Source organism: Pseudomonas sp. TUM25319, from assembly GCF_056388475.1.
In genome coordinates this window covers 6,620,812-6,678,482 of sequence record NZ_CM150751.1, presented here as the reverse complement: position 1 = coordinate 6,678,482, position 57,671 = coordinate 6,620,812, and the positions used below count along the sequence as shown (strand labels likewise).

Sequence of the window (57,671 nt, the reverse complement as noted above, 5' to 3'; positions counted from 1 at the left end):
ATCTGGCCCGGACGACCGAGCCGTTCGGCGCCCTCGACCTCGTAGGTGAGCACACCGCAGGCGGCCATGAAGCGGATGAAGCGCCAGAACAGCCAGCTGATGGTGTGGCGGGCGCGCTGGCGGTGACGCGCGGCGTCGCCCGGCAGGCAAGCCAGCAGCGGGAACACCAGCAGGCGCAGGCACAGGCCGCCGAGCCCGAACAGCAGGAAACTGAGCGCCGTGGCGACCAGGCGCCAGTGATAGGCGTCCTTCGGTCGGTTCAGCGCGTGTGTTGCCAGTTCCATGTGCGGCCCTTCAGCGTGTGTTGGATGGCAGGTTGTTCGTTGAGCAGGGCGCGCAGCCAGCTCAGGGCGTGGGGTTCGCCAGGGCCGCCGGCGCCACGGGGAGCGTCGAGGGACAGGTGCCAGTCCTGGCCCGGCGTAAGCAGCAGGCCGAGGGCGTAGGCGAAGGGGACATCGTCGATCCACGGGCTGTAGGCCGCCGGAGCCTGCTCTTCGGCAATGATCAGCAGCACGGCTGGCGCCCCGTCGTGCAGCAGCCCGGCCGCTTCGACGATGCCCTGCTCGAAACCGTCGCCCTCGGCCGCGATGGCGCTCATTTCGCTGTGTTCAGCGCGCATGATCGACCACAGGCCGATCACCGCGTTGTGCACCGACAGGCTGAACTGGGTCGGCGACAGCGGCTCGCCATTGGCCAGGTCGCTGAGGATCTCGAAGGTGCGCGGGGTTTCGCCATGGCGGGAGACGAACACCAGGGGCAGCTCGCCCTGACCTTCGGCCAGCGGCCAGCCCACGGCGAACGCCATGCGCGCCAGGCGGCCGAGGCGACGACGCTGCATCGCCGGGAGGAAAGAGACGTCGGGGGCCTGTTCGCCGTCATCGGCAATACTGGCACCCTGGCTCCATTGCTGCCAGTCGCCCACCGTCTGGAGGCCCGGCGCCCAGGCGCGCCACTGGCTGATATTGAAATTGATCACGATGTTTCTCGCCCTGAGGGACTTCCTTGCCGAGGGGGACTCGGAGCAACGGCCTGCAGGGGCGACGGGTCGCCGAGTGCCGGGCATTATCCCGGTGCAGTGGGCTCGTAGCAAACAAATGGTCAAAGAAAATGGCTTGACCGGAAACACAGACACCAGCTTGAGCTTCGTATTTCCTGGTGTATGGGTTTCCCGACCAGCGGTGACTCAGGGGTTGTCGGTCGGCTGCCTCGATTCTTGAGCGTTTCAGTGCTGGTCAACTCGGTAACGCGCTCACATACTCGGTCATTCCCTGATACACGGAGGTCTTTCCATGCGGCGCGTGGTGTTCAATCAGAAAGGTGGCGTGGGCAAGTCCAGCATCGCCTGCAATCTTGCGGCGGTGAGTGCCAGTGAAGGCTATCGGACCCTGCTGATCGACCTGGATGCCCAGGCCAATTCCACCCAGTACCTCACCGGCCTGACCGGCGAGGACATTCCCATGGGCATTGCCGACTTCTTCAAGCAGACCCTGTCCTCCGGGCCGTTTGCCAAGAAAAACAAGGTCGATATCTACGAAACGCCCTTCGACAACCTGCACGTGGTCACCGCCACACCGGAGCTGGCCGACCTGCAGCCCAAGCTCGAGGCCAAGCACAAGATCAACAAGCTGCGCAAATTGCTGGACGATCTGGACGAGGACTACGACCGGATTTACCTGGATACCCCGCCGGCCTTGAACTTCTATGCGGTTTCCGCGCTGATCGCGGCGGATCGGGTGCTGATTCCCTTCGATTGCGACAGTTTCTCGCGTCAGGCGCTGTATGGCCTGCTGGCGGAAATCGAGGAATTGAAGGACGACCACAACGAGGAGCTTCAGGTCGAAGGCATTGTGGTCAACCAGTTCCAGCCGCGGGCCAGCCTGCCGCAGCAGATGCTCGACGAATTGCTGGCGGAGGGCCTGCCGGTGTTGCCGGTGTACCTCAACAGCTCGGTGAAGATGCGCGAGTCACACCAGGCCAGCCTGCCGCTGATCCATCTGGAGCCACGGCACAAGCTGACCCAGCAGTTCGTTGAACTGCACTCGCTGCTCGAAGAGAACGCTTAGATCCCGTGTTGGCGCAGCCACTCCAGTAACTTCTGGAGTGGGAATGCGCCGCTCTGGCGCGCCACTTCCCGGCCGTTCCTGAACAGAATCAGGCTGGGGATGGAGCGGATATTCAATTGGCCAGCCAGTTCGCGGTTGGCTTCACTGTCCAGTTTCGCCAGCCGGCAGCGCCCGGCCAGTTGCTTCGCCGCCTGTTCGAAGACCGGCGCGAACGACTTGCACGGCCCGCACCAGTCGGCCCAGACATCCACCAGCAGCGGCAGGTCGCCCTTGATCTGGCTGGCGTAGTCGGCCTGTTTCAGGTCGAAGGGTTGAGCCAGCAGCACCGGGCTCTTGCAGCGACCGCATTTGGGCGTGTCGCCCAGGCGGTCGGCGGGGATGCGGTTGAGGCCGTTGCAGTGGGGGCAGGGGATCAGCAGGGGGGCGGTCATGGGGATTGGGTCCGGGAGCGGGTGGTGACTGGGTATGTGGCGGTGTGCCTTGATCTTTTCAATGGTATCGAGGGCCTCATCGCTGGCAACGCCAGCTCCCACAGGTACTGAGTGCGCCGGGTTCTCCGTATCCCTGGTCTGTCAACCCGCGTACAACTGCCACTCGTCCTTGGGTCGGTCCCGGCCTCTCCCTCCTGCACACAGATTTTAGGTCGGGAAGGTCAATCGTCTTCTTTCTTGATCACGCGGAACGCCAAGCCGGAAACAGATTTGTCTGCCATGAACTGAATTGCGACCTCGGCATTTTGGTGCAGGGAGCCATCAAGCCGGTAGGCATCCCAGCCTCCGGTATTTCCAGCTGGTAGGGGGAGTTTTATTGGAGCCCGTTTGAGATTAGACATTCATGGTTGTAACCAGGTTTTTTGAAAAGGCTTATTATTTTCTTGGCGTTAAAGTTCAGTGCGATCCTTTATTTTCTTTGTCATGTCGAAATCATCGATTGCTCGCAAACTGATAAAGGAGTCGCTGGATACTCCGTAGCCAGCCTCTCAGTCGTGACCGGTGTCGATCAGGCGGAAAGCTAATCCGACAGCAACCTTATCTGCCCCGAACTGAATTGCGACCTCGGCATTTTGGTGCAGGGAGCCATCAAGCCGGTAGGCATCCCAGCCTCCAGTCATTCCAATTGGGAGTGGAAGTTTTGTTGGGCCCATTGAGCGATCAGGTACTCCTAGCCGCGCATGCACACTGGGTTGATCCATCTTTTGAGTAAAAGGCAAGGGCAGCTCACCGGTATACACAGTCTCTTCCTTGAAGTAGGCGGACAGAGTTATGGTGATTCGCTCTAGCCTTTCTGTATCCTCGCTAAACCATAACTCCATTCCAGGCTCGATTTTTTGAATCAGGTCTTCATTTTCACCTTCATTGAAAAGAGGGCGAAGTGGTTCGCTGCGAACTAGGTCTTCTGCTACAAGCTCTTTGTAGGTACGGCCTAACCCTTTAACCAAGCTGATCAGCTTCTCGGCGTTCATTCATACCATCCTTGTTTTTTATTGATTTCATGAATCATAGATAGTTTTTCCTCTAGCGTTTCTTCCGGAATGCCTTCCTCTAAAAGCGTAGGCTTGATGGCGTTGAAGTTACTATCTACCGCAGCGCGCAGATCTCCGGAATCTAGAAGCTGTTTTGTATGGGTATTTCGCCCGCCATAGGTTTCGCTGACCTTTTGATGTATTGCAGCGGGTATTGCAATGCTAGCTATGTCACCCATTAGTCGATCAATCTGTTCGCTTGTGAGGTGCGCCATACGGGAACGTAAGTAACGGCGCACTGCTGCCTGCGAAGGCATGTGATCCACATGTAAGCCATTACGCGGACGCCCACTGAACGCACCATAGATATCAACCTCCAACACCTCCACCGCCGGCTTGGCAAACACCAAATACAGTGGTGGAACCCCGGAATCCGCCGGGAACGTCAGGATCACGTCCTGCCAGGTAATGTCCTCGGCATCCTGTCCCGGATAGGTGGTGATCTGGCTGTCGCGTCCGTTGGGGATGGGGTGGACAAGAATGTTGTCCAGCACGTCGGGTCGGGCGCCAGGGTAGGTGGTCGGCGCGGTGACCAGTGGACCCTTGTTGGGCGTCCAGGTGATCGTCAGGCCATCGAGGTGCGCTTCCATTGCGCTTTTGTCGGCGTTCCAGTGCGCCCGCCTGACCGGCACGCGATCCTCGCCGCCGTAGTGGCTGAAGGTATGGAAGCCGTAGACCTGAACGATGCCCTGTGCATCCTGGCGAAACTGAAAGCGTACGCGGGTAAGCGCTTCGCTCATCTCGCGCAGTTGTTCTTCGGTGTAGAGGGTCCCGTCAGCCAGATCGGATGGCCACAATGCCAGCAGTAATGGGTTGGCCGAGCGGGCGAAGGACGATGCCGCGGTTCCGATGCCGCGAATCGCCCACGATCCCATACCTTGCAATACTCGGCTGCCGGCGACGCGATCGATCGCCAGGCCTGCCAGCGCTGTTCCCGCTGCCGTTTCGTTTGAGGTCGGCGCGATGACCGCAACCTTGCCGAAGTTATCGACCGGTTCCTGAGTGCAGGTGGATTTGGTCGTGCCGAGGCAGGAGCGAGTGAATACCCGGGCTGGCATCGCGGTTGCGGTGTCGGGAGCGGCGTTGGTTGCCGTGCTGGCAGCGGGCGCCTCGGCAAAATTCGCTGAATTGGCCGCAGTGCTCCGGGTTGCTGCCGGGCTGGTGGTGAACTGGGTGGTCGAGCCATAGACCACATGATCCGGGCATCCGCACGCCACCCGGTCGCCGGTGGCGACATAGGGTTGCTCCTCCGTCCAGTCGACGGCCGTGCCAACGATGGGGAAAGCGCCGTTGCATTTGTCGCAGCGGGCCAGATCGCCCGATTGGACGAAAGGTTTGTCTCCCTCGTACCAGGTGGCCGTCGCCGACAGGATCTGCCCGTATGTCGTTTTGTCCCCAAGACACGCCAATGGTCTCGCCATAAACCCTCCATAGTTGCTTGAGGGGGCGGATCATTGGTGTGAAGTGAGGGTGGGGTCAGCAGGGCAATTCTGAAGTGCGTATAAGGAATTTCTGCAATTCATCCGGCTTTTGTCAGAGAGCAATGTAAGTGCCTAAGACCTTGCCGGAGTGAAAAACCATGCTTCTGCTACCTGGCATGCCCGGCCAGCCTGAAGCATTAGCGCATGCTCAGTGGGGCGATGCTTGATCTGAAGATAAGCTGGGCCTTGCTGACCGTCGCTTTGGCGAAGTCACCGGTGACGGTTCGGCGTCCCGGCAAGCTCGCTCCCACTGGTTTATCCTGCCATCGCATTGTGAGTCAGGAAGAACAACTGATCTCCAGATGCTTGCCCCACTCCGGCGGCCGCTCGGCATAGGCGTCCATCCCGGGTTGTTCCTCGAAGGGCCGGGTCAGCACCTGGTGCAGCCGCCGCACTTCCGAGAAGTCCCCCGCCTGCGCCGCCTCGATGGCCCGTTGCGCCAGGTAGTTGCGCAGCACATACAGCGGGTTCACGGCATGCATCCGCTCGCGACGCCCTTCGGCATTGCCCGGTTCGCGGCCGGCCCGCGCCAGGTAGTCCCGCGCCCAGGCACGGAATCCAGTGAGATCGATGAAGTCGCCTTCCACCACGCCCAGCGCCTGTTCCACGGGTTGCTCGCCAAGCCTGCGGAAGAACAGGCTGTAATCCACCGCGCCCGGCTGCATCAGGCTCAGCAGGCGCTGGATCAGCACCTTGTCGTCGTCTTCGGCCGTGGTCAGGCCGAGGCGGCGGCGCATCAGGTCGAGGTAATGGGCTTCGTACAGCGGCAGGAACAACCCGAGGCTCTGCTGCAGCGCCTCGACGCTGATGAACGGTGTCAGTGCCTGGGCCAGCGCGCTGAGGTTCCAGTGGGCGATCGGTACCTGGTTGCTGTAGCTGTAGCGCCCCTGGTCATCCGAGTGGTTGCAGATGAAGCCGGCGTCGAAGTCGTCGAGGAAGGCGAACGGGCCGAAGTCGAAGGTGATGCCGAGGATCGACATGTTGTCGGTGTTCATCACGCCGTGGCAGAAGCCGTAGGCCTGCCACTTGGCGATCAGCTCGGCGTTGCGTTCGACGATGGTGCGGAACATCGCCAGGTACGGTTCGTCGGCGTCGCGGCAGTCGGGGAAATGCAGGTTCAGTACATGCTCGGCGAGAATGCGCTGTTGTTCGGGCTGGCGCGTGTAATAGAAATATTCGAAGTGGCCGAAACGGATATGGCTGGGGGCCATGCGCAGCAGCATGGCCGCGGTTTCCCTTGTTTCGCGCCACACCGGCGTGCTCGATCCCACCACGCACAGCGCCCGGCTGCTGGGGATGCCAAGGGCATGCAGCGCTTCTGAGGCGAGGAATTCGCGGATCGACGAGCGCAGCACCGCGCGGCCATCACCCATGCGCGAGTAGGGCGTCTGCCCGGCGCCCTTGAGGTGCAGGTCCCAGGATTCGCCAGCGTCGTTGCGTACTTCGCCCAGCAACAGTCCACGACCATCGCCGAGACGCGGGTTGTACGAGCCGAATTGATGCCCGGAGTAGACCATTGCCCGTGGCTCGGCTTCGGACCAGAGCTTGTGGCCGCTGAAAATCTCGGCGAACACCAGCGACTGTGCTTCGGTGGGCTCCAGGTCGAGCAGGGCCATGGCCGCCTCGCTGACCACCACCAGCTGTGGGTTCTCGATCGGCTCGGGCAGTACCGAGGTGGAAAACGCATCGCCTAGGCGGGCGAAGCGGTTGTCGAACGTCAGTTCATCGAGGCCTTTCACACGGCAACTCCTGGGATGGATGCGGGCATTGTCCGCCTCAGGCCTTGGTTTCGCCATCGGGCTTGGGCTGGGCATTCTGATCCATGGGGATCAGTTGCTTCTTGTTGCCCTGGGTGTCCATCAGGAACACCTCCACCTGGCGCACGGAAATCTTGATGTTGTGGGCTTTGAACTCGCGGTTGATGTAGCGGTTCAGTTCGTCCAGCGTCGGGTTGCGGTCGCCCAGGTCGCGTACGTGCATGCGCAGTTCGTGGTCCAGGGAGCTCTCGCCGAAGTTGAGGAAATAGACGATCGGTTCAGGGTCCTTGAGCACCCGCGGGTTTTCCCGGGCACCCTTGAGCAGCAGGTCGCGCACCAGGTCCAGGTCCGAGCCGTAGTCGATGCCAAGTTTCAGCGTGACCCGGGTGACCGTGTCGGTCAGCGACCAGTTGATCAACTGGCCGGTGATGAAGGTCTTGTTGGGGACGATGATGTCCTTGCGGTCGAAGTCGGTGATGGTGGTGGCGCGGATGCGGATCTTGCTCACCGTACCCGACAGGTTGCCGATGGTGATGGTGTCGCCGATCCGCACCGGGCGCTCGAACAGGATCATGATGCCGGAGATGAAGTTGGCGAAGATCTCCTGCATGCCGAAGCCCAGGCCCACCGACAGCGCGGCCACCAGCCACTGCAACTTGTCCCAGCTCACGCCGAGGGTCGACAGGGTGGAGACGAAGCCGACGCCGACGATCACATAGGACATCAGCGTGGTGGTGGCGTAGGCGCTGCCCTGGGCCAGGTTGAGCTTCGACAGCACCAGCACTTCCAGCAGGCCCGGCAGGTTGCGCGCGAAGGCCAGGGTGATGCCGACGATCACCAGGGCGCCGAGCAGGTCGCCGAGGCTGATCGGCACCATGCTGGCGGCGGCGCCGGTGCCGCTGGTGTATTCGTACAGGACGAAGTTGTTGAGGTACGAGAACACGCTGATCAGGTCCGACCAGACCCAGTACAGCGCGCCCAGGAAGCCGCCGAGCAGGGCCAGGCGGATCAGGCGCAGGGACTGCTGGTTGACCTGTTCGATGTCGAGGGTCGGCTCTTCCACCGGCACTTCGCCGTCCAGCCCTTCCTTGGCCTGCTGGCGCTTGCTCAGGGCGCGCTGGTAGGCCAGGCGGCGGGCGGCCACGGCCAGGCCGCGGACGAAGGCGGCCTCGATCACCAGCCAGAACATCAGCAGGTACAGGGTGTCGATCAGCCGGTCGGTGAGTTTCAGGGCGGTGTAGTAGTAGCCGAAGCACACCGCAACGAACAAGGCGATGGGCAGCGCGGTGAAGGCTACGCCCACGGCCTTGCGGAACAGCGAGGTGTTGCGGTGGGTCGGGCTGCTCAGCAGCAGGCGGCTCAGCAGCCAGGCCATCAGCGCGTAACAGGTGAGGACCACACCGATGCCGAGCACGTCGTCGGCCAGCGCCGAGGGCTGGTGCTCGGCCACCGCCACCACGCCGACCAAGGCCAGGACCACGGCGCCGAGGCGACGGATCCAGCGACGGAGGAATTCCACCTGCGGCTTCTGCCAGCGGAAATGCAGCTCGGCGACGCCGCCGGGCGCGAGGATCCGGTAGGCGGTGTAGAACACCAGCCAGGCCTGGGCGATCTGCCACAGGGCGGCGCCGAGGTTGGCGTTCTGGCCGCGGGCGTCGATCTGCAGGGCGTAGCCGCACAGCGCCAGGAACAGGGTCAGCGGCAACGCCAGGAAGATATTGATGAGGATCGCCTGGGGCGTGTGCCACTGGCTGTCGCGCTTGAAGTGGCCGACATCGTTGTGGACCTTGCTCAGGCGCTGGTACAGGTACTTGCGGCGCCACAGCAGCACGCCGATCAGCAGCAACAGCGGCAGGAACAGCAGCGGCCGCTCCAGCAGGCCGTCGGCCAGTTCGCTGATGCCGGCGCCCCACGGCAGGCTCACCACCTGCTTTTGCAGGCGTTCGGGGACGGTGCGCAGCCATTCCAGGTCGAGCGGTTTGTTGCTGGGAATCCAGAACATCTGCTCGTCGAGGGTGGCGCGCAGGTTCTGCGCGGTGCTCAGCAGTTGTTTCTGGTTGAGCTGCAGGGTAATGGACTCGTTGAGCAGCGCGCTCAGCTCGCGGTTCAGCCGCTCCAGCAGGTCGGAGCGGGTGATCGCCACTTCCAGCAGGGCCTTGCGCAGGTTGGGCGTGGCCTGGTCGGCCGGCTGGTTTTCCAGCAGTTTGTCGACGTACTGGCTGGGGCTGCTGATCTGCTCGCGCTGCTGGTTGACCTCGAACTGGTAGAGGCGGATGTCGGCGATCTGGTCGGCCAGGTCGCGGTCCAGCTTCAGGTGCGGCAGCGCCTGCTTCTGCTTGTAGAGGATCTTGGACAGCAACAGGCTGCCCTTGAGCACGCTGATCTGCTCGTCCAGCGCCTGGTCGGCCTGGGTCAGGTTGTCGAGCATCTGCTTGGCTTTGAGGTTCTGCTGGGTGACTTCGTTTAGGCGGTCGGTGCTGCGCAGCAGGTAGTCGGAAAGCTTGAGGTTGGCCGCGCTCTCGGTGGCCAGCACCGTACTGCCACCGGCTTTCTGGGCTTCGAGGGACTGCTGGGTGACGGTTTCCTGGGACTGGGCCAGGCGCTTCTCGTTGATCAGCGTCTGCAGGTCCTGGATTTCCTGCTCCATGCGCGCCACCCGCTCGATCAGCAGGTCATGCTGGGCGTTGCCCAGGTCTTGCAGCAGGCTGTTGCCGGCCAGTTCCTGGCGGCGCAGCAGGGTCAGGGCGTTGAGCGACGCCAGCTCGGCGTTGAGCTGATTGCGCTGGTCGGCGGACAGCGGCTTGCCGGCGTCCTTGCCCAGTTTCAGGGTGGTGTTGATCTGCTGGGTGCGGGTCTGGTTGTTGCTGATCTCGGCCTGGGAGCGCTCGGGGCGGGTCTGGGCATTGATGGTCAGGCTGTTGGCTTCCGATAGCGCCTTCTGCAGCTCGCCCTGCTCGGTGGTGCGCTGGGACAGCAACTGCTCCAGCTGCGGCACGGTCATCGCCGCGTAGCGCTGGGCCACGGGTACCGGCTTGGTGGCCAGCAGGCGGGCCAGTTCACGCTGGCTCTCGGTGGTCTGTTTCGGCGCGTCGGCCAGTTGCTGCTTGAGCGCAACCAGGCGCTTGTCGTAGTCGTCCTTGCTGGCGAGGAACGACAGCGTCTGCTCCAGCACCTGTTGCAGCGCTTTCTGGTCGGCTTCGGGCAGTTTGCGCTCGGCGATCTTGTCGAGGCTTTGCTGAACGCTGGCGGTAGTGGGCGGCTCCGCGGCAAACGCGGAGGTGAACGACAGGCACAGCCCGATCAGGGCCGCGCAGGCAAGAGTGCGCAGTGACATAGGCAGAAAATTCGTACAGCCGGCAGAGAAAGATGGAGTTTAGAGGAACAACCCGGGGCCAGGTCGACTCCCTTCGGGGAATTTGATCCCCACTTTCTGGATCTTGTTCCCGTCCATCAGCGCAACGGTCCAGGTGGTGTTGTTCCATTCGATCTGGTCGCCGACCACCGGCGCGCCGCCAACCTTCTGCTGGATGAAGCGCGCCAGCGGCATGTGCGGATCCTGGCCGTCGAGCTGCAAACCGTACAACGCGGCTACGGCGCCCAGTTCAGCGTCACCTTCGAGGACGAAGTCACCGAAGAAGCGCAGGTCGAGGCCACGTTGTGGCGCCTGGCTGAACAGCTTGCCGAGGGCCGGCAGGTTGTGTTCGTGGCCGATCACGCAGAGCAGGTCACCCACTTCCAGGGTGGTACTTCCCGACGGATGGAGCAGTTGCTGGCCACGGAACAAGGCCGCGATGCGGGTGCCTTCGGGCATTTTCAGCTCGCGCAGGGCCGCGCCGATGCACCATTTTTCCGCGCCGAGGCGATAGACGAACAGCTCCCACTCGCTGGTGATGTGCACTTCCAGGGCGGAACGGGAGATGGGCGCAGGATCAGGCGGTACCGTGACTTTCAACAGCTTGGCGACCCACGGCAGGCTGGTGCCCTGCACCAGCAGCGAGACCAGCACGATGAAGAACGCCAGGTTGAAGTACAGCTGCGCCTGGGGCAGGCCGGCCATCAACGGGAACACGGCGAGAATGATCGGCACCGCGCCGCGCAGGCCGACCCACGAAATGAAGGCCTTTTCGCGGCCATGGAAGGCCTTGAACGGCAGCAGGCCGGCGATCACCGACAGCGGCCGTGCGATCAGGATCATCCACAGCGCCAAAGCCAGTGCCGGGAGGGCGATGGGCAGCAGGTCGTGCGGAGTGACCAGCAGGCCGAGCACGAGGAACATGCCGATCTGCGCCAGCCAGGCCATGCCGTCGAGCATGTGCAGGATGCCGTGGCGGCTGCGGATCGGCCGGTTGCCCAGTACCAGGCCGAACAGGTACACGGCAAGGAAGCCGCTGCCGTGCAGGGCGTTGGTCAGGGCGAAGGTCACAAGGCCGCCGGCGATCACCAGGATCGGGTACAGGCCGCCGGCCAGGTTCATGCGGTTGACCAGTTGCAGCATCAGCCAGCCACCGCCCAGGCCCAGTACGCTGCCGATGCCGAATTCGCGAACCAGGTGCAACAGCAGGCTCCAGTGCAGGCCGGTCTGGCCGCTGGCGATCATGTCGATCAGGGTGACGGTGAGGAACACGGCCATCGGGTCGTTGCTGCCGGATTCGATCTCCAGGCTGGCGGTGACCCGTTCGTTCAGCCCTTTGCCGCCGAGCAGCGAGAACACCGCGGCGGCGTCGGTGGAACCGACGATGGCACCGATCAGCAGGCCCTGCATCAGGTTGAGGTCGAACAGCCAGGCGGCGGCCATGCCGGTGAGACCGGTGGTGATGAGCACGCCCACGGTGGCCAGCGACAGTGCGGGCCAGAGTGCCACGCGGAAACTCGCGACCCGGGTACGCAGGCCGCCGTCCAGCAGGATCACGGCGAGGGCGAGGTTGCCCACCAGATAGGCGACGGGGTAGTTGTTGAAGATGATGCCGCCACCGTCCACGCCGGCGACCATGCCGACCGCGAGGATGATGACGAGAATAGGGATGCCCAGGCGCGACGACAGCGAGCTGACCAGAATACTTGCCCCTACCAGCAGTGCGCCGATGAGGAACAGGCTGTTGATGGTGCTCGCATCCAAAGGCATTACTCCGGTACATCGCGGGAAGGGGACCTGATTGATAAGCAGGTCGCGTGCCAACCGATTCTAACCTGATGAATTGGCAGGCTGTAAAGCGTTTCCGCAGATGTAGAAAAGGCACCTGGGTCAGGTGCCTTTCTCTCTGTTGCCTGTGCTGGCCTCATCGCCGGCAACGCCAGCCCCCACAGGGATCGCATGCACCGCAGGACCCTGTGGGAGCTGGCGTTGCCAGCGATGAGGCCAGTACAGCCACCCTCACACTTCGCGCATGGCCTTGCCTTTGACCGGCGCCCCATTGGCGACGTAGTACTTGGCAGTGCTACGCGGCAGCGGCTTGCGGTTGCGGATCTTGTCGGCGATTTTCTCGGCGATCATGATCGTGGTGGCGTTGAGGTTGCCGGTGATGATGATCGGCATGATCGACGCATCGACCACCCGCAGACCTTCCATGCCGTGCACACGACCCTGGCCATCCACCACCGCCATGTCGTCCTCGCCCATCTTGCACGAGCAGGACGGGTGGAACGCGGTCTCGGCGTGTTCGCGGATGAATTTGTCCAGCTCTTCGTCAGTCTGTACGTGCTCGCCCGGGCTGATCTCGCGGCCGCGGTAGGCGTCCAGTGCCGGCTGGGCCATGATTTCGCGGGTCAGGCGGATGCCGTCGCGGAACTCCTGCCAGTCCTGCTCGGTGGCCATGTAGTTGAACAGGATGCTCGGGTGCTGGCGCGGATCCCTGGACTTCAACTGGATACGACCGCGGCTCGGCGAGCGCATCGAACCCATGTGCGCCTGGAAGCCGTGTTCCTTCACGCCGTTGGAGCCGTTGTAGTTAATCGCCACCGGCAGGAAGTGGTACTGGATGTTCGGCCATTCGAATTCAGGGCGAGTACGGATGAAACCACCGGCCTCGAACTGGTTGCTGGCGCCGATGCCGGTGCCGTTGAACAGCCACTCGGCACCAATGGCCGGCTGGTTCCACCACAGCAGCGACGGGTACAGCGACACCGGCTGGGTGCAGGCGTACTGCAGGTACAGCTCCAGGTGGTCCTGGAGGTTCTCGCCGACGCCCGGCAGGTCGTGGACCACGGGAATGTTGAAGCTTTCCAGCAGTGCGCGGCTACCAACGCCGGAACGTTGCAGCAGTTGTGGCGAGGCGATGGCGCCGGAGCAGACGATCACTTCCTTGCGCGCACGGGCTTCCACGCGCTCTTCACTGGCGCCCACCAGGTAGGTTACGCCGACGGCACGCTTGCCTTCGAATAGCACGCGGTCGGTCAGGGCGTGAGTGACGATGGTCAGGGTCGCACGCTTCTTGGCGGTGTCCAGGTAGCCGCGGGCGGTGCTGGAGCGGCGGCCGTTCTTGGTCACGCTGCGGTCCATTGGGCCGAAGCCTTCCTGCTGGTAGCCGTTGAGGTCTTCGGTGCGCGGGTAACCGGCCTGCACGCCGGCTTCGACCATGGCGTGGAACAGCGGGTTATTGCCGGCTTTCGGCGTGGCCACGCTGACCGGGCCGTCACCGCCGTGGTAGTCGTTCGGGCCGATGTCACGGGTTTCCGCTTTGCGGAAATACGGCAGGCAGTCCAGGTAGGTCCAGTCTTCCAGGCCTGGCAGTTTCGCCCAGCCGTCGAAGTCCATGGCGTTGCCGCGGATGTAGCACATGCCGTTGATCAGCGACGAGCCACCCAGGCCCTTGCCGCGACCGCATTCCATGCGGCGGCCGTCCATGTGCGGCTCCGGATCGGTCTCGTAGGCCCAGTTGTAGCGGCGACCTTGCAGCGGGAAGGCCAGGGCGGCAGGCATCTGGGTGCGGAAGTCGGCGCGGTAGTCCGGGCCGCCGGCTTCCAGCAGCAGGACGGTGACGCCTTCGTCTTCGGTCAGGCGGGTCGCCAGGGTGTTACCGGCCGAGCCGGCACCCACGATGATGTAATCGAATTCCATGGGGGATCTCCCATTGAGCGGCAAGCTTCAAGCTACAAGCTGCAAGAAAAAGCAGTTGAGCGGCGCTTGCGGGATTGGAGGTGACCTGCAAGGGCCGGTGGCGTGCGCCGACCGGCTCTTTCTTGCAGCTTGAAGCTTGCAACTTGCGGCTCAGAACACCGAGTTGTAGGTGCCCAGCTCGACCTGGACCGACTTGATGCGGGTGTACTGGGCCAGCGAGCTGACGCCGTTCTCGCGGCCGACGCCGGACTGCTTGTAGCCACCGACCGGCATTTCTGCCGGCGACTCGCCCCAGGCGTTGATCCAGCAGATACCGGCTTCCAGCTTGTGGATGATGCGGTGGGCGCGGGCGATGTCGTTGGTGCAGACGCCAGCGGCCAGGCCGTATTCGGTGTCGTTGGCGCGACGGACCACTTCTTCTTCGGTTTCGTAGCTGAGGATGCTCATCACCGGGCCGAAGATCTCTTCCTTGACGATGGTCATGTCGTCGCGGCAGTCGGTGAACACGGTCGGCGCGACGAAGGCGCCCTTGGCGAATTCACCTTCGGTCAGACGCTCGCCGCCGCACAGGACACGGGCACCTTCTTCCTTGCCCTTGGCGATGTAGCCCAGGACGTTTTCCATGTGCGGGAAGCTGACCAGCGGACCGAAGTTGGTGTTCTCGTCTTCCGGGTTGCCGACGCGGATGCGGGCGACACGTTCGACGATTTTCGCTTCGAAAGCCGCCTTCATCGATGCCGGAACGAACACGCGGGTGCCGTTGGTGCAGACCTGGCCGGAGCTGTAGAAGTTGGCCATCATGGCGATGTCGGCGGCTTTGTCGAGGTCGGCGTCTTCGCAGATGATCAGTGGCGACTTGCCGCCCAGTTCCATGGTCACTTCCTTCAGCGAGGAGCTGGAGGCGCTGGCCATGACCTTCTTGCCGGTGGTGGTGCCGCCGGTGAAGGAGACTTTCTCGATGCGCGGGTGCTCGGTCAGCCAGGTGCCGACTTCGCGGCCGCTGCCGGTCAGGACGTTGAATACGCCGTCCGGCAGGCCGGCTTCGGTGTAGATCTCGGCCAGTTTCAGGGTGGTCAGCGAGGTGACTTCGCTCGGCTTGAAGATCATCGCGTTGCCGGCGGCCAGGGCCGGGGCGGATTTCCACAGGGCGATCTGGATCGGGTAGTTCCACGCGCCGATGCCGACGGTGACGCCCAGCGGTTCGCGGCGGGTGTAGACGAACGAGGACTCGCGCAGCGGGATCTGCTCGCCTTCGATGGCGGGGATCAGGCCGGCGTAGTATTCCAGCACGTCGGCGCCGGTGACGATGTCGACGTAGCGGGTTTCGGAGTAGGACTTGCCGGTGTCCAGGGTTTCCAGGGCAGCCAGTTCGTCATTGCGCTCGCGCAGGATGTCCACGGCGCGGCGCAGGATGCGCGAGCGCTGCATGGCGGTCATTGCGGCCCAGACTTTCTGGCCACGCTCGGCGCTTTCGACGGCGCGCTCGACGTCTGCCTGGGTGGCGCGTTGCACATGGGCGAGGACTTCGCCGTTGGCCGGGTTGATGGCTTCGAAGGTAGCATCGCTGCCAGCGTCGACATAACCACCATCAATGTAGAGTTTTTGCGTTTCGAAACGGGCCATAGTGTCCTCGCAAGTGCAATGTGGGTTTGGCTACCCGGCAGTCACTCCCGATTTCTTCCGGGGGCTGCTGCGCGGTTTTTCAGAGGCCTGGATCTGTGCGTCCGGGCTCGTCTGTTTTGCCAGTTGTAGATCCATGTATTCGTAAGCGATTTGTTGCGCCTGGGTGGTGTCGAAGGCGTCTCCGGACAGCGCACCACGCAGCCACAGACCGTCGATCAGAGCTGCCAGGCCGCGGGCCGCGCTGCGTGCTTCGGACAGCGGCAGGACACGGCGGAACTGGCAGCACAGGTTGGAATACAGGCGGTGATCGTTGATCCGCTGCAACCTGTGCAAGGACGGCTGGTGCATGCTGGTGGCCCAGAAGGCCAGCCAGGTTTTCATTGCCGGGCCATTGACCTGGCTGGCGTCGAAGTTGCCTTCGATGATCACCTGCAGGTGGGCGCGCGGGCTGTTGTCCGTGAGTGCCAGGCGGCGGGCGGCGACGCCCTCGCTCAATACCGTCATCAAGTACTGCATGGTCGCTGCGATCAGGCCGTTCTTGTCCTGAAAGTAGTGACTGATGATGCCATTCGACACACCGGCCAAACGGGCGATCAGCGCAATGCTGGCGTCCCCCATGCCGACCTGGTCGATAGCCGTCAACGTGGCTTCGATCAACTGCTGGCGGCGGATGGGTTGCATACCGACCTTGGGCATCTTGCAAATCTCCTCAGGCCTGCGAGCAGACGACAAGCGGCTGACTCGGCGAAGGCCAGTCTATTTTGTTTTGATTGAACGTTCAATCAACAAAGAATAAGCTCTGCGACAATTTGTACCATTGACGGGATTTTGGGCCGGTCAACGGGCACGAATTGGCACCCCGAAAAGACGTTCACCCCCCGTAAAACAAGGTTGTTTCACGCGCACAGACGCAACGTTGCACAGATCTTGCCAGTGGCCGGAACCGCATGGCAGAGCCCTTGAGCCGGGGCTTTCGGTCTGTGTTCAACGGCATTCGATCAGGGATCACGGTTTTTCAAGGTGCTTTTATAACACCTGTCGCAATAGGGCTATTGCACCAATTGCGCGGGTGTACAGGTCGTTTCACTTTTTCTCACGCACCGCCTGGAGCATCCGTGCAATGAGTTCTGCCTCCCTGATAAAGACCCCCGCCGAGAGGGTTCGGGTCAACAGCGTGGTGTTTTTCACCTCGACCCTGTTGATCCTGTTGTTGACTGCCTTGCTGATCGCAGTTCCCGAAACCGCCGGTCGCGTGCTGAGCCAGGCGCAGGCCTGGCTGTCGCGCAGCTTCGGCTGGTACTACATGCTGGTGATCGGCGGCTACCTGCTGTTCGTCATCGCCATCGCCTTCTCCCGCTACGGCAACCTCAAGCTGGGCGGCAAGGACGACAAGCCGGACTTCAGCTACGGCGCCTGGGCCGGCATGCTGTTTTCCTCCGGCATCGGCATTTCGCTGCTGTACTTCGGTGCTTCCGAGCCGCTGGACCACTACTTCAACCCGCCCGAAGGCGCTCCGGCGAGCCTGCAGTCGGCCCGTGAAGGCCTGCAACTGACCTTCCTGCACTGGGGCCTGCACGGTTGGGCGATCTATGCGTTGGTCGGCCTGGCTGTGGCCTACTTTGCCTACCGTCACAACCAGCCGCTGGCGCTGCGTTCGGCGCTGTACCCGCTGGTGGGTGAACGTTGGGTCAAGGGTGCCGCCGGCCATACGGTGGACATCTTCGGCATGTTCGTGACCCTGCTGGGCCTGGTGACCAACCTGGGCATCGGTTCGATGCAGGTGTCGTCTGGCCTGGAATACCTGTTCGGCATGGAGCACAGCAACACCAACCTGCTGATCGTCATCCTGGTGATGAGCACGGTGGCGACCATCGCCGCGGTGTCGGGTGTGGAGAACGGCATCCGCCGCCTGTCCAACCTGAATATCCTGCTGTTCAGCGGCCTGCTGCTGTTTGTCCTGCTCAACGGCGCGACCCTGCACCTGCTCAACGGCTTCGTGCAGAACATCGGCGACTACCTCAACGGCGTGATCCTCAAGACCTTCGACCTGTACGTCTACGAAGGCGACGGCGCCAAGTCCGAGCGCTGGCTGGGCCTGTGGACCGTGTTCTACTGGGCTTGGTGGATTTCCTGGGGCCCGTTCGTCGGCATGTTCATCGCGCGGATTTCCCGTGGCCGTACCGTCAAGGAACTGGTCGCCGGCGTGCTGCTGATCCCGCTGGGCTTCACCCTGGCCTGGCTGTCGATCTTCGGTAACACCGCCCTGGACCTGGTGATGAACCAGGGGGCCGTGGAGCTGGGGCGTACCGCCCTGGAACAACCGTCGATGTCGATCTATCAGCTGCTGGAGCACTTCCCGGCGGCCAAGATCGTCGTGGGTGTGGCGGTATTCGTCGGCTTCGTGCTGTTCCTGACCCCCGCCGACTCCGGCGCGGTGATGATGGCCAACCTGTCGTGCAAGGGCGGCAACGTCGACGAAGACGCGCCGCACTGGCTGCGTATCCTGTGGTCCGCGATCATCACCGTGGTCACCGTCGGCCTGCTGTTCGCCGGCAACTTCGAAGCCATGCAGACCATGGTGGTACTGGCCGGCCTGCCGTTCTCGGTGGTGCTGGTGGTGTTCATGTTCGGCCTGTACAAGGCCATGAAGCAGGACGTCCAGGTCGAGCAGGAGCAGGCTGAACTGGCGGCCCGTGGTCGTCGTGGCTTCAGCGAGCGTCTGAGCCAGCTCGACCTGCAGCCGACCCAGGCGATGGTCCAGCGCTTCATGGACAAGCAGGTCAGCCCGGCCTTGAAAGAAGCGGCCGAGCAACTGCGTGCCATGGGCCTGGCGGTGGAAACCCGCGTGGGTCAGTCGCGTTCGTCCATGGGCCTGCGGGTGACGATGGAAGAGGGCAACCCCTTCGTCTACGAAGTGAGCCTGGACGGTTACCTGGCCGCGCCGAGCGAGGCCCCGGTCGAGGGTGAGAGCGAAGTTCGCCAGCGCTTCTACCGCGCTGAGGTGTATCTGCATAACGGCAGCCAGGAATATGACCTGATGGGCTTCACGCCTGACCAGATCACCCGGGATGTGCTGGATCAGTTCGAGAGCCACCGGCAGTTGCTGGGCCGGGTTTACAGCTGATGTGACGAAAGGGCCGATTCAGGCCCTTTCTTTTTGCGTTGTTGCTGCTGGCCTCATCGCTGGCTCCCAAAGGGATTGCGTGTACTGCAAAACCTGTGGGAGCTGGCATTGCCAGCGATGAGGCCAGTGAATTCAGAAAATCATTTAGAGCAGTACGCGGGCTATGCCCCCCTGAATTTCCAGGCGAGTTTCATAGCCATGAGATAGCGCCGCAAACCGCTCCAGTATCGCCGTGGCCTGCTCCCCCTCGGCCAACCTCGGCCGCCCGCGGCGATGAATCGCCTCACCCAGCCCCAGGCTCACCGGATGCAGTTCGATCCCGGTCAGCCTGCGCCCGTCGAACGTGCACACCGGCACGATGCTTTCCCAGAACCGTGAATCCGACGGGAAGCTGCGGGTGTCATTGCGCGTGCGCTGCAGAAACACCTTCGACGGCGTCTGCTGGCGATCCACCCGGAACTGGTCGTAGCTGTCCACCGGCAGGCGTTCCACCAATTCGTTCTGGCCGATGAAGTTGCCCAGGCTGTAGAAGATCGGCTTGCCCTGGTACAGCTCCATGCCCCGCAGCAGATGCGGACCATGACCGACCACGATGTCGACCCCGGCGTCGATCAGCCGGCGCGCCACCGGCTGGATGAACTCCGCCGGTGCTTCCAGATCCCACTCGCCCTGCTCGTTGTAGCCCAGTTCATGGGCGTGCAGGCTGACCATGACGATGTCTGAGGTCAGCCGCGCTTCCTCGACCCAGCGCAGGATGCCGTCCAGGTCTTTCTTGCGGGCCAGGGTACGCAGGCGGGTGCGTGCGCCTTCACGGAACAGCAGCGGGGTGAAAGGGCCGAACACCTGCAACGACGGATCCGGCAGCGGATGGGCGAAGCCCAGGTCCACGGCGCCCTGGTACAGGCGGTCGAGGCCGAGGTCGGCGATCAGCCGGCGCACCTGGTCCATCTGTTCGGTGCTGACTTCGTGCAGGGTGTCGTAGCCCAGCGGGTTGAGGCCGGGGCGGCCGGGCATGTCGCGGCTCTGGTCGCTGGCTTCCTGGCCCTTGCCGTAGGTGGAACTGCAGGCCAGCAAGGCGACGGTGCCGGTGGGCCGGGTGCAGTACACCGGCCGTCGCGCTTCTTCGAGGTTGCGGCCGGTGCCGGCAAACAGCAGTTCGCGTTTGCGCAGTTGCTCGTGGGCCGCCTGCAGGCCGCTGATGCCGTAGTCGAGGCTGTGGTTGTTGGCGGTGGAAAACAGATCGAAGCCACCCTCGACCAGTTCGTCGAGCACCCAGGCCGGGGCGCCGAAATGCGAGCCGCCGCTTTCCAGCGCCGGATCGCCGATGAAGTCGTTGGGCAGCACCTCCAGGTTGGTGAAGCTGACATCCGCCGCTCGGATCAGGTCGAACAGCGGGCTCAGGGTCTGGTCGGCACGGCTGTGCAGGCGGCGCTGCAGGATGCTGTCGCCGGTCAGGGCAATTTTCATGGCTTCGTCTCGCGGGGAAGGGAACTGCGCGGACTCTAGGCCAAGGCCCGGTGCCGCCCGTACTGAATCCTGTTCATCCCGATAGCCGTCGGTTATCGACCCGTTCGCCCGCCGGATCCCACCCCCGCATTTGGCTATGGGCATCACTTTTTTTCAGAGGCCGGGCCTGTGACTCGCTGCTTACCATGCATCCGCCCGGCGCCCGGCAACGGGGCGTCAGGGGAAAGGCTTTCACATGAACAGCAGGTTCAAGGCGCAGAGCACTATGAAAAGAACAACAACTCAGATTGCCGGTCTCCGGCCCCGTGCAGTGCCGCTGGCCGTCAGCCTGGCACTCGGCGCCGCGAGCGCCCAGGCCGCCACTTTCAACATCGGGGAGATCGAAGGGCGTTTCGACTCGACGCTGTCCATCGGCGCCAGTTGGGCGATGGACAGCCCGGACCGGGCCTTCATCGGCAGTCGCAACGGCGGTACGGCATCGACCCAGACCTCGGACGACGGCCGGCTGAACTTCAAGAAAGGCGAAACCTTCTCGAAGATCTTCAAGGGCATCCACGACCTCGAACTCAAGTACGGCGACAGCGGCCTGTTCGTGCGCGGCAAGTACTGGTATGACTTCGAGCTCAAGGACGAACACCGCCCGCTCTACGACATCGACGACAGCCACCGGGACAACGCCGCCAAATCCTCCGGCGTGCAACTGCTCGACGCCTTCGTCTACCACAACTACAGCATCAGCGATCTGCCGGGCACGGTGCGCGCCGGTCGCCAGGTGGTGAGCTGGGGTGAAAGCAGCTTCATCCAGAACGGCATCAACAGCATCAACCCGGTGGACGTCTCGGCCTTGCGCCGACCCGGTTCCGAGGTCAAGGAAGCCCTGATTCCGGTGAACATGCTGTATTTCAACCAGGGCCTGACCGACAACCTGTCGCTGGAGACGTTCTATCAGCTGCAGTGGGAAAAGAGCGTCGCCGACAACTGCGGCACCTTCTTCAGCAGCGACGTGGCGGCCAAGGGCTGCGACACCAACATGGCCATCAACGGCAGCGATTTCGACCGCGACATCAATGGCACCGGTGTGCTCGGCGGCTACGGCTACGTGCCACGGCTGTCGGACAAGGACGCACGCAACAGCGGCCAGTTCGGCGTGGCCTTGCGCTGGATGGTGCCGGAGCTGAACGACACCGAGTTCGGCTTCTACGCCATGAACTACCACAGCCGCACACCCACCAGTACCTGGACCGTCGGGCGCGGCGCGCTGGTCGATCCGGTGGGCGGCCTGGCCGGACGTGGCGGGATCAGCACCGCACGCTACTTTCTGGAATACCCGGAAGATATCCGCCTGTACGGCCTGAGTTTCAGTACCACGGTGGGCGCAACCGCAGTGGCGGGGGAGATCAGTTACCGGCCGAACATGCCGTTGTCGCTCAACGCCAGCGATGTCTCGGCGGCCGCGACCCTCGGCTCGGCGGCGACCAACCCGGCGGTCAATGCCGGCTTGCCGATCTTCTCCAGCGGCTTCGCCAGCTCCGTCTATGGCTCGCAGATCAACGGCTACGTGCGCAAGCCGTTCACCCAGGCGCAGGTCACCTTTACCCGTACCATCGATCAGTTGACCTTCATCGGTGCCGACCGCCTGACCCTGGTGGGCGAAGTCGGCTACAGCCATATCGCCGACCTCGGCGCCACCGACGGCTCGGACCTGCGTTTCGGCCGCAGCAGTGTCTACGGCAACGGCGAGCTGGCCCTGGCCGGTACCGCGCCGCTGCTGGGCGGCATCTCCGGCAACGCCCTGTGCCGCCAGGTGGCCAACTCGGCCAACCCCGACCAGTGCACCAGCAAGGGCTTCTACACCGCCGACTCCTGGGGCTATCGGCTGCGTGCCGGCCTGGAGTACGCCGACTTGATCGGTGGCGTGGTGCTGCGCCCGAACCTGTCCTTCGCCCACGACGTGGAAGGCTTCGGCCCGACCTTCAATGAAGGCGACAAGTCGGTGAGCGTCGGCCTCGATGCCGAGTACCTGAGCCGCTACAACCTGAGCGTCAGTTACACCGATTACTTCGGCGGCGACTTCAACACCAACACCGACCGCGACTTCCTCGCCGTCAGCCTGGGCGTGAGCTTCTGACGCCCCCTGTTCCTGGAGTAGAGCATGATTCGTAAATCGTTGATCCGCGGTAGCTGCCTGGCCCTCGGCCTGCTGGCCAGCCAGGTGATGGCGGCGGTGTCCGAGCAGGAAGCCGCACGCTTGGGCAAGGACCTGACCCCTATCGGCGCCGAGAAAGCCGGCAACGCCGATGGCAGCATTCCGGCGTGGACCGGCGGCATCCCCGCCAGCACCGGCGCAGTGGACGCCGGCGGTTTCATCCCCAACCCCTATGCCGACGAGAAGCCGCTGTTCGTCATCACTGCGCAGAACGCCGGGCAGTACCAGGCGCGCCTGACGCCGGGGCAACTGGCGATGCTCAAGCGCTTCCCCGAGACCTACCGCATTCCGGTGTACACCACCCACCGCAGCGTGACCTTGCCGGCCAAGGTGTTCGACGCGGTGAAACAGAACGCGACCCGCACCACCCTGGCCGAGGGCGGCAACGGGCTCAAGGACTTCAGCCTGTCGATTCCCTTCCCGATTCCGCAGAGCGGCCTGGAAGTGATCTGGAACCACATCACCCGCTACCGCGGCGACCGGATCCTGCGTACCACCGCGCAGATGAACCCGCAGGACAACGGCAGCTACACCGTGAGCATGATGAAGGAGCAGTTCGCCTTCCCGTTCGGGCTCAAGGACTACGACCCGCAGAAGATGCAGAACATCCTGTTCTACTTCCGCCAGGAAATCCTCTCGCCGCCGCGCCGTGCCGGCAGCGTGATGCTGGTGCTGGAAACCCTCGACCAGGTCGCCGAGCCGCGCATGGCGTGGATGTACAACGCCGGCCAGCGCCGCGTGCGCCGGGCGCCGCAGGTGGGTTACGACAGCCCCGGTGCCGAAGGCATGCGCACCTACGACGACTTCGACATGTTCAACGGCGCGCCGGACCGCTACAACTGGAAGCTGGTGGGCAAGAAAGAGATCTACATTCCCTACAACAGCTACGCGCTGGACTCGCCGAAGCTCAAGTACGACGACATCATCCGCCCTGGCCACCTCAACCCCGAGCACACCCGCTATGAACTGCATCGGGTCTGGCATGTGGTGGCGACGCTGAAGGAAGGCAACCGGCACATCTACAGCAAACGCGACCTGTACATCGACGAAGACAGTTGGCAGGTGGCCGAGGCCGATGCCTACGACGGTCGCGGCAACCTGTGGCGGGTCGCCGAAGGGCATGCGCGGTTCTTCTACGACCAGCAGTTTCCCTGGCTGACCGCCGAGACCCACTACGACGTGCTCAGTGGACGCTACACCGTGTCGGGCCTGCGCAACGAGGAGAAGAAAGACAGCTATGACTTCTCCCTGACCGCTACCAGCAAGGACTTCACCCCGAATGCCTTGCGGGCGACCGGGATTCGTTGAGTTAGAGGCATCATTGCCGGTACTGGCCTCATCGCTGGCAAAGCCAGCTCCCACAGGTTTTGCGGAGCATGCAATCCCTGTGGGAGCTGGCTTTGCCAGCGATGGGGCCATGACGGACACCACCAGCCGACAGCCGGGCCTTTGCTTTCCCGTCTGATCCTTGCTCTAGTGCGCCCCTTCCCGTTTCTGGTGAATGCCCATGAAGTTGCATCAACTGCGTGCCATCGTCGCCATCTGCGAGAGCGGCAGCATCCAGGAGGCTTCGCGCCTGCTGCATATTTCCCAGCCCGCCCTGTCGAAAAGCATCAAGGAGCTGGAGTCGGAGCTGGGCGTGCCGTTGCTGGTGCGCTCCAACCGGGGCATCACCGCGACGTCCTACGGTGAGCACCTGGTGCGCCGCGCCCGCCTGGTGGTGGAAGAGGTGCGCCGTGCCCGTGACGAGATCGAGACCCTCAAGGGCACCATGGACGGGCGGGTGACCATCGGTGTGTCGCCGGTAACACCCAGTCAGCAGTTCGCCAGTTGCATCCTCGAGTACCGCAAGCGTTACCCCAAGGTGCAGTTGCAGATCCACGAACTGCGCCCGGCCAAGTTGCTGGAAGGGCTGCGCGAAGGCCAGCTCGACCTGGCACTCACCTCGCACCCGCCTTGCCGCAGCGTCGAGGGCTTCGAATGGCACGAGCTGTACGCCCAGCCCACCACACTGGCGGTGCGCAAGGGCCATCCGCTGTCCAGGGCGCGCTCCCTGAACGACCTGCTGGATCAGGAATGGCTGCTGCCCGACGCCCTGGAAAGCTCGCTGGCCGGGCGCATGTTCGATGAATACGGGATCAAGCCGCCGGAGCGCATCCTGGTCTGTGCCTCGGTGGTGCTCTACGCCGAACTGGCGGCCACCACCGACGCGGTCAGCTCCTGGTCGCGACGGGTGTTCGACCTGCCGGTGGTGTCAGGCAACCTCGACATGCTGTCGATCGCCGAGCGCGTGCCGGGCACCGATATTTCGCTGGTATGCCGCCCGCCGGAGCTGATGACCCGGGAAACCCAGATCATGGTCGACGACATCATCTACGCCTTCAAGCACCCCAGCCCGCTTCGCTCCCCCCTCCATAACCAACCCTGATAAGCATGCCGATAGATGATTATTCAGCGCCCGGCGCCTGCGGCATCCTGCCCGCCTGACTCCTGGAGGAACCCGCATGCCGTTCTCCCGACGTAACCTCGTGCTGGTGCTGCTGATGAGCGTGATGATCATCAGCGTGCTGGACAAAAGCATCTTCGCCTTCGCCGGCGCACAGATCATCGAAGAGCTGAAACTGACGCCGGCCGAATTCGGCTTCATCGGCAGTGCGTTCTTCTTCCTGTATTCCGTCTCCGGCGTTGCCGTGGGCTTTCTCGCCAACCGCTTCCCCAGCCGCTGGATCCTGGTAGGCATGTCGCTGGTGTGGATGGTTTCGCAACTGCTGGTGAGCCTCAGCAGCAGCTTCATGGCACTGGTCGCCAGCCGCCTGCTGCTCGGCGCTGGCACCGGGCCCGGCACCGCGGTGACCCAGCACGCCTGCTTCAAGTGGTTCGGCCCCACCGAGCGGGTGATGCCGGCATCGCTGATCCAGGTATCGATCATGCTCGGGGCGATTCTCGCGGCGGTCAGCCTGCCGTTCATGATTGCCCAGGTTGGCTGGCGCCTGGCGTACCTCGGCCTGGCCCTGCTGGGGCTGGTGTGGATGCTGCTGTGGCTGGCCTTCGGCCGCGAAGGCAGCCATGTCGACGAGCCGGTGGCTGCCCACGCCGGCGCGCTGCCGGGCTATCGCCGGCTGCTGCTGAACCGCACCTTTCTCGGTATCACCCTGGTCGGATTCGTCGGCTACCTGCCTAACGCCCTGGTGTACAGCTGGGTGCCGGTGTACTTGCAGAAAGGTCTGGGCCTGACGCCCATGCAGTCCGGCTATACGGTGATGTTCGTCACCCTCGCGGTGATCCTGTGCAACCTGCTGGTCTCGGCGCTCTCGCAGCGGGCGCTCAAGCGCGGCGCATCGGTGCAGCGGGCGATGGTGGTGCTGCCGCTGGCCTGCTGCCTGGTGGCCGGGCTGGCCTTCGTGTTGCTGACACAAGCCCACGGCCATCTCGCTGCTACCCTGGCGTTCTACGCCCTCGGGGCGGTGCTGATCAACGTTCTGCCGACCTTTGCCAACACCATCGTCGCCTACATCGCGCCCGGTGCCCGGCGCGGTTCGATGCTGTCGATCCATATCGGTGGGCTGACCAGCGCAGGCATGCTCGCACCCTGGCTGGTGGGGCAGATGGTTGCGGGGCAGGGCGGTGATATCGCCCGTGGCTTCGAGTTATCGCTGGCGCTGATCGGCGCGGCGATTCTTGCCTGCACCCTGCTGGGCTTCTGGCTGGTGCAGCCACAGCGCACCCGTGACTGCCTGGAAATGGCCGAGCCCGCCGCGCAGGCCGCGTTGCAACCGGGCTGAACAGCCGGCCATACGGCCACTCTCCGACATCCAACCTTCCTGCTTGCGGGCCGGCCTTCACAGGCCAGCCTGTGGGCCAGATTCGTCTCGTGCAAACCCCAGGAGCCTCGATGACCGCCGCTGCCTGCTTTTCCCAGAGCTACGCCCAAGCCCGCCAGGCATTCCTCGACGCCTGTGCCGGCCTCGGCCTGCCCGTCGAATCCCATCCACACCCGCTGCCCGGTGCCGAGGGTGAAGTGCTGGCCATCGATGTTGCCCGCAGTGGCCCTGATGACGCCGAGCACGTATTGCTGATCACCAGCGGCTGCCACGGCGTCGAGGGTTTCTGCGGGTCTGCGGTGCAGATCGCCCTGCTGCGCGACGAGCAGTTCCAGCGCCAGGCCAGAGACGCGCGCTGCGCCGTGGTCTATCTGCATGCCGCCAATCCGTACGGGTTTTCCTGGCTGCGCCGCTGGACCCACGAAAATGTCGATCTCAACCGCAACTTCCGCGATTTCAGCCAGCCTCGGGTCGATAACCCGGACTACCCGGCGTTGCACCCGGTGATGATTCCCAAGCGCTGGCCGCCGTCGCCGGGCAACCGCCTGCGCGTGCTGGGCAAGTTGCTGAAGTACGGCCGCAAGCGTCTGCAAAAGGCCATTTCCGGTGGTCAGCACAGTCACCCTGACGGTCTGTTTTTCACCGGTACGGCGCCGACCTGGAGCAACCGCACCCTGCGTGACGTGGTGCGCCGGCATGGCAGCGCCTGCGAACATCTGGTCTGGCTCGATATCCATACCGGCCTCGGCCCGAAAGGGCATGGCGAGCGGATCTATTCGGGCCCGGGCGACTCACCGATGTTGACCCGTGCGCGGCGCTGGTGGGGCGACGCGGTGCGCTCCTCCCAGGATGGCCAGTCGGTCTCGGTGCCGCTGACCGGGCTGATGGTCTACAGCGCCCTGGAGGAATGCTCGCCCGAACGCTTCACCGGCCTGACTCTGGAGTACGGCACCTTGCCCGGCCAGCAGGTGCTCGATGCCCTGCGCGCCGAGCAGTGGCTGCACAACAATCCCCAGGCCGGCGCCTTGCAGCGCAAGCGTATCAAGCAGCAATTGCGGGATGCCTTCTACGTCGACGAGCCGCAGTGGAAAGAGGATGTACTTCGCCAGGGCCGGGAAGTGGCATTCCAGGCGTTGCAGGGGTTGGCGCAAGAGCGGCGGGCGCTGCCGGCCTAGGCCGGGCGGCGCTCCGCTTGCCAGCGATGAGGCCTGCGGGCTCAGCCGTGATTCTTGCCCAGCAGCGCGTGATACAGCTCGCTGTCACCCAGAATCCCCACCACCCGGTTCTCTTCCTGCAGCACCAGCTTGTTGCCGGTCTGGTAGCGGATCTGCAGCGCTTCGCGCATGCCGATGCTGGCGTTGACCAGGGTCGGCTTGCGGCCCAGCTCTTCCACCGCCTGGCCCGGTGCCCAGTTCTGCAGGTCGAGGCCGTTCACGCCCTGGCGGGCACCCTTGATGGTGTTGCCCTCGGCCAGGTCCAGCCAGGAGTCGCCGCCCGGATCGAGGCAGACCGAACCGTTGATGCGCTTGCACTGGTCCAGGGTGCGCATCAGGCTGCGGCCGCACAGCACGTTCAGCGGGTTGGTGTGGGCGACGAAGGTACGTACGTAGTCGTCGGCCGGGTTGAGCACGATCTCTTCAGGCTTGCTGTACTGGATGATCTTGCCGTCTTTCATGATGGCGATGCGGCTGCCCAGTTTCAGCGCTTCGTCGAGGTCGTGGCTGACGAAGACGATGGTCTTGCTCAGTTTCTTCTGCAGGTCCAGCAGCTCGTCCTGCAGGCCCTGGCGAATCAGCGGGTCGAGGGCGGAGAAGGGTTCGTCCATCAGCAGGATGTCGGCGTCCATCGCCAGGGCGCGGGCCAGGCCGACGCGCTGCTGCATGCCGCCGGACAGCTCGTCAGGCTTCTTGTTGCGCCACTGGGTCAGGCCCACCAGCTCCAGTTTCTCGTCCACCAGCTTGCGCCGTTCCTTCTCGGGACGGCCCTGCATTTCCAGGCCGAAGCTGATGTTCTCGCGCACCGTCAGCCAGGGCATCAGGGCGAACTTCTGGAACACCATGGCGATGCGCTGGGTGCGCATCATTTTCAGCTCTGCCGGGGTGCAGTGGGCGATGTCGATGTGCGAGCCTTCGTGCTCGACGAACAGCTTGCCGCGGCTGACGGTGTTGAGGCCGTTGATGCAGCGCAGCAGGCTGGACTTGCCCGAACCGGACAGGCCCATCAGCACGCAGATCTCGCCCTTGTTGATATCCAGGTTGGCTTTTTCCACGCCGACCACCAGCCCGGTCTTCTTCAGGATCTGCTCCCGCGAGAGGCCCTGGTCGAGCAGGCTGAGTGCCTCACGCGGTCGATTGCTGAAGATAACGTCTACGTCTTCGAAGCGAATGATGCTCATGCCTCACCCCTTACCTGTACATCGGGTTGTTTGCAGATACGGTCGAGCATGATTGCCAGCAGGACGATCGCCAGGCCGGCTTCGAAGCCCAGGGCGATATCGGCAGTGTTCAGTGCATTGACCACGGGTTTGCCCAGTCCGTCGGCACCCACCAGCGCGGCAATCACCACCATCGACAACGACAGCATGATGCACTGGGTGACGCCGGCCGCGATGCTCGGCATCGCATGGGGCAGTTCGATACGGGACAGCAGTTGCCGGCGCGAGCAGCCAAAGGCCTTGCCGGCGTCGAGAAGCTCCTGGGGCACGTCGCAGATGCCCAGGTAGGTCAGACGGATCGGCGCGGCGATGGCGAACACCACCGTGGAGATCAGCCCGGGGACCACGCCCAGCCCGAACAGGGTCAGGGTCGGGATCAGGTAAACGAAGGTGGGGACCGTCTGCATCAGGTCGAGCACCGGCCGCATGGCGGTGTAGAACATCGGCTTGTGTGCGGCGACGATGCCCAGCGGCACGCCGATGGCCACGCAGACCAGGGTGGCGAACAGCACCTGGGCCAGGGTCTCCATGGTTTCCTGCCAGTACCCCAGGTTGAGGATCAGCAGGAACGAGGCCACGCAGAAGGCGGTCAGCGCCCACTTGCGCTGGATCAGGTGCGCGCCCACCGCGATCAGCCCGATGAGGACGAACGGGTTGAACCAGGTCAGTGCCCCGGTCACGCCGTGGATCATCCATTCCAGCGCCGCAGCGAAGGCATCGAAGTAATTGGCGCCATGTTGGGTCAGCCATTCAACGAAGGCCGCGATGTGCTGGCCCAAGGGTATTTTTTGATCGATCAGCATGATAGCGAGCGTCCACCTGCAAGGATTCGGAAACTCCCCGCGGCGGTCATGGCCGCCGCGGGGGCGTGCTTACTGCGTGAGTTTGGCCTTGGCCGTTTCCAGGCCAGGTTTGCCGTCTACGGTCGTGACACCGGCCAGCCAGGTGTCGAGCACCTGCGGGTTGTTTTTCAACCATGCCTTGGCGGCGGCATCGGGTTTCATCTTGTCGTCGAGCACGTTGCCCATCAGCGTGCTTTCCATGTCCAGGGTGAAGGACAGGTTCTTCAGTAGCTGACCGACGTTGGCGCATTCCTGCACGTAGCCCTTGCGGGTGTTGGTCAGCACGGTGGCCTTGCCGAATTCGGGACCGAAGAAGTCATCGCCGCCGCTGAGGTACTGCATCTTGAAACGCTTGTTCATCGGGTGGGGTTCCCAGCCGAGGAACACCACATCGGTGCCGCGCCGCGCCGCGCGATCGACCTGCGACAGCATGCCGGCCTCGCTGGATTCGACCACCTTGAAGCCGGCGTCCTTCAGGCCGAAGGCGTTCTTGTCGATCATGCTCTGGATGGTGCGGTTGCCGTCGTTGCCCGGTTCGATGCCGTAGATCTTGCCGTCCAGTTCCTTCTTGAATTTGGCGATGTCGGCGAAGTCCTTCAGGCCCTTGTCATACAGCGCCTGGGGGACGGCGAGGGTGTACTTGGCGTTCTCCAGGTTGGCGCGGACGGTTTCCACGGTGCCGGCATCGCGGTACTGCTTGATGTCGTTTTCCATGGTCGGCATCCAGTTGCCGAGGAACACGTCCATGTTCTTGCCGTCGGCCAGCGACTTGTAGGTCACCGGGACCGAGATCATGGTGGTCTTGGTCTTGTAGCCGAGGGATTCGAGCACAACGCTGGTCACCGCTGTGGTGACGGTGATGTCGGTCCAGCCGACATCAGAGAAGTTGACCGTGTGACATTGCTCGGGCTCCGCAGCCTGGGCCAGCACCGGAAGACTCAATAGCGCGGCCATCAACAGCGAGGGTGAACCTTTCATGAATGGACTCCTGAGTGTTTTTGTCGGATGTCCCGGGGACCGCCGTGCTTTATGTCTGCATTCGGTCGGACCAGCTGCCGGACGACAGCGGGACGGGTGCCGTGCAATCGAGTCGATACCGATCATCCACCAGCAAAAAACAAACGCCTACAGGGTGCGTCGTAACCAGTACAGGCAGGGTCGCATCCAGTACCAATGAGGTCGTTTATGGATTCATTGGCCCCGGGAAACGCTCTTGCGACGCGGCAGAACCGCCAAAAACGGCGTATTTCCGGTGGCCGGGAAGGGCGGCGCTGCTGGACAAGAGTGAGTCGGTTGCAGACGTCAGGGGTGCAGCCAAAAGCCTGATGATGCGCGGAATCGGCGGATTGCCGCCCAGTCAGCGTAGCAGCTGTGGCCCTTGTGCCCGGGCTGCGTACACCTGCCCAATCAGGAGGTTCGTGGCCATGGCCATCAGTGTGTTCGACCTGTTCAAGATCGGCGTCGGCCCGTCCAGTTCCCATACCGTGGGGCCCATGCGCGCCGCGGCGTTGTTCGTCCAGGGCCTGCGGGAACGTGGCGAGCTGGAGCGGGTGACGCGGGTCGAAGTACGCCTTTATGGCTCGCTGTCCGCCACCGGTGTCGGGCACGGCAGCGACAACGCCGTGATCATGGGCCTGATGGGCGAATGGCCCGACGCGATCGACCCGTCGCAGATCGGCCTGCGCATCGCCACCCTGCGGGAAACCGACACCCTGCTGCTGGACAACCGCCTGCCGGTGCCCTTCGTCTGGGCCCGCGACATGCGGCTGCTGGACGAGAACCTGCCCTATCACCCCAACGCCATGACCCTGGTTGCAGAGGGCGCCGAGGGCCTGCTGCACGAGGACACCTACTACTCGGTAGGCGGTGGCTTCGTGGTCGATGCAGCCCAGGCCGCCAGCGGCATTCTGGACAGCGACAACACCGTCCTGCCCTACGATTTCAACAGCGCCGCGGAGCTGCTCGAACGCTGCAAGCAAAACGACATGCGCGTGTCGCAATTGATGATGGAAAACGAAAAGGTCTGGCGCAGTGAAGCGGAGATCCGCGCAGGTCTGATGAAGCTGTGGAAGGCCATGCAGGACTGCGTGGACAACGGACTGAAATACGAAGGCATCCTGCCCGGCGGCCTCAATGTGAAGCGCCGTGCCGCCAAGTTGCACCGCAGCCTGCAGGAACTGAACAAGCCCAACGTGATCGGCTCGACCCTGAGCGCCATGGAGTGGGTCAACCTCTACGCCCTGGCGGTCAACGAAGAGAACGCTGCCGGCGGGCGCATGGTCACGGCGCCGACCAACGGTGCGGCAGGGATCATCCCGGCGGTATTGCATTACTACATGCGCTTCAGCGACCAGGTCAGCGAGGCCTGCGTGGTGGACTTCTTCCTCGGTGCGGCGGCGGTGGGGATCCTGTGCAAGAAGAACGCGTCGATTTCCGGCGCCGAGGTGGGCTGCCAGGGCGAGGTCGGCTCGGCGTGCGCGATGGCGGCGGCGGGCCTGGCCGAAGTGTTGGGGGCGACCCCGGCACAACTGGAAAACGCCGCCGAGATTGGCCTGGAGCACAACCTCGGGCTGACCTGCGACCCGGTCGGCGGACTGGTTCAGGTGCCGTGCATCGAACGCAACGCCATCGCTGCAGTGAAAGCTATCAACGCTGCGCAAATGGCTCTGCGTGGCGACGGCGAGCACTTCATCTCTCTCGACCGGGTGATCCGCACCATGCGCGATACCGGCGCCGACATGCACGACAAGTACAAGGAAACCTCCCGCGGCGGCCTGGCCGTCAGCGCCATCGAGTGCTGAAACCGCTGCGCCGTTTTTGCTCACTTCCTTCCGCCCGCGCCGCCTTTTGGCGCGCGGGCATGGCAATAGCCCCCTGGCCCTGTAGCCATTTCCCACACTACTTGCGGTGACACTCTCGCGTGTCGTTTCTGGGCATCCCGCACCGCAGTGCTACCGATCTGCTCACGGCGCTTTCGCGAGCGCCCTGGTTCGCGCCTCACAGGTAAAAAACCTGTCCGATAAAAGCCCCGTTTCAGACCCTTCGCCACGTCGTTTTCAGGAGTTGTTGGATGGTCATTCAATTTCCGGCACGGCATTTGCGTTGGGTTTGGCCATGCCCTGCAATCGAGCCAATTCAGGGCCCATAACAATAAAGCCCGCCTGAGGCGCAACCTGCATTGTGTGAGGAGAGATCGCGATGACGTCGTACAACTCCGGGGCCCAACCCCAAACCCGCACGCCCCAATCCATCGGTTTTCTGCTGCTGGACAACTTCACCCTGATTTCCCTGGCATCCGCAGTTGAACCGCTGCGCATGGCCAACCAGCTGTCCGGCCGCGAGCTGTACCGCTGGCACACCCTGAGCGTGGATGGTGGCCAGGTCTGGGCGAGCGACGGTCTGCAGATCACCCCCGATGCAGCCATGCACAAGGCTCCGGCCATGGATACCGTGATCGTCTGCGGTGGTGTCGGCATTCAGCGTACCGTGACCCGTGAACACGTGACCTGGCTGCAGAGCCAGGCCCGCCAGTCCCGCCGCCTTGGCGCGGTGTGCACCGGCAGTTGGGCGCTGGCCTGTGCCGGCCTGCTCGACGGCTTCGACTGCAGCGTGCACTGGGAATGCCTGGCAGCGATGCAGGAGGCGTTCCCGCGGGTGAGCATGAGCACGCGGTTGTTCACCCTCGACCGCAACCGCTTCACCAGCTCCGGCGGTACCGCGCCGCTGGACATGATGCTGCACCTGATCAGCCGCGACCACGGCCGCGAGCTGTCGGCGGCGATCTCGGAGATGTTCGTCTACGAGCGCATCCGCAACGAACAGGACCACCAGCGTGTGCCGCTCAAGCACATGCTCGGCACCAACCAGCCGAAGCTGCAGGAGATCGTTGCGCTGATGGAGGCCAACCTCGAAGAGCCGATCGACCTGGATGAACTGGCGGTGTATGTGTCGGTATCGCGCCGGCAACTGGAGCGGTTGTTCCAGAAATACCTGCACTGTTCGCCGTCGCGCTATTACCTCAAGCTGAGGCTGATCCGCGCACGGCAACTGCTCAAGCAGACGCCAATGTCGATCATCGAAGTGGCCTCGGTGTGCGGATTCGTCTCCACGCCGCACTTCTCCAAATGCTACCGCGAGTACTTCGGCATTCCGCCGCGGGATGAGCGCGTAGGCTCCAATACTGCCCAGCAGGTGGCGATGATGCCGATTCCGCAGGCACTGGTGCTGGCGCCGTTGGCCGGGCCGATGGCGGCGCTGAGCCAGGCGCGGAACGAATCGACCTTTGCCAGTGTGAGGTTGTAAATCAATCATTTTGGGGCCGTTTCACGGCCCTTCGCGAGCAAGCTCGCTCCCACAGGTTCACCTCGCGGCTCTGTGGGAGCGAGCTTGCTCGCGAAGGGCCGCAAAGCGGCCCCAAAACCTGATTACTGATGAGTGGCCTTGAACTCGGCCAGCGCAGGCAGTAACTGCTTTTCGATGGCCTGGCGTACCGCCGGCAGAATGGTCGCGCTGCTGCCGTACATCTGTTCCACCATCCCCTTCAGTGCCTTTGCCCGGGGCGCGTCCAGCCCGCGCACGGCGCATTCGCACACCTGTTCGGCGCTACCACCGGAAGGCGTCTCGAAACCCAGGGCCCGCAGGTGCCCAACCAGGTCGTCCTGATCAATCAAATCCGCATGCATCATGGCTGTAGTCCTTGTGGCAGGTGAGGTCTTGGATCGATTCTGGGAGCGCCCGGCCGAGGGGGCAAGGGTAGTTTGTCGCGATGGCCGCTTTACCTATGAACAGGTCGTTTTCGGCAAAATCGAGTGACGCGGGAGTGTGCACACTGGACTCATGCACAGGTCGAGGGCGGTTTGGTCACCACCCTTCTGGCACAGGTAGGTTGCTCGCTCTTTGCCCCGGCTGCGTCACGGCTTGCCGGGGCAATTTTTATTTCAGCCAGGCAATCCGATGACCCGCCCTACGAACGCCGCGGCCGGCAGATCAGCCTGCTCCGCGACGATCCCCTGCAACCGCTCCGCCACCTGCGGCGTAAACGGCGCCGACTTCGGCCCCGCCAGGTCCACATGCAGCAGCATCTGTTCGCTGGCCGCCAGCGCCTGGTCGAAGCCTTCCCGGTGCAGGCTGTGGTAGAGGTGCAGGCGCTTGCGGTCGAAACCGATCACCTGGGTGTTGACCCACACCTGGGTCCCCAGCTTCACCTCGTGCAAGTAGTTCAGATGGCATTCCAGGGTGAACAACGAATGCCCGGTGGCCTCGCGGTTGTCGCCGTCCAGGCCGATGCGCTCCATGAATGCATCGGTGGCGTAGCTGAAAATCAGCAGGTAAAAGGCATCGCGCAAGTGCCCGTTGTAATCCACCCAGTCTTCCAGGACCGGGGTCTGGTAGGTCAGCAAGGCCGGCATCGCGTGTCTCCCTGTCAGTCGCTGAAGGTCATGCCGTGGCGGGCCTTGGTGGTTTTCACCGCGTCCAGCACCGCCAGCAGGCAGTCATCACGATAGCGCTCCAGCGAGGCGATGCTACGTTCGCCGCGTTGCTCCGAGGTGCCGTCGACCACCGCATCGATCAGTTCGTCGGTCAGTTCGGGAGCGGGCAGGTAAGTCCAGGGCAGTTGCAGCGCCGGGCCGAACTGGGCCATGAAGTGGCGCATGCCTGCGTCGCCTCCGGCCAGGGTGTAGGTCAGGAAGGTGCCCATGAACGACCAGCGCAGTCCGGCTCCGAAGCGGATCGCGTCGTCGATCTCGCCGGTGGTCGCCACGCCGTCGTTGACCAGGTGCAGCGCTTCGCGCCACAGGGCTTCGAGCAGGCGGTCGGCGATGAAGCCGGGCACTTCCTTGCGCACATGCAGCGGTTGCATGCCGAGGGCGCTGTAGACCTGCTTCGCCGCTTCGATGGCCTCTGGCGCGGTGTTGCGGCCGCCGACGATTTCCACCAGCGGCAGCAGGTATACCGGGTTGAACGGATGGCCGACTACGCAGCGTTCGGGATGGACGGACGACTCGTAGAACTCGCTGGGCAACAGCCCCGAGGTGCTGGAGGCGATCAGGGCGTCGGGCTTGGCCGCGGCGCTGATCTTGCCGTGCAGGTCGAGCTTGAGCTCCAGCCGCTCTGGCGCGCTTTCCTGAATGAAGTCGGCGTTGCTGACGCATTCCTCGATGGTCGCGACAAAGCGCAGACGGTCCTGCGAGGCGCCGGGGGCGAGGCCCTGTTTTTCCAGCGCCGGCCAGGCGTTGGCAATGCGCTTGCGCAGCGCTGCCTCGGCACCGGGGGCCGGGTCCCAGGCCACTACGTCGAGGCCGTGGGCCAGGGCGCGGGCGACCCAGCCGCTGCCGATCACGCCGCTACCGAGGGCGGCGAAGGTCTTGATATCAGTGATAAAGCGCATGGGTGGCTCCTGTGGTTCAGCGACGGGTCAGGTTCATCTTGGCGCGGCCTTCGGCGGGGGTGAGCACCCGGGCGCCGAGGCGGTGAAGAATCTCGGTGGCGCGTTCCACCAGTTGGCCGTTGGTGGCGAGTACGCCCTTTTCCAGCCACAGGTTGTCTTCCAGGCCCACCCGCACGTTGCCGCCGAGCAGCACCGCCTGGGCGGCCATCGGCATCTGCATGCGGCCGATGCCGAAGCCGGCCCAGGTGACGTTCGGCGGCAGGTTGTCGACCATGGCCTTCATGGTGGTGGTGTCTGCCGGCGCGCCCCACGGGATGCCCAGGCACAACTGGAACAGCGGATCGTCCAGCAGGCCTTCCTTGATCATCTGCTTGGCGAACCACAGATGGCCGGTGTCGAAGATCTCCAGTTCGGCTTTAACGCCCAGTTCGGTGATGCGTTTGGCGCCGGCGCGCAACTGGCTCGGGGTGGACACGTAGATGCTGTTGCCGTCGCCGAAGTTGAGGGTGCCGCAATCCAGCGTGCAGATTTCCGGCAGCAGCGCCTCGACGTGGGCCAGGCGTTCCAGCGGGCCGATCAGATCGGTGCCGGTGCCGAACTCCATGGGCATCTCGCCGGGACCGATTTCAAGATCGCCGCCCATGCCGGCGGTGAGGTTGACGATGATGTCCACGTCGGATTCGCGGATGCGCTCCATCACTTCGCGGTACAGCGCCACGTCGCGGCTGAACCGGCCGGTTTCGGGGTCGCGGACGTGGCAGTGGACCACCGTGGCGCCGGCCTTGGCCGCTTCCACGGCGGCGGCGGCGATCTGCTTGGGCGTGACGGGGACGTGGTGGCTCTTGCTGGCGGTGTCGCCGGCACCGGTGAGGGCGCAGGTGATGATGACGTCGTGGTTCATTGCGGTTTCCTTCAGGCGTGTCTGGGCTTCGTTGCCGTGTTCGGCAGCGAGGGTTTCTGTGTTCGGGAGGGCCTCATCGCTGGCAAGCCAGCTCCCACAGGTGCGGAGTACGCAGGACCTTGTGGGAGCCGGCGTTGCCGGCGATAGCGGTAGATCAGTTGGCGGTGAGCTTGAGATTGTCGGCAGCCGGCTGCCCATCCAGGGTGGTCACCCCTTCCAGCCAGCGCGCCTTGTCTTCGGGATGGTCCTTGAGCCATTGCCGCGCCGATTCCAGCGCGTCCTTGTGATCCAGCAGCGGCTGCATCATCCGGCTCTCGTCTTCGGCGGTGAAGGTCAGGTTGCTCAGCAGGCGGCTGACGTTGGGGCAACGGCTGGCGTAGTCGGGGGCGGTAACGGTCCACACCGTGGCACGGCCTTCGTCCGGGCCGAGGGCACCTTCGCTGCCGCTCAGGTAAGCCATGTCGATGTTCACGTTCATCGGGTGCGGCGCCCAGCCGAAGAACACCACCGCCTCCTTGCGTCGCACGGCCCGGTCGACGGCGGCGAGCATTCCGGCTTCGCTGGACTCCACCAGCTGGAACTTGCCAAGGCCGAACTGGTTCCTGGCGATCATCGCCTTGATCTGGGTGTTGGCGCCGGAGCCAGGCTCGATCCCGTAGATCTTGCCGCCCAGCTCCTTCTCGAATTTGTGGATGTCGGCGAAGGTTTTCAGGCCCTTGTCGGCCAGATATTTCGGTACGGCCAGGGTGGCGCGGGCGTCGTTGAGGCTGGGCGCGTCGAGGACCTTCACCTGCCCGGCATCGACGAACGGGGTGATGGTCTGGGTCATGATCGGGTTCCAGTAGCCGAGGAACAGGTCCAGGCGCTGGTCGCGGATGCCGGCGAAGATGATCTGCTGCGAGGCGCTGGTCTGCTTGGTCTGGTAGCCGAGGCCATCGAGCAGTACCTGGGTCATGGCGCTGGTGGCCATCACGTCAGTCCAATTGACCACGCCCAGGCGGACGTTCTTGCAGGCGGCCGGTTCGGCGGCCATCACGTTGGTGCTGAGGATTGCGGTACCGACAAGCATCAAGAGCGAACGACTGATCGATTGCATGGGTGGCTCCTCCAACGGCAGTTCTAATTGTTATGGGGGCGGCTTCTGCGAGCCGTGGTGCTCACGTTACGCGGGCTTCACCGCGGAAAATCGCACTGTGGCGACCGGCGCTTGCACAGCGGCGACCTGCGCGGTATTAACCGGTCTTCCCTGGCTGTCGAGTCGCCACCATGTCCCAGGATTTTCACTTTCTGCTGCTTCCGGGCTTTTCCGCGCTGGGCTTCATTTCGGCACTGGAACCGCTGCGGGTGGCCAACCGCTTTCGCCCCGGGCTGTATGGCTGGCGGGTGTTGAGTCTGGATGGTGGCGCGGTATTGGCCAGCAACGGCATGTCGGTCAATGCCGACGGCCCGCTGGAGCCTCTGGGCAAGGGCGCGACCCTTTTGGTGGTGGCCGGCTTCGAGCCGCTGCAGCACTACGGGCCGACCTTGGCCCACTGGTTGCGCAAGCTGGATCATGACGGTGTAGTGCTGGGCGGGATCGATACCGGCACCCTGGTGCTGGCGGAGGCTGGACTGCTCGACGGCCACCGGGTGACCCTGCATTGGGAAGCGCTGGACGCGTTCAAGGAGCGTTATCCACGGCTGGAGGCGACCCAGGAGCTGTTCGAGGTGGACCGGCGCCGCATCACCTCGGCCGGCGGGACTGCGTCCATCGACCTGATGCTCGACCTGATCGGCCAGGCCCATGGTGCCGAACTGGCGATCCAGGTGTCCGAACAGTTCGTGCTTGGCCGTATCCGACCGCGTCAGGATCACCAGCGCATGCAGATCGCCTCGCGCTACGGCATCAGCAACAGCAAGCTGGTGCAGGTGATCGGCGCCATGGAGCGCAACACCGAGACGCCACTGAACACACTGGAACTGGCTGAGTCGGTGCAGGTCAGCCGGCGTCAGCTGGAGCGCTTGTTCCGGCTCTACCTCAAGGACACGCCGAGCGGCTTCTACCTGCGCCTGCGCCTGGACAAGGCGCGGCAACTGCTGCGCCAGACCGAGATGAGCGTGCTGGACGTCAGTATCGCCTGCGGTTTTGATTCACCGTCGTACTTCACCCGCAGTTACCGGGCGCGCTTTCAGCGGTGCCCGCGGGAGGATCGGCGGGCGCCTGCAACGGGTTAGCGGACACTTGGGGCCGCAAGGCAGCCCCAAACGGCCTAGAGCCCGTCCTGCAACAACGTCCGTGGCAAGGCAAAGCCCTTGAACAACGGTTGCGTGAACGGGTTCTCGGCCTTCTCCGTACTGATGCGGTAGCGCATGCCTCCGTCCGGTGCGGAGAAGCTGATGTCCACGCTGGTGCTGGTGCTGCCGTTCAAGCGCGCCTGGCTGAGCAGCCGGTACAGCGACCAGGGGCCCCGGTAGACCAGGCCGCTGCTGCTGCCGCTGGCATTGACCAGGGTCATGCGGCTTTCGTTGTTCGGCGCCAGGGTGTTGGGCCAGATCAGCGCCGTGCTGGTGCTGGGGCCATGGTTGTAGGTGATCAGCTGCCCTTCGACGCTTAGCGAGCTGCTGCGCTTGGTGGGCGCCAGCCCGAGTGGCTCGATGTAGAACTGCACACCGAGCAGGCCGCGTCCATTGAAGAAGGCATCGCGGATACGCTCGGCAGACGTCAGTCGGGCCTGCACGTCGGCGCTCACCAGATAGCCGCCCAATCGCTCCGAGTACAGCGCTTCGAGGTTGTCTTCGAGGAACAGGTTCAGATACTGCTCGCGGAATTTCTGCAGCCGGCCCTGTGGGCCGAAGAACGCGGTGAAATCCTCCAGCGAAGCTTCCTGGCGGCTGGCCGGATTGAAGGGGTAGCGATCGGCCAGGCGCTCGCGATAGAAACGATGCACATCCCTGTCCCAGCGACGCTCCAGCTCTCGCAGCGCCTCCACCAGGATCACCCGGGAAGACTCGTCGGCCAGCTTGGCCACCTGACGGTTCAGCGGCTCTGGCAGCCCGGCGGCGATCCTCTGCAGGTTGGCGATGGGGTCGGGGCCTTGCAGCGAGAAGCGCTCGACCACCATGGCGAGGGCAACCTTGCCGCGATCGGGGCTGTCGTGCACCACCCGTACCTTGTCTTGCACGCTGGCGATGGCGAGCATGGTTTCCTCCAGGTACGGAGCCCGGTCTTCCCGGCTGTCCAGCAGTTGATTCAGCGGGGCGAATGCGCGGGCGATATCGGTGATGAGCGGTGTCCGCTGCTCGTCGTCGCGGGTGCGAACGACCGCCTGCACCAGAGCGGCGCCCGGGTCGCTGCCGGTGTCATCGACGGGCGTTGCGCGCAGGCCGAGTTCGCTGTTGTCGCGGACCGTTTCCACCAGGCGCCGCAGTGGCGCCGCCGGCCCGGTCACGCTGCCGAGGATGTTGACGGCATCGGCGATATCGTTGAAGTCCCGCACCTCCAGATGGTTGAGGTTGCGTCGCCAGGTGTCGACGTAGGCACGGCCGTAGATGGCGCGGATTCGTTCGGCCAGAACGGTTTTGTCGGCGTCCGAGTAGTCCACTTTGGCCCGTTCCCCCAAGGCCCACTGGTCGATCATCGCCAGCTCGGTGAGATTCTCGCTGTGCCGGGCGAAATAGCTGCGGTAGCCCTTGGCGGTCAGCAGGGCGTCGATACGGCCGCTGGCCGGGGGTGGTGTTTCTCCGGCCGCTTCGACCTGGCCGGGCTCGGGCTGGTAGACGATATCGAACGCCGGGCCGATTTCGTTGCGCAGGTCCAGGGGCGAGGTGAGGGAAACCCCGGCCTCCTGGTTCATGGTCATGTACACTCGCTCCGGCAGCGGAATCTGGCGCAGATGCTGCTGCACGGTGGCAACGCGCTGCTGATACTGCGGCAGGCGGGTATCGACGTATTTCATGGCGTATTCGAGGTGACGCATCAGGGCGGTCTGGACACTATCCTGGCCGGGGAAGGCGGCCTGCCATTGCGCAGCCATCCAGTTTTCGACCACGGGCTGGCGGCGGTTGGTGCGGTCCTCGATCATCCGGTACACGCGCAGGGCGGCCAGTTGGGTGTCGTCACCGATGCCCGCGCCGTCCAGCGATTCCATGACGCCGCTGGCCAGGGCGGGCAAGAAGTGCTGCGACAGCAAGGTCAGGTAGGCTTCGTCGACCTTGGGGCCGATGGCATGTCCCTGGTACAGGCCCATGTTGGCCAGCAGCGGCCAGGCATTGCGGTAGTTTCCATAGACGGCGACGGCATTGCTGATCTGGTCCAGCGGCGGCAACAGGTTGCGGCCAGTGGGGTCCAGCTCGGTGTCGACGGCGCTGGCGCTGAAGTCGCGGCTGCGCTCCAGCACACTCAAGGCCTTGTCGCGGTTGATGCCGTAGTAGTGGTACCAGCCGCCGCAGACCAGCAGGCTGCCCAGCGATGCGATGCCCAAGCGCAGGGCCATGGCGTGCTTCTTCTGCCTGATGACCCGCGGGTTGTCGCCGGCCAGGTCGGACTCGGGGTAGATGACACGCTGGAACAGTTGCTGGGCGAAGTAGACCAGTGCCTGTCCGCTGGGGTGCATCCTGTTGCTCGCCTCGCGCATTTCGTAGGCTTGTGCTGCACAGTCGACGAAGGTGTTGTTGAGCAGGCCCTGCTGGTACACCGAGGAAAAGAACACGCCGCGTGGCAAGGCCGGTGTGGCGAAGCGATCACTGCCCAGCACATCGCCGAGGAAGTCCAGCAGCATCGAACGCAGGCCGCACAGTTGCCGCACCAGCGAATGCAGGGATTGGCGCTGGTCCTGGTCGGTGGAATTCGCCAGGGCGTCGAAAACCTTATCGTTCAGTCGCTCGAGGAACGCGTCGTAGCGTTCGCCCAGCTCTTCCAGCCAGGCGTCGTAGTCCCGTAGCGAATCGAAGGTAAAGGTGAGGCCGAAGATGTCTTCCCGGGCCGACTTGGGCAAGCGGGCGAACAGGGTGTCGAAACCGTCGAGCAGGTCGAATTTGCTCAGGACGACGTACAGCGGCGGCCGCGTACCCAGCTCGCGGCTGAGTTCGATCAGCCGCGAACGCAGGATGGCGGCCAGTTGCTTGCGTTCGCTGGGGGGCTGCTTGAGCAGGGTCACCAGGCTGACGACCAGGACGACACCGTTCAGTGGCCGCCGGCTGCGGTTGTGTCCCAGCCAACTGACAAATCCATGCCACAGACGTGCATGCAATTCTTCCGGCAACCCGGACGAGGCGCCTTGGGGCGCGACAGACGATTCCTGCTCGGGGCCGTTGGCAACCGGGAGCTGGCTGATGATCTCGCCGGGAGGGTCGATCAGCACCGCCTGGTCGCCGATGCACCAGTCGATGGAATACAGCCGGTCCGGATCTTCCTGCTGGCGCCAACTGCCGGCCTTCATCTCGGCGGTCAGGGAGGAGCCCTGGCTGACGCGATTGACGAAGCTGGTCTTGCCGGCGTTTTCCTGCCCCAGCACCAGGTACCACGGTATCTGGTACTGGGCATTGCGGCCCTTGAGGTTGGCCTGGAGCAGGGCGAGGTTGCGATCGAGGTCGCGTTCCTGGGCCTCGACGAAGCGCAGGCAGGCATCGGTCTGGCGTACCTCCTCGTGCTTGCGCTCCGCTTCCAGGCGGCGGTTGCGCCGCTGCAGGCGAACGATCCAGCCCAGCAGGGGCAGCACCAGCAGCATCACGATGGCCAGAACTCGCGCGGTGACGCTGCCCAGCGGCTGGTAGCCGGCCAGCGCCCAGCGCGGGCCGAGCCACCAGATGACTGCCGCGCCGAGCACCAGTGTCAGCAACAGGAGCGGTATGCCGGGCTTGAGCCAGCGCAACAAGGGCCGACCATATCGTTGCAAGTTGGACCAGATGTTCCCCATGGCAGTGTTCCCTGTTTAATCCTTGTGTGCTTCGCCAGCCGGCGCGTGCCGTGCCAGCAATTGATAAAGCTCCGGTTCCCATGCGCGGGCGGAGGCGTTGTCCATGACGCTGTGCGCACGGGCATACAGGCCATCGGCCAGCCAGCTCAGGCCCCGGGAGGCGAGCAGTTCGGCGGCAATGGCCATGACGTGGCAGGCATGGCGCAGATCGGTCTTGTGGTGCTGGAGCGACTCCAGGCTGCGCAGCATCGACTCGACCCCGGCGGTGTCGAGTTGCGCGCTCAATTCGCCACGCAGGGCTGGATACTCCGGGCTGGCGCCGGTTGCGCTTTCCTGTGTGGCGCCGCTGACCCAGGCCTGCACTTCGCTGTCGATGAAAGGCCGGCCATCGGCGAACTCCAGCGTGGTCAGGGCGGGCAGGCGGGTCACGAAACGCTCGGTCGCTTGCCGGATGGCCTCGGCAACCCTGGGCATTTCCAGCTTGCGAGCGATGCCTGCCGACAGAAAGCTGCCGCGCAGCCAGTACGGGGAGGAGGTGACACTGCGTTCGACCCGTTGCAGCAGGGCCGGATCGATGGCGTTGGTCATCAGCGCCTCGTCGTAGCGGTCCGCGACATCCTGCGGAACGGCCATCAATTCGGTCCGCCTGTCGTGGTGCATCAGCGGCGCCTGGGTCAGGTGCGCCCACAGCGCGAACCGGCGCAGCAGGTAGCCGGTCGGGTCGTAGAGGTCCTGCTGGTTGATGATCTCCGCCGCCGAGAGCAGCGAGCGGCGGTTCTCCCGTTCGTTGCCCGGGTTGACCTGGAGCGGCGCGAAGAAGGCATCCGCCAGGCCGTCGCCGCCGATGGCCAGGTCGATGGATTGCCCATCCAGCTCCGGTGCACGGTGGGACTCGGCCGACTGGCGCAGCCTGCTCTCCAGTCGGCTCAGTACTGCGACATCCAGCCTGGCGAGCGGGGCGTTTGCCTGAAGCTGGTCGAGCGCCTGCTGGCCGGCCTTGTGCAGCTCTTGCGAGTAACTGTTGCGGTCCAGCCTGGGGAGGGCGTCAGCCAGGCGTTCCAGATACTGGTCGACGAGACGGCGCTTGATCCGATACCCGGTGGCGCCCGGCCTGGGATGACCGGTTTCCCAGTATTTTTCGACCATGCCGGCGAGCACCCCGGCCGCCTCGCTCCAGCCGCGCCAGCAACCGGTGCGCAGGCGCCCGGTCATCAGGTGGCCGGCAATGCGAAAGTGCTTGCACTGGGTGCCCAGGTATTGCTGTGCGCCGTTGTCGACGAAACTCCAGTCGATGGCGCGTTCCTGCAGGCCGCCGAGCTTGACCATTTCATGGTCGATGCCCTGGAACAGTTCGTCCTCTTCGTCGAAGGGGCCTGCCGGCAGGGCCGGGTCCAAGGGTTTGAGCAGGGCCTTGAGATCAAGCGGGGGAAGTTGCCTCACCAATGACAGGCCTCCCGTTGCTCGGCGATCTGTTCACCCAGCGCGCGGGCATCGAACTGCAGGCCGTCGAACGGGCTGTAGTTGCTCTCGAGCGTCAACAGCCGGGCCGGACGGGCCAGGTGCCGTAGCTGCTCGATGGCCACCAGGCCGCGCCCCACGTCGCTGACCGTACCGTCGTCCAGCACTTGCCAGGGGCGGGCGGGGCTCACGGCCTTGCCGTCCAGTACAAGACGGATCGTGATGTAGTTGACCGGCAAGGGCTCGCGGCTGAGCAACTGGAGCCGGGAAATGTTGGACAGGCAGCTGATGGCCAGATAGGCGTGGGGTTGGGGACCGGTCAGTGCCGGGGCGGAAATCACCACCTTGTCCTGGCCAACGGGCCGGTCTGCGCTACGGGTGATCCTGGACGGGGTTTCGTCGGCGAGGCGCCCGGCCTCGTTGGCCTCGACCAGCTCCTTGATCAAGGGCCTCTTGTGCTCCGGTTCGACCGGCTTCGGGGCGACCGGTTGTTGCCGTACGGGAGTCGTCGGCGGTGTTCCGGCCACGCTGTCGAAGCAGGCCAGGCGCTCGAGCGCGGAAGTGATGCGGGTGCAGTCCCCGGATGCGCCGGTGGTGGCCTCGCCGCTATCGCAGCCGGCCAGGAGCACGGCGGTGAGCAGTGCCAGTTTCAGGCGTGGGCGGCGCTCCCTGGCGCCGATGATCGTAGGTGTCATGTTGTCGTTCATGATCAGCCCAGCGTCGCGACGAAGGTGCTGTTGTCCCAGCCCAGTTCAGCAGACTGGATCTGCTCGCCGCGAGACAGGCGCTGCAGGACGGCCAGCGAAAGGGGAGGCAGCAATTCACCGTCGATGACCGCATCGAGCATGCGTGCGCCGTTGCGATGGCGGGCGCATCGGGCGCGCAGTTCTTCTCGCGCGCGCTCGTCGATCACCAGGTCGGCTTCGTAGCGTTGCAGGAGTTGTTGCTGCAGGCGTTGCAGGCGACTGTCGATGATCTCGCCAAGCACCTCCGCGTCCAGGTAGCGATACGGAACGATCTGCATCCGTGCCAGCAGTGCAGGCTTGAAGAACCCCATCAGTTTTTGCCGCAGCCGGTCACCTTCCAGATCATCCAGCGCGCTGCCGTCCTGGTCGAAGCCCAGGTTCGAGGTCAGGAAGAACAGTACGTTGCGGCAGTCGATGCGCCGGCCCTCGCCGTCGTTCAACTCGCCTTTGTCGAAGGCCTGGTAGAACAGGTCGAGCACTTCCGGGTGGGCTTTTTCCACCTCGTCGAGCAGCACCACCGAATAGGGCTGCCGGCGAATGGCTTCGGTGAGTACGCCACCCTCGCCATAGCCGACGTAACCCGGTGGCGCGCCCAGCAGCCGCGAGACGGTGAACTTCTCCTGGTACTCGGACATGTTGATGGTGGTCAGGAATTGCTCGCCGCCGAACAGGGCATCGGCCACGGCCAGCGCTGTTTCGGTCTTGCCGACGCCACTGGGGCCTACCAGCAGGAATGCCCCCATCGGCGTGCCGGGGCGGCGCAAGTCGGCGAGGGCCGTGAGCATGTGCCGGTGCACGGTCTCCAGCGCCGCATCCTGGCCCTTGATGCGCGCCCGCAGGTTCGCGGGCAGGCTGTCCAGGCGCGCCATCTGGTCACTGCTGATGGTGGTGGCGGGGATACCCGTCCAGTCGGCGATCACCTGGGCCACCTGCTCGGCGCCGACATCGGCGTGCAGCAGTGCCTCCTTGCGCTGCAGCAGGTTCAGCTGCGCGACCTTGTCGCGCAACGCCCGGGCCGCCTCGCCGTCGTGGTTGTCTGCACGCAATGCGACGATTTCGTCCACCAGCACCTTCTGCTGTTGCCAATCCTGGCGCAGCTGTTCGATGTCGTGCTGCACCTGGCGGCGGGCCGTGCTCAGTGCTTCCAGGTGGTTTTTCGCGATGGTGCGTCCAGCCTGGCTGTCGCGCACCAGCAGGTTGTATTCGCTGTCGATCTGCTGTTGCCGGTTTTCCAGGGCATTGAGGCGTCGGGGCGGCTCGGCCAGGGCGGATGCCACTCGGGCACACGCCGTGTCGAGTACATCAATGGCCTTGTCCGGCAGTTGCCTGCCGCTGAGGTAGCGGTTCGACAGCGCGGCGGCGGCCTGCAAGGCGTCGTCACCGATGAACACCTGGTGCGCCGCTTCGTAGACCGGACGCAGGCCTCGCAGGATATGCACGGCCTGCTCGGGTGAAGGCGCTTCCAGCCTGACCAGCTGGAAGCGGCGGGCGAGGGCCGCATCCTTCTCGAAATAGCGTTTGTACTCCGACCAGGTCGTCGCGGCGATGGTGCGCAACTCGCCCCTGGCCAGCGCCGGCTTGAGCAGATTGGCCGCATCGCTGCCGCCGGCGCTGTTGCCGGCTCCGATCAGGGTATGGGCCTCGTCGATGAACAGGATGATCGGCGAGGCCGCGCTGCGGACCTCGTCGATCACCGCCTTCAGGCGCTTCTCGAACTCGCCCTTGACCGACGCGCCCGCTTGCAGGGCGCCCAGGTCCAGTCCCCAGAGCTCGACCCGGTGCAGCGACTCGGGTACCCGGCCCTGGACGATACGCTGTGCCAGGCCCTCGACCACCGCGCTCTTGCCGACGCCGGCATCGCCCACCACGATCGGGTTGTTCTTGCGCCGGCGGGAAAGGATATCGACCATCAGGTCTATTTCCGGGTCGCGGCACAGGACCGGGTCCATCCCGCCCTCCCGCGCCAGGGCGCTGAAGTTGTGACCGAACCGCGCCAGGGCACTGTTCTCGCCGGACACGGCGTTCGCTACAGCCGCGCCGTCGTTGCGCTGCGGGGCCTCTGCGGACGCCGCCAGGCGCTCGCCGAAGTGCTTGCGCAAGGCCTCGCGATTGATGCCATCGAGCAAGCGGATCGCAGCCAGCGGCAGGTAGCGGGCCGGGTTGAGCAAGGTGGCCAGGAACACCGCGCCGCTGCGGATGTGGGCCTGGCCCAGGTCTACCGAGCTGAGCAGCCAGGCATCCTGCAAGGCATCGACGAGCAGCGGTGAGAAGGAAGGGTACTGGCCATGTCGCGAGTCATGCTCACTGACATCGCCGCAGAGGCTATCGCGCAACGTGTCGACATCCAGCCCCGCGTCCGCGAGGGTGATACGCACGTCGCAAGCCGGTTGGCCGAGGAAGGCCGTCAACAGATGAGCGACGGTCACTTCCGCGCCACGCTGGACAATGCACAGGTTTCCCGCCTCTTCCAGAGCCAGTCGGCAACAGGGTCCAAGACGTTCTATTAGCGTAGCCAGATCAACCGTGATCATTTATCGGAATTCGCCTTTGATAAGGGGGAGGGGTTTCCTTGTTGCGTGCCTGATCATCAAATAAAGTTTCAATTTGTTGCTGGTTAACTATTATTTGTTTGCAAATGCTTAACAGATTGGCTGGCACACGGTAGTGCGGAAAGAAAGCATTAAAGTTGATTCTCCGTATATAGGAATATTCCGATAACTATTTGGAAATTTCCCGCAGACTGGAATCTAATGTTTTGAAGTAATTCCACCCCGTACTTTCGGAAATTTCCTATTTTCTTGCAGTTTGTCCTTGTACTAGTTTTAGCGGCGTTTGTGGGTCGGTATCCACTAATGCCTGCTTGAACTGCGTAATGGCCTCGACTTTCCCGCCTGCGGATTCTTCGAATTCGTCGCGGCGTCGTCGTGTGCCGTTCACGCGATGGCATTGCACTGGATACCCACTCATGCGGCGATTTTCCGAAGGAGTGGTTTCATGGCAAACAAGAATGGGTCGGTAGCCCCAAAAGAACGCATCAATATCACCTACGTTCCGGCAACCAATGGCGAGCAGGAGGAAGTCGAGCTTCCTCTGCGCCTGCTGGTGACCGGGGACTTCATCGGGCGCGACGAAGACAGCGCGCTGGAGGACCGCATCCCGGTCCGGGTCGACAAGGACAACTTCGACAATGTCATGGCCGAGAAGAACATCGGCTTCAGGGAAAGTGTTTCCAGTGTCCTGACCGACGGTGTCGATGACACGCTGGATATCGACCTCACGTTCAATTCCCTCGACGACTTCAGCCCCGATGCCATCGCGCGCCAGGTTCCCGAGCTGAGCAAGCTGCTTGAGCTGCGCGAGGCGCTGGTTGCCCTCAAGGGGCCACTGGGCAACGTCCCCGAGTTCCGCAAGCAACTGCAGGCAATGCTGGGCGACGAGGCCACGCGCAGCCAGTTGGCCAGTGAGCTGGAGGCGGTACTCGGCACAAGCCGGGACTGACCGTCGGCGGGTTCTGTCCGCAACAACTTCCGAGAGACGAGATGTGTCTTGCGCATGAAGGCAGTGCGCGAGTCGTGTCCCGTCGCCGGTGCCTCGTGCTGCGAGGCAGCGCATTCATTCCATTCAGGTTTCAAAGGATATGAGCATGACAACAGCGCACCCCGCTCCTGTCGAACAACAAGACTCTCATCAGCAAGGTGGCCTGCTGGCCCAGATCCTGGCCCAGACACGCATCGAGCCCAGCCAGGAGGGCTATGCCATCGCCGAGCGCGGCGTAGCGGCGTTCATCGCCGAAATGCTCAAGTCGTCCGACCGGCAGCAGCCGATCAACAAACAGCGGGTGGACCAGATGCTGGCGCAGATCGACGCCAGGATCGGCAAGCAGGTGGACGTGATCCTGCACAACCCGGGCTTCCAGGCGCTGGAGTCGAGCTGGCGCGGGCTGCGGTTCCTGGTCGACCGCACCGATTTTCGTGAAAACACCCTCATCGACGTCTTGCAGGTGAGCAAGCAGGAGTTGCTGGACGACTTCGAAAGCGCTGGCGACATCACCCGCAGTGGCCTGTACCGGCACGTCTACACCTCGGGTTACGGCCAGTTCGGCGGGCTGCCGGTCGGCTGCATGGTCAGCAACTACACCTTCGGGCCGTCGGCGCCGGACATCAAGCTGCTTGGCTACGTGGCCTCGGTCGGGGCGATGGCTCACGCGCCGTTCCTGGGCGCTGCCGGGCCGGAAATGCTCGACCTGGAGTCGTTCCAGGAGTTGCCGAACCTCAAGGAGGTGAAGGACATCTTCGACGGGCCGCGGTTCACCAAGTGGCGCGGCCTGCGCGATTCCGAGGACGCCCGCTACCTGGGCCTGACCCTGCCGCGCTTCCTGCTGCGCCAGCCCTACGACCCCCTCGAGAACCCCGCCCGCAGTTTCGACTATCGCGAAACCATCGGTGGCAATCATGACCACTACCTCTGGGGCAACACCTCCTTCGCCATGGCCAGTCGCATCGTCGACAGCTTCGCCAGGTATCGCTGGTGCCCGAACATCATCGGCCCGCAGTCCGGTGGCACGGTCGAGGACTTGCCGGTGCACCTCTACGAGTCCCTTGGCCAGTTGCAAGCGAAGATTCCGACCGAAGTGCTGGTCTCCGACCGGCGCGAGTTCGAGCTCTCCAGCGAAGGCTTCATCCCGCTGACCATGCGCAAGGACAGCGACAACGCGGCGTTCTTCTCGGCCAATTCGGTACAGCGCCCCAAGGTGTTCGCCAAGACCCCGGAAGGCCAGGCGGCACAGACGAACTACATGCTGGGCACGCAGTTGCCCTACATGATGATCATCAACCGCCTGGCTCACTACCTGAAGGTGCTGCAGCGCGAGCAGGTGGGCAGCTGGAAGGAGCGTCCCGACCTGCAGCGCGAGCTCAACAACTGGATTCGCCAATACGTCGCCGACCAGGAAAACCCGTCCTCCGACGTGCGCAGTCGTCGTCCGCTGCGTGCGGCGAACATCGTGGTACAGGACGCCGAGGGTAACCCTGGCTGGTACCAGGTGTCGCTGTCGGTCCGCCCGCACTTCAAGTACATGGGCGCCAACTTCGAGCTCTCGCTCGTCGGCCGACTGGATAAGGAATGAGGGTGAATGTCACCACGCCGCCAGCGGCAGGGTCGGGAAGCCTGTTCCATCGGCTCGATCCTGACCAGCCGCCGCTGCGCTCGCGCTCCGGCAAGGCGTTGTCCGGCGAGCGGGTCAGGGCGATCAAGACCAACCTGGAGCAGTTGCTCAATACCCGCCGGGGCAGCTCGCAGAGCTGCCCCGATCTGGGGCTGCCCGACATGAACGATGCGGCCGTCGGGCCGCTGGAGCTCAGGACCCGGATCTGCCAGGACATCCGCGAAATGGTCGCTCGCTACGAGCCGCGTGTGCAGGTGGTGGACGTTCATCCGGTCGCGGCGGACGAGCACACGCCCGGCCTGTGCTTTCGCCTGCATTGCCAGGTGCCACTCGTTGATGCAGCCGAGCAGGTAGAGATCGACCTGCTGGTTCATCAGCGCCAACAACGGATTCTGGTGCTGTGAAGATCATGGCCAAGGAGGCTCGATGTCGCTGAAAAGCAAGTTCCGCGAGGAACTCGATTACCTGCGCCGGCTTGGCCGGGTGTTCGCCCGCAAGAACCCGCAGCTGGCAAGGTTCCTGGGCGACGAGGCCAGCGATCCGGATGTCGAGCGGTTGCTGGAAGGCTTTGCCTTTCTCACCGCCCGGCTGCGGCTGAAGATCGACGACGATTTTCCCGAGCTGACCCACCCCCTGCTGCAACTGCTGTGGCCGAACTACCTGCGCCCGCTGCCGAGCGCCACCATCATGCAGTTCCCGCTGGAGGATCGCTCCATCACCTCGCGCCAGCGGATTGCGCGAGGCACGCGGGTGCGGTCGCGCAGCATCGATGGCGTGGAGTGCGAATACCGTATCTGTTCGGACGTCGACATCTACCCCCTGCAGATCGACAACGTCAGTGACGCCCATTCGCTGGAGAAGTCGACGGTCCGGGTCGATCTGCTCACCGTATCGGGCAATCCGCCGAGCACCTACGACTGCGACGGGCTGGACTTCTACCTGAGCGGCAGCGACTACAGCGCCATGACCCTGTACCTGTGGCTGTCCAGGTACCTGGCCGGTGTGCGCCTGGAGTGCGACGGGATGGTCCGGCACATCCCGGCCAACCAGATCGTGTTTCCGGGGTTCAGCCCGGACGAGGCGCTGCTGCCCTATCCGAAGAATGCCCTGGACGGGTACCGCATCCTGCAGGAGTACTTCCTGTTCCCGCGCCGGTATTTCTTCTTCGGCCTTACCGGGCTGCGCGCGCTCTGGCCCAGCACCAGCACGGAGCGCATCCGCCTCGAGTTCACCTTCAGCCGGCCGATGCCGGACGATCTGCGCGTACGAACCGGTGACCTGGCGTTGCATTGCGCGCCCGCCATCAACCTGTTCGAGCACGAGGCCGAGCCGGTCAGGCTGAGCGGAAAGACCCTCGATTATCGTCTGCGGCCAGCCGGCGGGCGGCCCGATGCCTACGAGATCTTCAGCATCGATCGCGTCGATGGCTGGAAGAGCGAAGGCACCGGGCGCGATGACACCTGGCTGCGGACCTACCAGCCGTTCGAGTCCCTTCGTCACCAGATCGACTTCGAGCGGGGCCGCACGGTCCTCTACTACCGCACCCGCGTCGCCCAGTCGTTGCTCGACGAAGGGGTCGAACACCGCTTGTCGTTCGTCCGCAGCGATGAACAACGCTATGTCGGGCGAGACGAGACGGTTTCCTTCTCCCTCACCTGCAGCAACCGCGACCTGCCGTTGTCCCTGACCGTGGGCGACATCTGCGTGCGCACGCCGGGCATGCCCACGTTCGTGTCCTGTCGCAACCTGACCACGCCCACCCCGTCGTATCGGCCCCTGCTGGACGGTGACCTGTTGTGGACGCTGATCTCCAACCTGTCGCCCACCTACCTTTCACTGTTGTCGGCCGAGCCCTTGAAGGCGGTTATCCGCGCCTACGACTTTGCCGCCCATCACGATATCCAGCGGGCACGTGCCACGCAGATGCGCCTGGATGCCTTGCTGGACGTGCAGACCGCTCCGGTCGAACGCATGTTCAAGGCCTTGCCCATCCGTGGTCTGCGCAGCCTGGTCAGGCTCGACCAGGACGGCTTCTCCTGCGAGGGCGAGCTGTATCTGTTCGGCACCGTGCTGAGCCATTTCCTCTCCGTGTACGCCAGCATCTCCTCGTTCCACATGCTGGAAGCCATCAACGTCAAGAATCAGGAGCACTACGCATGGCCAATGCGCAGCGGCACCCAGCCCCTGATCTGACCGATCGCTTGCTTGCCGAAGCGAGGGAGCACGATTTCTTCTGCCTGCTCGAACGGCTGCACGGCCTGTATGGTGACGATCTGGAGTCCGACGATGCCTATGCCGCCGAGCAGCAGCGCATCCGCCTGAGCAACTGTGCCGGCATGGCTTTCCCGGCTTCGGATGTCTCCCTGGCGCAGCGCCTGGGTGAGGATCTGCCCCACCAGTTCCTGGTGCAGGCAACCTTTCTCGGCATGCATGGGCCCGACTCGCCGCTGCCGTCGTACTACCTCGAGCGCCTGGCCTACGAGGCCGGGCAGGGCGAGGGTATCCGCCCGGCGTTCTTCGATTTCTTCAACCACCGCCTGCTGACGCTGCTGCACCAGGGCTGGCGCAAATACCGGCATTACATCCGCTTTCGTGCCGGCGCCAGTGATCGACTCTCGCAGCGCCTTTTCGCCCTGGTAGGGCTCAAGGACGATGCCATTCGCGGCGCGACCCCGATTGCCTGGGGGCGTCTGCTCAGCTTCGCCGGCACGGTGGTGCACCGCAGCCGCTCCCCAGCCATGGTGACGGGGCTGATTGCCCATTGCTTCGACCTGGACGACGTCAGCCTGCGTGATTTCGAGCTGCGTCACTGCGACATCCCCAAGGGCGATCGCACGCAGCTCGCGGTGGGCAATGGCCAGCTGGGCCACAGCTTCCGCATCGGCGACAGCGTCCGCACGCGCCACTGCAAGTTCACCATCGTCATCAGCAGCCTGTCGCAGGCGCGCTTTCGCGAGTTCCTGCCCAACGGCGAGAACTTCGAGCGACTGCGCATGCTGGTCGCCTACCTGCTGCGTGACCAGACCCCCTGTGACCTCGAACTCGGGCTGTGCTGCGACGAGGTCCCGTCTTTCAACCTTGGCCACGACACCGGATGCCAGCTCGGCTGGAGCAGTTTTCTCGAGCAACCGCAGCGGTGCGTGCCTTCCCCTGTCCGACTCACGGTACGTACATGACCTTCGCCGCATCCGAACCAACCCTGTCCCTGACGGTGGACAACCCCGACGTGCTCCAGCAGGGCAGCAGTCCCACCCATGTCTTCGATCGCAAAGGCGGCACCATCGGATCGTCCGGCGACAGCTGGATACTGTTCGACCGTCAGCGACGGGTGCAGGCGCATCACTGCGAGATCCTTTATCAGGACGGCGGTTTCCTGCTCCTCGATCGCAGCGGGAAAACCACGGTCAACGACCAGACCCAGCCACTCGGACCGGGTATCTACGCCAGGTTGAGCAACCACGACACGCTGCACATCGGGCCGTATCGGATCTCCGTGCGTCTGGGCGCCGCCATGGCCATTGCGCTCGAAGACGACCCCGTTCAACGGCTCGCCGAGCACCTGGACAGCTTGCCCGTTGCCGCAGCGGAGGAGGGCGACGCCGATGCTCGGCCGTCGCCAGGCTGGAGCGAGTTCCATGCACTGGGTACGTCTCCGTCGGTCCACGGCCTGCTCGACCCGCTTCAGGCCCTAGACGCCTCACTCGAAGGCGCCACCACCCTCGGCCATGACCTGCGGCCGACCAGCTCGCTGGCCGCCCAGGCCGACGTCGCCACCCAATTCGAAGCCATCTATGGCGCCCCCCAGCATGCACCAGGAGAACCCGCCATGTCGGAACAGGACATCCCGCCCGCCGCCAGCCAGGAATGGCTGCAACGCCAGCTTTCCAGCCAGGCCGATCCCGCCAGCCTGATCGAGCCCGTGGTAGACGGCATCGGTGCGCCGATCGGGGCGGTCGACGGGCAGGCGACCTACGCCCTGCTCAACGAGGCGGGACGCACCCTCGGGGCGATGATTCGCGGGCTCAGCGCGCTGAACGTTGCCGAGCCCGGTGAGCAACAACGCATATCCCTGGCCGGACGCACGTTGCAGCCTATCGAAGACAACCCTCTGCGCCTTGGCCTGGATTATCCGGACACCGTGCGTGCGCTGTTCTCCACCGAGCGCAGTGTTGTCCACCTGTCGCCCGCCGCGGCGGTGGAAGAGTCGCTGGAGCAGATCCGGCGCCAGCAGGTCGCCGTGCACAAGGCCATCAACGCCGGGCTCGCCGCGCTGCTGCAGGCGTTTGCCCCCGAGCAACTGGAGCAGCGGTTCCAGCGCTATCGCCAGGCCCGCGGTTCGCAAGCGCAGGCCGGCGACTGGGCCTGGAGCATGTACGGGCACTACTACGAAGAACTGACGTCCGGGCGTCAGCAAGGCTTCGACAAGCTGTTCTGGGAGGTCTTCGAGCAGGCCTTCGACCAGGCTGTGCGCGCGGAGGCATGATGAAGCATGTCATCGCGCTCCTGCTCGCCGCGACCGTTCTTGCCGGTTGCAGCAGCGTGGGCAATGTTTTCAAAAAGACCGGCCAGGTCCTGATGGATCCGTCCATCCAGGTCGGGAGCGCTGATGACCAGCCGACGCAGGTCGCCCTGAGCCTGTATGCCAGTGCGGACGTCAATCCCAACCCGGTCAGTTGCGCGGCAGCCGGACCGATGGACGACCGGGAGCCAGCACTGGTCGGCCTGGAAGAGCAAGGCCCGTTCGCGGTCAATCTGCACAGCGCCAGCAAGGACGAACTCGTCGCCCACCTGCAAGCCTTGCTCGGTCATCTTGAGCCGGGGACGACAAGCTCGTCCGGCGCCCTGGCTGTCCGCCAGCGCCTGGCCATTCCCGGCCTGGTCGTCGACGAGCAGGCGCCACCGCTGACCCTGGGCAAGTCACAGCCGGAAACCTTGTTCGCCGGGACTGCGACAGCGCGGCGGCCCGTGCCTTCGACCTGGATGCTGCGCCAGGGGCAAGCGTCGGCCACCGACGAAGAGGCCGCCTGGATGGCGGGCACGGGCAGCCCGGAACTGGGGCAGTACGGCCGCGGCACCAGCCTGGCGCGGGCGCCCGAGGTGCGTGCCACGCCGGGCAATGCCACCCCCATCGGCTTTCGCGTGTTGCAACTGAAAGACGACTCGCTACTGGAGAACGCCGACCCCGAGCGGCTGCGCCAGGCCCCCGAGAAAGCATTGGGCAGCACGCTGCTGGCCTCGGACGACTACATCCTCGTGCCCGGCCAGTTCAAGCTCATCGAGTTCGCCGCTGTCGACGAACACGCCCGCTACATCGCGGTGGTGGCCGATTTCCATGCGCCCAATGCCGAGCGCTGGCACGACGTCTTCCGCATCGAGCCCCGCGGTCGCAAATACCCCCTCCTGGTGATGCTGCAAGGCAGCCGCGTCGCCATCACCGATGAAAGCTACCGGCCGGTGCGCAGCCCGGTCTGCACTGGCCCCCAAGCGAGTAACTACCGATGACCACCCGCAATCCCGTCGTCTGGAACGAGGGCCTGTTCGTCAAGCCCCAGCACTTCCAGCAAACCACCCGCTACCTGGAACACCGCATCGATGCGCGCAGCGGCAGCCGCTACGGATATGGCTTCTCCGAGCTCGAGCTCAACCAGGAATTCCTCGCCTTCGGCAAGATCGCCATCGTCCGCGCCAAGGGGGTCATGCCGGACGGCACACCGTTCGACATCCCCCACGACCAGCCGGCGCCGGCGCCGCTGTCGATTGCCGATGCCGGTGCCGCCAACCAGACGGTCTACCTAACCCTGCAACTGCGTGCCGATGGCAGCAGCCAGGTGCGTTGGCCCGACAGCTACGGCAACAGCCGCTACCTGCTGTCTGCGGAAGAGGTTCGCGACACCCACAGCCATGAAGGCGGCTACACCTCGCTGGGCCTGGCGGTACCCAACCTGCAACTGGCCCTGGAGCGCGACGACCGCAGCGCCTTCACCGGCCTGGCCCTGGGCCGCATCCTCGACCTGCGACCCGACGGCAGCCTGCTGATGGACAGCGGGTTCTACATCACCGGCCTGTACCTGCATGGCATTCGTCCGCTGGCTCATTTCATGGACGAGATCTCGTCGCTGATGCACGAGCGGGCCAAGAGCATCGCACAGCGCATCGGCTCGCCCAGCCAGTCCGGCGTCGCCGACTTCACCGACTTCAGCCTGCTGCAGGCGCTGAATCGCTGGCAGCACCGCTTCCGTCACCTGGCCCGGGACCCGGACGTGCGTCCCGTCGATGCCTATCTGGCCTGTGGCCAGGCCGCGGGCGAGCTGGCCACCTGCATCGACGACGATCGTCTGGCCCCCGAGTTTCCTCGCTACCAGCACGACAACCCGAAAAACACCTTCCTGCTGCTGGAGCAGACCCTGCGCCGGCAGCTCTCGACCGTGCTGCAGCCGCGTGCCGTCTCGCTGCCGCTGGTCAAGCAGGCGCAAGGCCTCCTGCATGCCCAGGTCAACGACACCAGCCTGGTGGAAAGCGCCGACTTCATCCTCGCCGTGCATGCCCGCATGCCCCTGGAAAAGCTGCGTCAGCTGTTCCTGCAGCAGGCCAAGGTGGCCTCCCAGGACAAAGTGCACGACCTCATCCGCCTGCAACTGCCCGGCATCCCGCTCAACCCGCTGCCGGTGGCGCCACGGCACCTGCCGTTCCATGCCGGCTTCACCTACTTCCAGCTCGACCGCACCGCGGCCAGCTGGCAGGCCTTGATGCCAAAAGGCGCCAAGAGCTTCGGCTTCCATATCAGCGGCGATTTCCCCGAGCTGCAATTGCAGTTCTGGGCGATCCGGAGTCAATGACATGAGCACTTCAATCAAGGTAAGTGAGGTCCGGTATGAATCGGCCAATTCCCCCACATCAGGTTCGGAGGTTGATGACCCACAGTCGCTTGAACAAGCCGAGGCCATTCAGGACAAGAGCAGGCTAGACCCCAACTGTCCGGGCAATGTCGATGAGGATCTCGACCTGCAATTCCAACTGCGTGGTCACAGCCTCAATCCGCTGATCGACGCCGCTCAGCCACTCTTTGGCTTGGTGATAGGGCTGCGTCGACTCGAGTCGTGCAATGACGTCTCTCGTCTCTACGAAAGGGTCCGCAACCAGATCACTGTCCTGTCCGAGGAGGTCCGGCAAGGGGGGTACGATCCGGTCACTCAGCTGGCTTACCGCTATGCCCTGTGCGCCTTCATTGATGAAGCGGTCATGGGCACTTCCTGGGGGCGTGCGTCTGTGTGGCGGGACCGCTCCCTGCTCAGCTACCACCACAACGAGACCTGGGGCGGCGAAAAGTTCTTCACCGTCCTGGCGCGCATGCAGATGGACCCGGCCCGTTACCAGCACATCCTGGAATTCAAGTTCATGTGCCTGTGCCTGGGCTTCCAGGGCAAGTACGGCCAGCAGCACGACAGCCAGGAAGTGCTCAACGGCCTGATCGTCAAGCTGCACCGCATCCTGCGCGCGCAGCGTGGCGATGCGCCGGAGCGCCTGTTCGACGAACCGGCCAACGTCACCTCCCGCCGTTACCGCCGTTCCTTCCAGTGGCCGTTGTGGACGCCATGGGCGCTTGCCGGCGTGGTTCTGACCGGGGTGTACCTGTTCTTCTCCATGCGTCTGGAGAAGACCACCGAACAGGTACTCCAGTCCCTCGAATTCATCCTCAAGTCATGACCCCCGGACTCCTCGGTCAGGG

Annotated in this window: 44 protein-coding genes (1 of these 44 running past the window's edge); 19 read left to right on the top strand and 25 right to left on the bottom strand. The window is 64.1% G+C overall.

All coding sequences use genetic code 11. The features are described from left to right. Together AC05QJ_RS30250 and AC05QJ_RS30245 are read right to left on the bottom strand one after the other, a co-directional pair. Window positions 1–284: the 5' portion of a lysophospholipid acyltransferase family protein gene (locus AC05QJ_RS30250; RefSeq protein WP_476744826.1), read on the bottom strand. It extends 532 nt beyond the left edge of the window; the window shows 284 of its 816 coding nt (coding positions 1–284); its start codon is at window positions 282–284; its stop codon lies beyond the left edge, outside the window. Beyond that, complete coding sequence (locus AC05QJ_RS30245; RefSeq protein WP_476744825.1) at window positions 260–976, bottom strand: beta-ketoacyl synthase chain length factor; 717 nt, start codon at window positions 974–976, stop codon at window positions 260–262. The genes AC05QJ_RS30250 and AC05QJ_RS30245 overlap by 25 nt, the downstream gene beginning before the upstream one ends. Window positions 977–1,289: 313 nt before the next feature. Between AC05QJ_RS30245 and AC05QJ_RS30240 the strand changes: the two genes are divergently transcribed. Beyond that, window positions 1,290–2,063 carry a ParA family protein gene (locus AC05QJ_RS30240; RefSeq protein ID WP_476744824.1) on the top strand — a complete coding sequence of 258 codons (774 nt, stop codon included), beginning with the start codon at window positions 1,290–1,292 and terminating at the stop codon, window positions 2,061–2,063. Here AC05QJ_RS30240 and trxC read toward each other — a convergent pair. From trxC to betI, 10 genes are all read right to left on the bottom strand, one after another. Next, window positions 2,060–2,494, bottom strand: coding sequence for a thioredoxin TrxC (gene trxC, locus AC05QJ_RS30235; RefSeq protein WP_476744823.1), 435 nt, complete (start codon window positions 2,492–2,494; stop codon window positions 2,060–2,062). The genes AC05QJ_RS30240 and trxC overlap by 4 nt on opposite strands. Before the next feature lie 221 nt (window positions 2,495–2,715). Then, window positions 2,716–2,895 (bottom strand): hypothetical protein, encoded by a 180-nt coding sequence (locus tag AC05QJ_RS30230; protein ID WP_476744822.1) that lies wholly within the window; start codon window positions 2,893–2,895, stop codon window positions 2,716–2,718. Between the two features lie 147 nt (window positions 2,896–3,042). Continuing rightward, on the bottom strand, window positions 3,043–3,525 hold the full coding sequence (locus AC05QJ_RS30225; protein ID WP_476744821.1) for a DUF6392 family protein: 483 nt from the start codon (window positions 3,523–3,525) through the stop codon (window positions 3,043–3,045). Further along, window positions 3,522–5,006 carry an S-type pyocin domain-containing protein gene (locus AC05QJ_RS30220; protein ID WP_476744820.1) on the bottom strand — a complete coding sequence of 495 codons (1,485 nt, stop codon included), beginning with the start codon at window positions 5,004–5,006 and terminating at the stop codon, window positions 3,522–3,524. The genes AC05QJ_RS30225 and AC05QJ_RS30220 overlap by 4 nt, the downstream gene beginning before the upstream one ends. Window positions 5,007–5,344: 338 nt before the next feature. Next, complete coding sequence (gene selO, locus AC05QJ_RS30215) at window positions 5,345–6,805, bottom strand: protein adenylyltransferase SelO (RefSeq protein ID WP_476744819.1); 1,461 nt, start codon at window positions 6,803–6,805, stop codon at window positions 5,345–5,347. 37 nt (window positions 6,806–6,842) lie between these two features. After that, the gene (gene mscK, locus AC05QJ_RS30210; RefSeq protein ID WP_476744818.1) at window positions 6,843–10,157 is read right to left on the bottom strand and encodes a mechanosensitive channel MscK; all 3,315 of its coding nucleotides are present in this window, start codon (window positions 10,155–10,157) and stop codon (window positions 6,843–6,845) included. Between the two features lie 39 nt (window positions 10,158–10,196). Beyond that, entirely contained in the window at window positions 10,197–11,939 is a 1,743-nt protein-coding gene (locus AC05QJ_RS30205; protein ID WP_476744817.1) for a potassium/proton antiporter, read from the bottom strand. Between the two features lie 255 nt (window positions 11,940–12,194). Beyond that, complete coding sequence (gene betA / locus AC05QJ_RS30200) at window positions 12,195–13,877, bottom strand: choline dehydrogenase (protein ID WP_476744816.1); 1,683 nt, start codon at window positions 13,875–13,877, stop codon at window positions 12,195–12,197. A 150-nt stretch (window positions 13,878–14,027) separates the two neighbouring features. Continuing rightward, window positions 14,028–15,500, bottom strand: a complete 1,473-nt coding sequence (gene betB / locus AC05QJ_RS30195; RefSeq protein ID WP_476744815.1) for a betaine-aldehyde dehydrogenase — start codon at window positions 15,498–15,500, stop codon at window positions 14,028–14,030. Between the two features lie 30 nt (window positions 15,501–15,530). Continuing rightward, complete coding sequence (gene betI, locus AC05QJ_RS30190; protein WP_476744814.1) at window positions 15,531–16,196, bottom strand: transcriptional regulator BetI; 666 nt, start codon at window positions 16,194–16,196, stop codon at window positions 15,531–15,533. Between the two features lie 481 nt (window positions 16,197–16,677). Between betI and AC05QJ_RS30185 the strand changes: the two genes are divergently transcribed. Next, window positions 16,678–18,624 (top strand): BCCT family transporter, encoded by a 1,947-nt coding sequence (locus tag AC05QJ_RS30185; RefSeq protein WP_476748038.1) that lies wholly within the window; start codon window positions 16,678–16,680, stop codon window positions 18,622–18,624. A 144-nt stretch (window positions 18,625–18,768) separates the two neighbouring features. On the opposite strand, the gene AC05QJ_RS30180 is transcribed toward AC05QJ_RS30185, so the two are convergent. Beyond that, window positions 18,769–20,091, bottom strand: coding sequence for a CapA family protein (locus tag AC05QJ_RS30180; protein ID WP_476744813.1), 1,323 nt, complete (start codon window positions 20,089–20,091; stop codon window positions 18,769–18,771). A 265-nt stretch (window positions 20,092–20,356) separates the two neighbouring features. On the opposite strand from AC05QJ_RS30180, the gene AC05QJ_RS30175 reads away from it, so the two are divergent. The 5 genes from AC05QJ_RS30175 to AC05QJ_RS30155 all read left to right on the top strand — a co-directional run bounded on the left by AC05QJ_RS30175 (window position 20,357) and on the right by AC05QJ_RS30155 (window position 27,293). Next, the gene (locus AC05QJ_RS30175; RefSeq protein ID WP_476744812.1) at window positions 20,357–22,219 is read left to right on the top strand and encodes a DUF1302 domain-containing protein; all 1,863 of its coding nucleotides are present in this window, start codon (window positions 20,357–20,359) and stop codon (window positions 22,217–22,219) included. 24 nt (window positions 22,220–22,243) lie between these two features. Then, complete coding sequence (locus AC05QJ_RS30170) at window positions 22,244–23,605, top strand: DUF1329 domain-containing protein (RefSeq protein ID WP_476744811.1); 1,362 nt, start codon at window positions 22,244–22,246, stop codon at window positions 23,603–23,605. A 199-nt stretch (window positions 23,606–23,804) separates the two neighbouring features. After that, window positions 23,805–24,725, top strand: a complete 921-nt coding sequence (locus AC05QJ_RS30165) for a LysR substrate-binding domain-containing protein (RefSeq protein WP_476744810.1) — start codon at window positions 23,805–23,807, stop codon at window positions 24,723–24,725. Window positions 24,726–24,801: 76 nt separating this feature from the next. Next, window positions 24,802–26,079 (top strand): MFS transporter, encoded by a 1,278-nt coding sequence (locus AC05QJ_RS30160; protein ID WP_476744809.1) that lies wholly within the window; start codon window positions 24,802–24,804, stop codon window positions 26,077–26,079. A 110-nt stretch (window positions 26,080–26,189) separates the two neighbouring features. Continuing rightward, the gene (locus tag AC05QJ_RS30155; protein ID WP_476744808.1) at window positions 26,190–27,293 is read left to right on the top strand and encodes a M14 family metallopeptidase; all 1,104 of its coding nucleotides are present in this window, start codon (window positions 26,190–26,192) and stop codon (window positions 27,291–27,293) included. A 41-nt stretch (window positions 27,294–27,334) separates the two neighbouring features. Here AC05QJ_RS30155 and choV read toward each other — a convergent pair whose 3' ends face one another. The 3 genes from choV to AC05QJ_RS30140 form a co-directional block, all read right to left on the bottom strand. Further along, window positions 27,335–28,513, bottom strand: a complete 1,179-nt coding sequence (gene choV, locus AC05QJ_RS30150) for a choline ABC transporter ATP-binding protein (protein WP_476744807.1) — start codon at window positions 28,511–28,513, stop codon at window positions 27,335–27,337. Continuing rightward, window positions 28,510–29,358, bottom strand: a complete 849-nt coding sequence (gene choW / locus AC05QJ_RS30145; protein WP_476748037.1) for a choline ABC transporter permease subunit — start codon at window positions 29,356–29,358, stop codon at window positions 28,510–28,512. The genes choV and choW overlap by 4 nt, the downstream gene beginning before the upstream one ends. Window positions 29,359–29,424: 66 nt before the next feature. Next, window positions 29,425–30,372, bottom strand: coding sequence for a choline ABC transporter substrate-binding protein (locus AC05QJ_RS30140; protein ID WP_476744806.1), 948 nt, complete (start codon window positions 30,370–30,372; stop codon window positions 29,425–29,427). Between the two features lie 446 nt (window positions 30,373–30,818). Here AC05QJ_RS30140 and AC05QJ_RS30135 point away from each other — a divergent pair, with 446 nt between their 5' ends. Both AC05QJ_RS30135 and gbdR read left to right on the top strand, forming a co-directional pair. Next, window positions 30,819–32,195: an L-serine ammonia-lyase gene (locus AC05QJ_RS30135; protein WP_476744805.1), complete on the top strand. Its 1,377-nt coding sequence runs from the start codon at window positions 30,819–30,821 to the stop codon at window positions 32,193–32,195. A gap of 397 nt (window positions 32,196–32,592) precedes the next feature. After that, window positions 32,593–33,696: a choline metabolism transcriptional regulator GbdR gene (gene gbdR, locus AC05QJ_RS30130; protein WP_476744804.1), complete on the top strand. Its 1,104-nt coding sequence runs from the start codon at window positions 32,593–32,595 to the stop codon at window positions 33,694–33,696. A 122-nt stretch (window positions 33,697–33,818) separates the two neighbouring features. On the opposite strand, the gene AC05QJ_RS30125 is transcribed toward gbdR, so the two are convergent. From AC05QJ_RS30125 to choX, 5 genes are all read right to left on the bottom strand, one after another. Beyond that, the gene (locus tag AC05QJ_RS30125; protein WP_476744803.1) at window positions 33,819–34,079 is read right to left on the bottom strand and encodes a hypothetical protein; all 261 of its coding nucleotides are present in this window, start codon (window positions 34,077–34,079) and stop codon (window positions 33,819–33,821) included. 252 nt (window positions 34,080–34,331) lie between these two features. Continuing rightward, window positions 34,332–34,802, bottom strand: a complete 471-nt coding sequence (locus AC05QJ_RS30120; protein ID WP_476744802.1) for a thioesterase family protein — start codon at window positions 34,800–34,802, stop codon at window positions 34,332–34,334. Between the two features lie 14 nt (window positions 34,803–34,816). Further along, window positions 34,817–35,782 carry an L-carnitine dehydrogenase gene (locus AC05QJ_RS30115; RefSeq protein ID WP_476744801.1) on the bottom strand — a complete coding sequence of 322 codons (966 nt, stop codon included), beginning with the start codon at window positions 35,780–35,782 and terminating at the stop codon, window positions 34,817–34,819. A gap of 16 nt (window positions 35,783–35,798) precedes the next feature. After that, entirely contained in the window at window positions 35,799–36,683 is an 885-nt protein-coding gene (cdhC, locus tag AC05QJ_RS30110) for a 3-dehydrocarnitine:acetyl-CoA trimethylamine transferase CdhC (RefSeq protein WP_476744800.1), read from the bottom strand. A 154-nt stretch (window positions 36,684–36,837) separates the two neighbouring features. Continuing rightward, entirely contained in the window at window positions 36,838–37,779 is a 942-nt protein-coding gene (gene choX / locus AC05QJ_RS30105; RefSeq protein ID WP_476744799.1) for a choline ABC transporter substrate-binding protein, read from the bottom strand. 170 nt (window positions 37,780–37,949) lie between these two features. Here choX and AC05QJ_RS30100 point away from each other — a divergent pair, with 170 nt between their 5' ends. Beyond that, a complete protein-coding gene (locus tag AC05QJ_RS30100; RefSeq protein WP_476744798.1) occupies window positions 37,950–38,897 on the top strand; it encodes a GlxA family transcriptional regulator in 948 nt (315 codons plus the stop codon). Between the two features lie 35 nt (window positions 38,898–38,932). On the opposite strand, the gene tssM is transcribed toward AC05QJ_RS30100, so the two are convergent. The 4 genes from tssM to tssH are packed head-to-tail and all read right to left on the bottom strand — an operon-like array spanning window position 38,933 to window position 47,312. Further along, on the bottom strand, window positions 38,933–42,577 hold the full coding sequence (tssM, locus tag AC05QJ_RS30095; protein WP_476744797.1) for a type VI secretion system membrane subunit TssM: 3,645 nt from the start codon (window positions 42,575–42,577) through the stop codon (window positions 38,933–38,935). A 15-nt stretch (window positions 42,578–42,592) separates the two neighbouring features. Then, window positions 42,593–44,026 carry a type VI secretion system protein TssA gene (gene tssA, locus AC05QJ_RS30090; RefSeq protein ID WP_476748036.1) on the bottom strand — a complete coding sequence of 478 codons (1,434 nt, stop codon included), beginning with the start codon at window positions 44,024–44,026 and terminating at the stop codon, window positions 42,593–42,595. Beyond that, the gene (vasI, locus tag AC05QJ_RS30085; RefSeq protein WP_476744796.1) at window positions 44,014–44,730 is read right to left on the bottom strand and encodes a type VI secretion system-associated protein VasI; all 717 of its coding nucleotides are present in this window, start codon (window positions 44,728–44,730) and stop codon (window positions 44,014–44,016) included. Before vasI ends, tssA begins: the two co-directional genes overlap by 13 nt. A 14-nt stretch (window positions 44,731–44,744) precedes the next feature. Further along, window positions 44,745–47,312, bottom strand: a complete 2,568-nt coding sequence (tssH, locus tag AC05QJ_RS30080) for a type VI secretion system ATPase TssH (RefSeq protein WP_476744795.1) — start codon at window positions 47,310–47,312, stop codon at window positions 44,745–44,747. 463 nt (window positions 47,313–47,775) lie between these two features. Here tssH and tssB point away from each other — a divergent pair, with 463 nt between their 5' ends. From tssB to icmH, 9 genes are all read left to right on the top strand, one after another. Further along, a complete protein-coding gene (gene tssB / locus AC05QJ_RS30075; protein ID WP_476744794.1) occupies window positions 47,776–48,279 on the top strand; it encodes a type VI secretion system contractile sheath small subunit in 504 nt (167 codons plus the stop codon). A gap of 145 nt (window positions 48,280–48,424) precedes the next feature. Beyond that, a complete protein-coding gene (gene tssC, locus AC05QJ_RS30070) occupies window positions 48,425–49,906 on the top strand; it encodes a type VI secretion system contractile sheath large subunit (RefSeq protein WP_476744793.1) in 1,482 nt (493 codons plus the stop codon). Further along, a complete protein-coding gene (gene tssE, locus AC05QJ_RS30065) occupies window positions 49,903–50,349 on the top strand; it encodes a type VI secretion system baseplate subunit TssE (protein ID WP_476744792.1) in 447 nt (148 codons plus the stop codon). Before tssC ends, tssE begins: the two co-directional genes overlap by 4 nt. Window positions 50,350–50,371: 22 nt before the next feature. Next, window positions 50,372–52,138 (top strand): type VI secretion system baseplate subunit TssF, encoded by a 1,767-nt coding sequence (tssF, locus tag AC05QJ_RS30060; protein ID WP_476744791.1) that lies wholly within the window; start codon window positions 50,372–50,374, stop codon window positions 52,136–52,138. Beyond that, window positions 52,102–53,121 carry a type VI secretion system baseplate subunit TssG gene (gene tssG / locus AC05QJ_RS30055; protein ID WP_476744790.1) on the top strand — a complete coding sequence of 340 codons (1,020 nt, stop codon included), beginning with the start codon at window positions 52,102–52,104 and terminating at the stop codon, window positions 53,119–53,121. Before tssF ends, tssG begins: the two co-directional genes overlap by 37 nt. Then, a complete protein-coding gene (tagH, locus tag AC05QJ_RS30050) occupies window positions 53,118–54,428 on the top strand; it encodes a type VI secretion system-associated FHA domain protein TagH (protein ID WP_476744789.1) in 1,311 nt (436 codons plus the stop codon). Before tssG ends, tagH begins: the two co-directional genes overlap by 4 nt. Beyond that, complete coding sequence (gene tssJ, locus AC05QJ_RS30045; protein ID WP_476744788.1) at window positions 54,428–55,447, top strand: type VI secretion system lipoprotein TssJ; 1,020 nt, start codon at window positions 54,428–54,430, stop codon at window positions 55,445–55,447. The genes tagH and tssJ overlap by 1 nt, the downstream gene beginning before the upstream one ends. Further along, window positions 55,444–56,781: a type VI secretion system baseplate subunit TssK gene (tssK, locus tag AC05QJ_RS30040; RefSeq protein WP_476744787.1), complete on the top strand. Its 1,338-nt coding sequence runs from the start codon at window positions 55,444–55,446 to the stop codon at window positions 56,779–56,781. The genes tssJ and tssK overlap by 4 nt, the downstream gene beginning before the upstream one ends. A gap of 1 nt (window position 56,782) precedes the next feature. Continuing rightward, complete coding sequence (gene icmH, locus AC05QJ_RS30035; RefSeq protein WP_476744786.1) at window positions 56,783–57,649, top strand: type IVB secretion system protein IcmH/DotU; 867 nt, start codon at window positions 56,783–56,785, stop codon at window positions 57,647–57,649. The last annotated feature ends 22 nt before the right edge of the window (window positions 57,650–57,671 follow it).

Coding starts and splice junctions, on each gene's coding strand:
- AC05QJ_RS30175 (WP_476744812.1), top strand. CDS start 20,357: ATGAAAAGAACAACAACTCAGATTGCCGGTCTCCGGCCCCGTGCAGTG.
- AC05QJ_RS30220 (WP_476744820.1), bottom strand. CDS start 5,006: ATGGCGAGACCATTGGCGTGTCTTGGGGACAAAACGACATACGGGCAG.
- betB (WP_476744815.1), bottom strand. CDS start 15,500: ATGGCCCGTTTCGAAACGCAAAAACTCTACATTGATGGTGGTTATGTC.
- AC05QJ_RS30155 (WP_476744808.1), top strand. CDS start 26,190: ATGACCGCCGCTGCCTGCTTTTCCCAGAGCTACGCCCAAGCCCGCCAG.
- betI (WP_476744814.1), bottom strand. CDS start 16,196: ATGCCCAAGGTCGGTATGCAACCCATCCGCCGCCAGCAGTTGATCGAA.
- AC05QJ_RS30115 (WP_476744801.1), bottom strand. CDS start 35,782: ATGCGCTTTATCACTGATATCAAGACCTTCGCCGCCCTCGGTAGCGGC.
- tssJ (WP_476744788.1), top strand. CDS start 54,428: ATGAAGCATGTCATCGCGCTCCTGCTCGCCGCGACCGTTCTTGCCGGT.
- choX (WP_476744799.1), bottom strand. CDS start 37,779: ATGCAATCGATCAGTCGTTCGCTCTTGATGCTTGTCGGTACCGCAATC.
- choV (WP_476744807.1), bottom strand. CDS start 28,513: ATGAGCATCATTCGCTTCGAAGACGTAGACGTTATCTTCAGCAATCGA.
- AC05QJ_RS30170 (WP_476744811.1), top strand. CDS start 22,244: ATGATTCGTAAATCGTTGATCCGCGGTAGCTGCCTGGCCCTCGGCCTG.
- tssG (WP_476744790.1), top strand. CDS start 52,102: ATGGCCAATGCGCAGCGGCACCCAGCCCCTGATCTGACCGATCGCTTG.
- mscK (WP_476744818.1), bottom strand. CDS start 10,157: ATGTCACTGCGCACTCTTGCCTGCGCGGCCCTGATCGGGCTGTGCCTG.
- vasI (WP_476744796.1), bottom strand. CDS start 44,730: ATGACACCTACGATCATCGGCGCCAGGGAGCGCCGCCCACGCCTGAAA.
- AC05QJ_RS30165 (WP_476744810.1), top strand. CDS start 23,805: ATGAAGTTGCATCAACTGCGTGCCATCGTCGCCATCTGCGAGAGCGGC.
- icmH (WP_476744786.1), top strand. CDS start 56,783: ATGAGCACTTCAATCAAGGTAAGTGAGGTCCGGTATGAATCGGCCAAT.
- AC05QJ_RS30230 (WP_476744822.1), bottom strand. CDS start 2,895: ATGTCTAATCTCAAACGGGCTCCAATAAAACTCCCCCTACCAGCTGGA.
- cdhC (WP_476744800.1), bottom strand. CDS start 36,683: ATGAACCACGACGTCATCATCACCTGCGCCCTCACCGGTGCCGGCGAC.
- AC05QJ_RS30180 (WP_476744813.1), bottom strand. CDS start 20,091: ATGAAAATTGCCCTGACCGGCGACAGCATCCTGCAGCGCCGCCTGCAC.
- AC05QJ_RS30135 (WP_476744805.1), top strand. CDS start 30,819: ATGGCCATCAGTGTGTTCGACCTGTTCAAGATCGGCGTCGGCCCGTCC.
- AC05QJ_RS30225 (WP_476744821.1), bottom strand. CDS start 3,525: ATGAACGCCGAGAAGCTGATCAGCTTGGTTAAAGGGTTAGGCCGTACC.
- AC05QJ_RS30125 (WP_476744803.1), bottom strand. CDS start 34,079: ATGATGCATGCGGATTTGATTGATCAGGACGACCTGGTTGGGCACCTG.
- tssH (WP_476744795.1), bottom strand. CDS start 47,312: ATGATCACGGTTGATCTGGCTACGCTAATAGAACGTCTTGGACCCTGT.
- tssB (WP_476744794.1), top strand. CDS start 47,776: ATGGCAAACAAGAATGGGTCGGTAGCCCCAAAAGAACGCATCAATATC.
- trxC (WP_476744823.1), bottom strand. CDS start 2,494: ATGACCGCCCCCCTGCTGATCCCCTGCCCCCACTGCAACGGCCTCAAC.
- tssM (WP_476744797.1), bottom strand. CDS start 42,577: ATGGGGAACATCTGGTCCAACTTGCAACGATATGGTCGGCCCTTGTTG.
- AC05QJ_RS30120 (WP_476744802.1), bottom strand. CDS start 34,802: ATGCCGGCCTTGCTGACCTACCAGACCCCGGTCCTGGAAGACTGGGTG.
- AC05QJ_RS30160 (WP_476744809.1), top strand. CDS start 24,802: ATGCCGTTCTCCCGACGTAACCTCGTGCTGGTGCTGCTGATGAGCGTG.
- AC05QJ_RS30100 (WP_476744798.1), top strand. CDS start 37,950: ATGTCCCAGGATTTTCACTTTCTGCTGCTTCCGGGCTTTTCCGCGCTG.
- gbdR (WP_476744804.1), top strand. CDS start 32,593: ATGACGTCGTACAACTCCGGGGCCCAACCCCAAACCCGCACGCCCCAA.
- tssF (WP_476744791.1), top strand. CDS start 50,372: ATGTCGCTGAAAAGCAAGTTCCGCGAGGAACTCGATTACCTGCGCCGG.
- tssC (WP_476744793.1), top strand. CDS start 48,425: ATGACAACAGCGCACCCCGCTCCTGTCGAACAACAAGACTCTCATCAG.
- AC05QJ_RS30140 (WP_476744806.1), bottom strand. CDS start 30,372: ATGAAAGGTTCACCCTCGCTGTTGATGGCCGCGCTATTGAGTCTTCCG.
- tagH (WP_476744789.1), top strand. CDS start 53,118: ATGACCTTCGCCGCATCCGAACCAACCCTGTCCCTGACGGTGGACAAC.
- AC05QJ_RS30240 (WP_476744824.1), top strand. CDS start 1,290: ATGCGGCGCGTGGTGTTCAATCAGAAAGGTGGCGTGGGCAAGTCCAGC.
- betA (WP_476744816.1), bottom strand. CDS start 13,877: ATGGAATTCGATTACATCATCGTGGGTGCCGGCTCGGCCGGTAACACC.
- tssK (WP_476744787.1), top strand. CDS start 55,444: ATGACCACCCGCAATCCCGTCGTCTGGAACGAGGGCCTGTTCGTCAAG.
- tssE (WP_476744792.1), top strand. CDS start 49,903: ATGAGGGTGAATGTCACCACGCCGCCAGCGGCAGGGTCGGGAAGCCTG.